Origin of the sequence: Actinosynnema sp. ALI-1.44 (genome assembly GCF_001984155.1) — a bacterium.
GTDB lineage: Bacteria > Actinomycetota > Actinomycetes > Mycobacteriales > Pseudonocardiaceae > Kibdelosporangium.
In genome coordinates, this window is the sequence record NZ_MTQO01000051.1 from 519,044 (window position 1) to 576,714 (window position 57,671).

General features: G+C 68.7%; 47 protein-coding genes and 1 pseudogene (2 of these 48 running past the window's edge). 20 read left to right on the forward strand and 28 right to left on the reverse strand.

Annotated features, from left to right (window positions below):
• From ALI144C_RS37460 to ALI144C_RS37480, 5 genes are all read right to left on the reverse strand, one after another.
• Positions 1-191, reverse strand: the beginning of a protein-coding gene (locus tag ALI144C_RS37460; protein ID WP_076991945.1) for an NDP-hexose 2,3-dehydratase family protein. Its footprint begins 1,252 nt before the window's first position; the window shows 191 of its 1,443 coding nt (coding positions 1-191); its start codon is at positions 189-191; its stop codon lies beyond the left edge, outside the window.
• A gap of 56 nt (positions 192-247) precedes the next feature.
• The gene (locus tag ALI144C_RS37465; RefSeq protein WP_076991946.1) at positions 248-1,993 is read right to left on the reverse strand and encodes a selenium-binding protein SBP56-related protein; all 1,746 of its coding nucleotides are present in this window, start codon (positions 1,991-1,993) and stop codon (positions 248-250) included.
• 92 nt (positions 1,994-2,085) lie between these two features.
• On the reverse strand, positions 2,086-3,222 hold the full coding sequence (locus tag ALI144C_RS37470; RefSeq protein ID WP_076991947.1) for a nucleotide disphospho-sugar-binding domain-containing protein: 1,137 nt from the start codon (positions 3,220-3,222) through the stop codon (positions 2,086-2,088).
• Positions 3,222-4,406 (reverse strand): nucleotide disphospho-sugar-binding domain-containing protein, encoded by a 1,185-nt coding sequence (locus ALI144C_RS37475; protein ID WP_076991948.1) that lies wholly within the window; start codon positions 4,404-4,406, stop codon positions 3,222-3,224. Before ALI144C_RS37475 ends, ALI144C_RS37470 begins: the two co-directional genes overlap by 1 nt.
• Before the next feature lie 41 nt (positions 4,407-4,447).
• On the reverse strand, positions 4,448-5,773 hold the full coding sequence (locus ALI144C_RS37480; RefSeq protein WP_143231097.1) for a nucleotide sugar dehydrogenase: 1,326 nt from the start codon (positions 5,771-5,773) through the stop codon (positions 4,448-4,450).
• 318 nt (positions 5,774-6,091) lie between these two features.
• Between ALI144C_RS37480 and ALI144C_RS37485 the strand changes: the two genes are divergently transcribed.
• The 3 genes from ALI144C_RS37485 to ALI144C_RS37495 are packed head-to-tail and all read left to right on the forward strand — an operon-like array spanning position 6,092 to position 8,726.
• Positions 6,092-7,255: a DegT/DnrJ/EryC1/StrS family aminotransferase gene (locus tag ALI144C_RS37485; RefSeq protein ID WP_076991949.1), complete on the forward strand. Its 1,164-nt coding sequence runs from the start codon at positions 6,092-6,094 to the stop codon at positions 7,253-7,255.
• Positions 7,252-8,010 carry a class I SAM-dependent methyltransferase gene (locus ALI144C_RS37490; RefSeq protein WP_237774499.1) on the forward strand — a complete coding sequence of 253 codons (759 nt, stop codon included), beginning with the start codon at positions 7,252-7,254 and terminating at the stop codon, positions 8,008-8,010. The genes ALI144C_RS37485 and ALI144C_RS37490 overlap by 4 nt, the downstream gene beginning before the upstream one ends.
• A complete protein-coding gene (locus tag ALI144C_RS37495) occupies positions 8,007-8,726 on the forward strand; it encodes a class I SAM-dependent methyltransferase (RefSeq protein WP_076991950.1) in 720 nt (239 codons plus the stop codon). Before ALI144C_RS37490 ends, ALI144C_RS37495 begins: the two co-directional genes overlap by 4 nt.
• On the opposite strand, the gene ALI144C_RS37500 is transcribed toward ALI144C_RS37495, so the two are convergent.
• Together ALI144C_RS37500 and ALI144C_RS37505 are read right to left on the reverse strand one after the other, a co-directional pair.
• Entirely contained in the window at positions 8,720-9,346 is a 627-nt protein-coding gene (locus tag ALI144C_RS37500; RefSeq protein WP_076991951.1) for a dTDP-4-dehydrorhamnose 3,5-epimerase family protein, read from the reverse strand. The genes ALI144C_RS37495 and ALI144C_RS37500 overlap by 7 nt on opposite strands.
• Positions 9,343-9,903, reverse strand: a complete 561-nt coding sequence (locus ALI144C_RS37505) for a hypothetical protein (RefSeq protein ID WP_237774500.1) — start codon at positions 9,901-9,903, stop codon at positions 9,343-9,345. Before ALI144C_RS37505 ends, ALI144C_RS37500 begins: the two co-directional genes overlap by 4 nt.
• A 160-nt stretch (positions 9,904-10,063) precedes the next feature.
• On the opposite strand from ALI144C_RS37505, the gene ALI144C_RS37510 reads away from it, so the two are divergent.
• Entirely contained in the window at positions 10,064-10,888 is an 825-nt protein-coding gene (locus tag ALI144C_RS37510) for an SAM-dependent methyltransferase (RefSeq protein WP_076991952.1), read from the forward strand.
• On the opposite strand, the gene ALI144C_RS37515 is transcribed toward ALI144C_RS37510, so the two are convergent.
• From ALI144C_RS37515 to ALI144C_RS37540, 6 genes are read right to left on the reverse strand one after another with little or no spacing between them, the layout of a single operon-like run.
• Positions 10,885-11,841, reverse strand: a complete 957-nt coding sequence (locus ALI144C_RS37515; RefSeq protein ID WP_076991953.1) for an NAD-dependent epimerase/dehydratase family protein — start codon at positions 11,839-11,841, stop codon at positions 10,885-10,887. The two genes, ALI144C_RS37510 and ALI144C_RS37515, sit on opposite strands and share 4 nt — an antisense overlap.
• Before the next feature lie 30 nt (positions 11,842-11,871).
• A complete protein-coding gene (locus tag ALI144C_RS37520) occupies positions 11,872-12,864 on the reverse strand; it encodes an aldo/keto reductase (protein WP_076991954.1) in 993 nt (330 codons plus the stop codon).
• A 31-nt stretch (positions 12,865-12,895) separates the two neighbouring features.
• Positions 12,896-15,232 (reverse strand): carbamoyltransferase HypF, encoded by a 2,337-nt coding sequence (gene hypF / locus ALI144C_RS37525; protein WP_076992069.1) that lies wholly within the window; start codon positions 15,230-15,232, stop codon positions 12,896-12,898.
• Positions 15,232-16,245: a hydrogenase expression/formation protein HypE gene (gene hypE, locus ALI144C_RS37530; protein ID WP_076991955.1), complete on the reverse strand. Its 1,014-nt coding sequence runs from the start codon at positions 16,243-16,245 to the stop codon at positions 15,232-15,234. Before hypE ends, hypF begins: the two co-directional genes overlap by 1 nt.
• 20 nt (positions 16,246-16,265) lie before the next feature.
• The gene (locus tag ALI144C_RS37535; protein WP_076991956.1) at positions 16,266-16,850 is read right to left on the reverse strand and encodes a cysteine hydrolase family protein; all 585 of its coding nucleotides are present in this window, start codon (positions 16,848-16,850) and stop codon (positions 16,266-16,268) included.
• A 10-nt stretch (positions 16,851-16,860) separates the two neighbouring features.
• Complete coding sequence (locus ALI144C_RS37540) at positions 16,861-18,093, reverse strand: class I SAM-dependent methyltransferase (RefSeq protein WP_076991957.1); 1,233 nt, start codon at positions 18,091-18,093, stop codon at positions 16,861-16,863.
• Between the two features lie 669 nt (positions 18,094-18,762).
• On the opposite strand from ALI144C_RS37540, the gene ALI144C_RS37545 reads away from it, so the two are divergent.
• The 6 genes from ALI144C_RS37545 to ALI144C_RS37570 are packed head-to-tail and all read left to right on the forward strand — an operon-like array spanning position 18,763 to position 28,708.
• The gene (locus ALI144C_RS37545; RefSeq protein WP_083753730.1) at positions 18,763-19,710 is read left to right on the forward strand and encodes a DUF1702 family protein; all 948 of its coding nucleotides are present in this window, start codon (positions 18,763-18,765) and stop codon (positions 19,708-19,710) included.
• 47 nt (positions 19,711-19,757) lie between these two features.
• Positions 19,758-21,638, forward strand: coding sequence for an FG-GAP repeat domain-containing protein (locus tag ALI144C_RS37550; RefSeq protein WP_076992070.1), 1,881 nt, complete (start codon positions 19,758-19,760; stop codon positions 21,636-21,638).
• Positions 21,635-22,627: an enediyne biosynthesis protein UnbU gene (locus ALI144C_RS37555; protein ID WP_202819146.1), complete on the forward strand. Its 993-nt coding sequence runs from the start codon at positions 21,635-21,637 to the stop codon at positions 22,625-22,627. Before ALI144C_RS37550 ends, ALI144C_RS37555 begins: the two co-directional genes overlap by 4 nt.
• Positions 22,624-27,954, forward strand: coding sequence for a type I polyketide synthase (locus ALI144C_RS37560; protein ID WP_076991959.1), 5,331 nt, complete (start codon positions 22,624-22,626; stop codon positions 27,952-27,954). The genes ALI144C_RS37555 and ALI144C_RS37560 overlap by 4 nt, the downstream gene beginning before the upstream one ends.
• Positions 27,941-28,366, forward strand: coding sequence for an acyl-CoA thioesterase (locus ALI144C_RS55930; protein WP_168211426.1), 426 nt, complete (start codon positions 27,941-27,943; stop codon positions 28,364-28,366). The genes ALI144C_RS37560 and ALI144C_RS55930 overlap by 14 nt, the downstream gene beginning before the upstream one ends.
• Before the next feature lie 12 nt (positions 28,367-28,378).
• Positions 28,379-28,708 (forward strand): winged helix-turn-helix transcriptional regulator, encoded by a 330-nt coding sequence (locus tag ALI144C_RS37570; RefSeq protein WP_076991961.1) that lies wholly within the window; start codon positions 28,379-28,381, stop codon positions 28,706-28,708.
• Position 28,709: 1 nt separating this feature from the next.
• Here the strand turns inward: ALI144C_RS37570 and ALI144C_RS37575 are convergent, their stop codons facing one another.
• From ALI144C_RS37575 to ALI144C_RS37585, 3 genes are all read right to left on the reverse strand, one after another.
• Entirely contained in the window at positions 28,710-30,272 is a 1,563-nt protein-coding gene (locus ALI144C_RS37575; protein WP_168211450.1) for an MFS transporter, read from the reverse strand.
• A gap of 24 nt (positions 30,273-30,296) precedes the next feature.
• Positions 30,297-31,955, reverse strand: coding sequence for a DUF6239 family natural product biosynthesis protein (locus tag ALI144C_RS37580; RefSeq protein WP_143231098.1), 1,659 nt, complete (start codon positions 31,953-31,955; stop codon positions 30,297-30,299).
• A 304-nt stretch (positions 31,956-32,259) separates the two neighbouring features.
• The gene (locus ALI144C_RS37585; protein WP_076991964.1) at positions 32,260-32,703 is read right to left on the reverse strand and encodes an SRPBCC domain-containing protein; all 444 of its coding nucleotides are present in this window, start codon (positions 32,701-32,703) and stop codon (positions 32,260-32,262) included.
• Positions 32,704-32,870: 167 nt separating this feature from the next.
• Between ALI144C_RS37585 and ALI144C_RS37590 the strand changes: the two genes are divergently transcribed.
• Positions 32,871-34,022 (forward strand): nucleotide disphospho-sugar-binding domain-containing protein, encoded by a 1,152-nt coding sequence (locus ALI144C_RS37590; RefSeq protein ID WP_076992072.1) that lies wholly within the window; start codon positions 32,871-32,873, stop codon positions 34,020-34,022.
• Positions 34,023-34,045: 23 nt separating this feature from the next.
• Here the strand turns inward: ALI144C_RS37590 and ALI144C_RS37595 are convergent, their stop codons facing one another.
• From ALI144C_RS37595 to ALI144C_RS37625, 7 genes are all read right to left on the reverse strand, one after another.
• Positions 34,046-34,888: an ABC transporter permease gene (locus tag ALI144C_RS37595; protein ID WP_076991965.1), complete on the reverse strand. Its 843-nt coding sequence runs from the start codon at positions 34,886-34,888 to the stop codon at positions 34,046-34,048.
• A gap of 148 nt (positions 34,889-35,036) precedes the next feature.
• The gene (locus ALI144C_RS37600) at positions 35,037-36,053 is read right to left on the reverse strand and encodes an ATP-binding cassette domain-containing protein (protein ID WP_076991966.1); all 1,017 of its coding nucleotides are present in this window, start codon (positions 36,051-36,053) and stop codon (positions 35,037-35,039) included.
• A gap of 193 nt (positions 36,054-36,246) precedes the next feature.
• Positions 36,247-37,848 carry an FAD-binding oxidoreductase gene (locus ALI144C_RS37605; RefSeq protein ID WP_076991967.1) on the reverse strand — a complete coding sequence of 534 codons (1,602 nt, stop codon included), beginning with the start codon at positions 37,846-37,848 and terminating at the stop codon, positions 36,247-36,249.
• Positions 37,845-39,482, reverse strand: coding sequence for a carboxylesterase/lipase family protein (locus ALI144C_RS37610; RefSeq protein ID WP_237774510.1), 1,638 nt, complete (start codon positions 39,480-39,482; stop codon positions 37,845-37,847). The genes ALI144C_RS37605 and ALI144C_RS37610 overlap by 4 nt, the downstream gene beginning before the upstream one ends.
• 149 nt (positions 39,483-39,631) lie before the next feature.
• Complete coding sequence (locus ALI144C_RS37615) at positions 39,632-41,398, reverse strand: selenium-binding protein SBP56-related protein (RefSeq protein ID WP_237774501.1); 1,767 nt, start codon at positions 41,396-41,398, stop codon at positions 39,632-39,634.
• A 141-nt stretch (positions 41,399-41,539) separates the two neighbouring features.
• A complete protein-coding gene (locus tag ALI144C_RS37620; RefSeq protein ID WP_083753756.1) occupies positions 41,540-43,135 on the reverse strand; it encodes a carboxylesterase/lipase family protein in 1,596 nt (531 codons plus the stop codon).
• Positions 43,136-43,146: 11 nt separating this feature from the next.
• Complete coding sequence (locus tag ALI144C_RS37625) at positions 43,147-44,334, reverse strand: acyltransferase family protein (RefSeq protein WP_076991969.1); 1,188 nt, start codon at positions 44,332-44,334, stop codon at positions 43,147-43,149.
• A gap of 241 nt (positions 44,335-44,575) precedes the next feature.
• Between ALI144C_RS37625 and ALI144C_RS55935 the strand changes: the two genes are divergently transcribed.
• Both ALI144C_RS55935 and ALI144C_RS37635 read left to right on the forward strand, forming a co-directional pair.
• Positions 44,576-45,016 carry an enediyne antibiotic chromoprotein gene (locus tag ALI144C_RS55935; protein ID WP_076991970.1) on the forward strand — a complete coding sequence of 147 codons (441 nt, stop codon included), beginning with the start codon at positions 44,576-44,578 and terminating at the stop codon, positions 45,014-45,016.
• A 168-nt stretch (positions 45,017-45,184) separates the two neighbouring features.
• Positions 45,185-46,387 (forward strand): DUF6004 family protein, encoded by a 1,203-nt coding sequence (locus ALI144C_RS37635; RefSeq protein ID WP_076991971.1) that lies wholly within the window; start codon positions 45,185-45,187, stop codon positions 46,385-46,387.
• 70 nt (positions 46,388-46,457) lie between these two features.
• Here the strand turns inward: ALI144C_RS37635 and ALI144C_RS55940 are convergent, their stop codons facing one another.
• The 3 genes from ALI144C_RS55940 to ALI144C_RS37645 are packed head-to-tail and all read right to left on the reverse strand — an operon-like array spanning position 46,458 to position 49,512.
• Positions 46,458-46,604: a hypothetical protein gene (locus tag ALI144C_RS55940; RefSeq protein WP_168211451.1), complete on the reverse strand. Its 147-nt coding sequence runs from the start codon at positions 46,602-46,604 to the stop codon at positions 46,458-46,460.
• Positions 46,605-46,661: 57 nt separating this feature from the next.
• A complete protein-coding gene (locus ALI144C_RS37640; RefSeq protein ID WP_076991972.1) occupies positions 46,662-48,197 on the reverse strand; it encodes an ABC transporter substrate-binding protein in 1,536 nt (511 codons plus the stop codon).
• A 16-nt stretch (positions 48,198-48,213) separates the two neighbouring features.
• A complete protein-coding gene (locus ALI144C_RS37645) occupies positions 48,214-49,512 on the reverse strand; it encodes an aminotransferase class V-fold PLP-dependent enzyme (protein WP_237774503.1) in 1,299 nt (432 codons plus the stop codon).
• Between the two features lie 154 nt (positions 49,513-49,666).
• On the opposite strand from ALI144C_RS37645, the gene ALI144C_RS37650 reads away from it, so the two are divergent.
• Positions 49,667-50,317 carry a winged helix-turn-helix transcriptional regulator gene (locus tag ALI144C_RS37650; RefSeq protein WP_076991974.1) on the forward strand — a complete coding sequence of 217 codons (651 nt, stop codon included), beginning with the start codon at positions 49,667-49,669 and terminating at the stop codon, positions 50,315-50,317.
• Here ALI144C_RS37650 and add read toward each other — a convergent pair.
• Positions 50,310-51,329, reverse strand: a complete 1,020-nt coding sequence (gene add / locus ALI144C_RS37655; protein WP_076991975.1) for an adenosine deaminase — start codon at positions 51,327-51,329, stop codon at positions 50,310-50,312. The genes ALI144C_RS37650 and add overlap by 8 nt on opposite strands.
• A 164-nt stretch (positions 51,330-51,493) precedes the next feature.
• Here add and ALI144C_RS37660 point away from each other — a divergent pair, with 164 nt between their 5' ends.
• From ALI144C_RS37660 to ALI144C_RS37675, 4 genes are all read left to right on the forward strand, one after another.
• The gene (locus ALI144C_RS37660; protein WP_076991976.1) at positions 51,494-52,378 is read left to right on the forward strand and encodes a 50S ribosomal protein L11 methyltransferase; all 885 of its coding nucleotides are present in this window, start codon (positions 51,494-51,496) and stop codon (positions 52,376-52,378) included.
• Complete coding sequence (locus ALI144C_RS37665) at positions 52,378-53,016, forward strand: hypothetical protein (RefSeq protein ID WP_076991977.1); 639 nt, start codon at positions 52,378-52,380, stop codon at positions 53,014-53,016. The genes ALI144C_RS37660 and ALI144C_RS37665 overlap by 1 nt, the downstream gene beginning before the upstream one ends.
• 14 nt (positions 53,017-53,030) lie before the next feature.
• Entirely contained in the window at positions 53,031-54,299 is a 1,269-nt protein-coding gene (locus ALI144C_RS37670; protein ID WP_076991978.1) for an ABC1 kinase family protein, read from the forward strand.
• Between the two features lie 168 nt (positions 54,300-54,467).
• Complete coding sequence (locus tag ALI144C_RS37675; protein ID WP_076991979.1) at positions 54,468-55,004, forward strand: carboxymuconolactone decarboxylase family protein; 537 nt, start codon at positions 54,468-54,470, stop codon at positions 55,002-55,004.
• A 161-nt stretch (positions 55,005-55,165) separates the two neighbouring features.
• Here the strand turns inward: ALI144C_RS37675 and ALI144C_RS37680 are convergent, their stop codons facing one another.
• Complete coding sequence (locus ALI144C_RS37680; RefSeq protein ID WP_076991980.1) at positions 55,166-56,017, reverse strand: maleylpyruvate isomerase N-terminal domain-containing protein; 852 nt, start codon at positions 56,015-56,017, stop codon at positions 55,166-55,168.
• A 396-nt stretch (positions 56,018-56,413) separates the two neighbouring features.
• Between ALI144C_RS37680 and ALI144C_RS58010 the strand changes: the two are divergent.
• Positions 56,414-57,196, forward strand: a pseudogene (locus ALI144C_RS58010) (sensor domain-containing protein); the annotation flags it as partial.
• A 381-nt stretch (positions 57,197-57,577) separates the two neighbouring features.
• Positions 57,578-57,671 carry the 5' portion of a response regulator gene (locus tag ALI144C_RS58015; RefSeq protein ID WP_076992075.1) on the forward strand. 557 nt of this gene lie beyond the right edge of the window, so only the first 94 of its 651 coding nucleotides appear in the window; its start codon is at positions 57,578-57,580; its stop codon lies beyond the right edge, outside the window.

Here is a 57,671-nt window from a genome sequence, read left to right on the forward strand (position 1 = left end):
TCCGGATCGGCGTACCAGTTGGGCAGACCGGTCAGCGGCGCGATGCTGACCGCCATCCGGGAACGTCGCGCGACGTCGGTGAGCCACGACTCGACCGGTTCCGCGGTGGTCCGCACCGATCGCGCGGACGAGGCGAATCGCGCTCCCGCGTCGCTGGGAAGCGCCGGGTGCGTTGTGGACGCATCGGACATTCGCGTGCCCCCTGATCACCGCGATACCTTCGAATCCTGTCGTTGTCGATGTGGAGTCACCGCACGTCGGCGTCCGCGACCGCGAACAGGACGCCGTGCGGCTTCGCGCCGCCCTTGGCGCCGTGCGGCCAGCGGGCACGGTCGAAGTCGACGCACGGTGTCCGCGAGTGCTGGTCGCCGAACGACCGGTCGAGCGACAGCGTGCCCCGGTGGGACACGTCGATCATGCACACCCGGTGGTCACCGTCGGCGCCTACGGCCGACACGAAGTAGTTCGCCGTCGCGAGCCGACGCACCTGGCTGGTCTCGTGGTACTTGCCGTCGGAACCGAGCCGGAAGTTGTCCAGCGCGCCCCAGTGCGGGCCGCCGCTCGTGGTGTCCCTGATCGGCAGCGCGTCAACCAGCTTCGGGCAGTCCGGTTCGCGGCCGCCCCTGGTGACCTCGCCGATCTCGTCGATGGTGCAGCGGGCGTTGCCGCCGGCTGCCAGCAACTGCTGGATGTCCAGCACGTAGACCATGCCGGTCTCGCGTTCGCGGGGCGAGCGCGGTCCGCCCTGCAGCACGATGTGGAACAGGAACCGGTCGTCCGGGCTGACCTGCAGCCAGCTGCCGCCGTCCGATTCGGACGTCGGGGTGTTCACGGGGAACAGCTTGCGGAACGCGGCCGCGTCGTCGAACACCTGCCGCCACCGCGGGTTCGCGGCCGTGATGTCCGGTGTGTAGTAGACGGCGCCGCCGCCCATGGTTCCGGCGAACGCGCCTTTGTTCCGGCGCTGGTTGGTGACGGTCACCTCCATCACCGCTCGTGGCTCTTCCCAGCGGGCATCGGGTTCCTGGCGCGGCCCGTCGGGCAACCGCGAGGTGGACACCAGTTTCGCGTCGCTGCGGTTGCTGATGTCGAAGGTGCGGACGGTGTCGCGGCCGATGTACGGGTCAGTCGGCGGGTGGGGAATCAGGTTGCGCACCTCGGCGAAGTCGCTGGTGATCGCGCGGCCGAGGTCCTCACGGACCTGGATGCCATGCGGGTTCGCGCAGGTGGCCCGCGGTAGTGCCGGGATGTTCGGGCAGACCTTGGGATCCTCGGACTCCCTGCTGGCCGCGGGCATCTCGGCGAGCACCTTGCCGTCCGGACCGATGTGGACGATCTCGCCGGGTGAACCGGCGAAACCGTTGCCGTCGCGCACCTCTCCGTTGGTGTAACGGCAGGGGCCGGTGACGTCCGGGCCGCCCATGTAGCTGGCGTACGCCGTGCCGTCCTTGAGCACCCAGTAGGCGTCCGGCGCGGATCCGCAGGGGGTGTCGGCGGGCAGCGTCACCCCGGCGAGCTTCACCTCGGGCAGCTTCGACACGTCGAACACGTAGGTGGTGTCCGACAACAGGCCGCCCGCGTAGACGCGCTGTCCTTTGTGCCACATGTACTGCATGTGGTGCGGCTCGTTGCCGAACGCGGAGTCGATGGTGACCGTGTTGACGACCTTGCCGTAGTGCCGCGAGTGCGGTGTGGCGTCGACGACCGCGAGGAAGTCCGGATCCGGCTTGGCTTCCTGCGCTGGGGCGGCGTCTCCGGCCCACACCAGCAGCCATTCCCGCTTCGGTCCCCGACTGTCCGTTCTCGACTCGGGAGTGAGGTGGTTGGTGACGGCGTAGCTCTTGCCGTCCGAACCGACGAGGCTCGAGCTGACCGTGACGATGCCCGGCTCGGCCGTGGCCGTGAACTCGGTGCCGGCCGAGACCACACCGGCGAGCAGGACGACTGCGAGGGGCACGGCGGCTGTGCGATGGCGCTTCACGGGAATGGGCATGGAGTCGTCTCCGAACTTCCAGCTTCGCGTCTGATCACTTCACTTATATATAGTCGCGCCCGGGAAGTCAACGGCGTCCCGTTTGTCCGGTGCTATCCGGCCAGGCCGGTCAGCGTCGGCACCACGTCCGCGGGGGAGGGCAGGCTCTCGATCTCGGTCCTGATCTCCGCGGCTGTGTCGCGCAACTGCCGGTCGGTCAGCAACTGGTGCAGCAGCGCGGCGTTCAGCTGGTCCTGGGCCGTCACCAGACCCGCGCCGCGTTTGCGTACGGCGGCGGCAGCGGTGACGCCGTGGTCCATGGTGTCCACCACCAGCAACTGGGGCGTTCCCGCGTCCATCGCGGTCATCGTCGTGCCACCGCCGCCGTGGTGCACGATCCCGGAACACGTCCGCAGCAAGGCGTCGAGCGGAGTCCACCCGGTCACCACCCGCACGTTGGGCGGGACGTCCCCGAGCGTCGACGGATCGGCGTCGCCAAGCAGGATCACGAACTCGGCGTCGACCTCCGGTGCCAGTGCGACCACGCGCTCGACCGGCGCGATGCCCTGGAACTGCGGGCCGGTCGTCCCCAGTGTCACCGCGATCCGGGGCCGCGGCCCCGGCACCGAGAGGTCATCGTCCAGCACCGCACCGCCGTTGTACGGGAGCTCTCGCATGAACGGTCCCTCGGGTGGGGCCCCCGCGAGCATGCTCGGCGGCACGTTCTCCAGCGCCAGCACCGGGTCGGGCAGTGCGTCGAGCCCATAGCGGTCCAGGTCCCCCAGGTGTTCGGCGGTCGCCGCGTGCATCCGGTTGGTTCGGAACGTGCCCAGGTTGCGTTGGACCGCCGGTACTCCGCAGGCCGCCGCGGCGATCAGGCCGAAGGTCGCGATGTGCTCGTGCACCACGATGTCCGGCTGCCACTCCTTGGCCACTGCCACGGTCCGCGCGACCAGGGGACGGTTGATCTCCGCGAACACCGGCGCCCACAGTGTCAGGTCCTGTTGCAGCGGCACCTGGGTGAACGTCTCCATCACCACCGGCCGTTCCTGGAAGGCCTTTCCGAGCACCTCCATCGCCTGGTAGCCCGGTGCCGCGTCCACGACGGGCAGGCCCGCGTCGCGGATTTTCGCGGTGTGCTCGGCGAACGCGAACAGCACCTCGTGCCCGGCGGCCCGCATCGCCCACGCCAGCGGCACGAGCGGGAAAGCGTGCCCGATCCCGGGGGTGGAGGTGAACAACACCCGCATCAGCGTGCCTCCAGTGCTTCGGAAATCCGCGTCACCGTCGCCGCGGGTGACGGCAGGCTCGCGTTCTCCGCGCGAACCTCCGTGGCCGCCTGGCGCAGCTGTGCGTCGGTCAGCAGCCGTTCCAGCATCTCTGCCTGCACGGTGTCCTCGGTGGTCACCAGGCCGATGCCGCGTTTGAGCACTGCACTGGCGGTCGACTCGTTGCCCTGCCCGGTCGGCGGGTGCACGAGGAGCTGCGGTATCCCGGCGTCGACCGCGATCATCGTGGTGCCGCCGCCGGGATGGACCACACCGGAACACGTGCGCAGCAACGAATCCAGCGGCGTCCACCCGATCGGCCGGACGTTCGGCGGCAGCGTGCCCAGTGGCTCGGGGTCCACGTCGCCGAGTGCGAGCACGAAGTCGGCGTCCACTTTGCTCGCCTCACTGATCAGCCGGTCGAGCGGCCCCAGACCCCAGTACCCCGCGAGCATCTCGCCGCTCTCCGTGGTGGCCGCCTCGGCGGAGAACGTCGGTTTGACGGTGCCCATGGTGATCGCGATGCACGGCCGTTCGCCGCGTTGCGGGACGCGGTCCAGCACGATGCCACCGTTGTACGGCACCTCCCGCATGAACCAGCCTTCCGGCTTGTCGAACGGCAGCATGCTGGGTGTCACGTGCTCGATCGTCGCCAACGGCTCGGGCAGGCGCGGCACGCCGTAGCGCTCACACATGTCCGGCAGGTGGTCGGCGGTGGCCTGGTGCATGGTGCCCGTCCGCACGATGCCCAGGTTGCGCTGGACCGCGGGAACCCCGTGCGCCGCGGCGGCCATCAGCGCGAACGTGGCCATCTGTTCGTAGACCACCAGATCCGGCTGCCAAGTCCGCACCAGGTCCATCGTGCGGTCCATCAGCGGACGGTTGGTGGCCGCGAACATCGCGGCCCACTCGGCCGGGTCGTCCCGCAACGGGTCGGCCCATCGCTCCGCGATCTCCGGGTTGTCCTCCAACGCTTTCTCGAGCACCGAGATCGTGTCGTAGCCCGGTGCCACGTCCACCACGGGCAGCCCGGTCGCCACGGCCTTGTCGGTGTGCTCGGCGACCGCGATCACCACCTCGTGCCCGGCCGCCCGGTAGGCCCAGGCGAGCGAGACGATGGGTAGCAGGTGCCCCAGAGCCGGAATACTCGCGAACAGTACGCGCATGACGCAGATTCCCTTCCTGCCGGTATCGTCACCGCCGTGTGTCACCGGCCGATGCCGCGGTAGTGGAAGCCGAGCTCACGCAGGCTCCGCACGACGGGGGCCGGGTAGTAGACCCGGCCGTCGAAGACCAGGCACGGCATCCGCGCCCGGGTCCGCAGCCAGGCGAAGTCGATGTCGTGGAACTGCCGGTGCCCGGCGAGGATCGCCACGGCGTCCGCGCCGTCGACCGCGTCGGCGAGACTGGCTCGCGGCGCCAGCCGGAACTCGGTGGCGACCTTGGCCGGATCGGCGAGCGGGTCGAACAACGCCACTTCGGTCCCGGCGCCGCGCAGGCTGTCCACCACGCCCCTGACCGGGGTTCCGCGGATGTCACCGGTGTCGTTCTTGAACGCCACGCCGAGCACCGCGACCTTGGCCGACGCCGGATCCTTGCCGAGTTTGACCAGCTCGTCCCGGATGAGCTGACCGGTGTACGCGGGCATCTCGTCGTTGACCCGCCGTGCTGTCTCGATCGTGCGCATGTCCAGACCGCTGTCCTTGGCCGCGCGCCACGCCATCCACGGGTCCTTGGTCAGGCATGACCCGCCCACGCCGACACTGGGCAGCAGGATGTTGACGTGCCGCTGGCCCTTGGGCAGCTCGTTGGCGGCGGCCAGGATGTCCAGCACGTCCACGTCGTAGCCCGCGCACAGCTGGGCGAGTTCGTTGGCGATCGCCACGTTCCCGTCGATCCACCAGTTCGTGGCCAGCTTGACCAGCTCGGCGGTGTCCGCGGTCGGCACGTGCCGGACCGGGACGCCCAGTGCGCGAGTCCAGAAACCGGCGGCCGCGGCCGAGCTGTCCGGCCCGCACCCGCCGACGACCACGGGCAGTTCGGCCAGCTGTGCCATCGCCTCGCCCTCGGCCAGCCGTTCCGGGCAGAACGCCAGCCCGTAGTCCACTTCGTGGGTCAGGCCGCTGTCGTCCAGCAGTGGAGCCACGAAGGTCCGGGTCGTGCCGGGGGACACCGTGCTCTTGAGGATCACCAGGTGGCCTGGGCGCAGGTGCGGTGCCAGCCTGCGGCACGCCTCCTCGAGCTGGCCGGTGACCAGCGCGCCGTACTCGTCGACCGGTGTGCCGACGGTGATCAGGACGACGTCCGCGTCCCGAACGGCCGCGTAGTCGCTGGTGCACGTCAACAGCGTGGTACCGGCCAGGTCCGCGAGCGCTTCGGCCAGTCCGGGCTCCGGGATGTCCCTCGTGCCGCGACGGACCTGGTCGATCACTGCCCGGTCGCTGTCGACCGCCACGACCGGCATGCCCCGACGCGCCAGCGTCACGCCAAGGCAGGTGCCGACGTAGCCGAAGCCGATGACAGCCACCCTCATGGAGTCCGTACCGGGAAGGAATCGCACGACAGCCTTTCCTTTCCGCGCCAGCCCGTCGCGCCGCATGGCGCCGGTGCCGTGGTGGACCGCACGAGAGGGTGGCGCGTTCACCGCCGCCCGTCCTGCGGGCCAACGAGCGGTCGTTAAATGTTTCTTTATGAAGTGTGGTCGCAGGTCGGGGGTGTCGTCGGGCCCCCAGGCCGTCATTACCTCCTTATCTTGCTCCTATCGGGTCGACAGGGCAAGCTGTGGTTGGCCGGGTTAGCGTGATCACGTTATAACTTATTAAAGTTTCATCCTCGCGATGAGGGGGTCGGAGTGATCAACATCTTCCAGCCGTCGCTCGGCGATGCCGAGCTTGCCGCTGTCGCGGAGGTCTTCCGCAGCAACTGGCTCGGCCGGGGCGCGCGCACCCAGGAGTTCGAGACCAGGTTCGCCAACCACCTCGGCGTCGGCGGTGAGCACGTCACTTCGGCCAATTCGTGCACCGAGGCGACCTTTCTCGCTGTCGAACTGGCGGGGGTGGGACCGGGGGACGAGGTCGTGTTGCCCGCGGTCAGCTTTGTCGGCGCAGCCAACGCGGTCGCGTCCGCCGGAGCGCGACCGGTGTTCTGCGACGTGGACCCGCGGACGCTCAACGTCCGCGTCACCGATCTGGAGAAGGCGCTCACCCCGCGGACAAAGGCGGTGCTCCTGCTGCACTACGGGGGCTACCCCGGCGAGGTCGAACAGATCGCCGAGGTGTGCGAGGACCGGGGCGTCCTGCTGATCGAGGACGCCGCGTGCGCCGTGGCGTCCAGTGTGGACGGGCGCGCGTGCGGGACCTTCGGTGACATGGGGGTGTGGAGCTTCGACCACGGCAAGGTCGTGGTCACCGTGGACGGCGGGATGTTCTACGCCAAGGACCCGGACATGGTCGCTGCGGCGGCCAAGCGACTCTACTTCGGCCTCGAGCAGTTCAGCGGCTTCTCCCAGGCGCAGCGCACCGACGCGCGCTGGTGGGACTTCGAGGTCTCCTCGTTCTCCCGGCGGTCGATCACCAACGACGTGCTTGCCGCGATCGGCTGCGTGCAGATGGACCGGCTGCCCGGCTTCCTGCGCAGACGACAGGAGATCGTCACCCGCTACCACAAGGACCTCGCCGACCTGCCCGGCGTGCTGCTGCCACCCCCGCTGCCGCCGGGCCACGTGAGCTCGAACTACCTGTACTGGCTCCAGATCGACGGCGGCATCCGGGACGTCGTGGCCAAGGACCTTTACGAGAACGGGATCTACACGACCTTCCGCTATCCGCTGCTGCACCGCGTGGCGGCCTACGGCGCCGGTGACGTGCGGCTGCCGAACGCCGAGCGCGCGGCGGAGATGACCCTGTGCCTGCCGTTGCACCAGGCGCTGACCGACGAGGACGTGGACCACACGATCTCGGTGCTGCACGACGCCGTCACCAGTCGCCTGGCCGGTGCCAGGAAGGCGCAGTCGTGACCGCCGACACGAGCACTGACCTGACCGTACACGAGAACGTCTACGGTCGGCAGCTCAGCGAGGTCTACGACCAGCTCTACCGCGGCCGGGGCAAGGACTTCGCCGATGAGGCGGCCAAGCTCGCCCGCGTTGTCAAGGAGCGGGACCCAGGGGCGGACTCCCTGCTGGACGTGGCCTGTGGAACCGCGGAGCACCTGCGGTACCTGCGACGCGAGTTCACCGACACGGCCGGACTCGAGCTCTCCCCGCAGATGCGGGCGATCGCCACCGCCAAGCTGCCCGGCGTGCCCATCCACGACGGCGACATGCGGGACTTCGACGTGGGGCGGACGTTCGACGCGGTCTGCTGCCTGTACAGCACGATCGGCTACATGTCCACAGTGGAGGAGCTTGGCTCGTCGATCGCGGCGATGACCCGGCACGTGCCGCGCGGCGGAGTGGTGGTCGTCGAACCCTGGTGGTTCCCCGAGCGGTTTCTCGACGGATACGTCGGCGAGGCCGTGGTCCGCGAAGGCGACCGGACGGTGGTGCGGGTGTCGCACTCGGTCCGGATCGACCAGGTCGTCCGCCAGGAGGCGCATTTCGTCGTGGCCGACCCGATGGGCATCCGGCATTTCGTGAACGTGCAGGTGCTGACCCTGTTCACGGAGGAGGAGTACCGCGCCGCGTTCGACCGCGCCGGGTGCGCCGTCGACTTCGTGACCGGTGACCGGTGCTGGTCGGAGCGAGGCCTGTTCGTCGGAGTCCGGAGGTGAGCCTCTCGTACGGCTCCGGCTTCGCGGAGATCTACGAGGTGGTGTACCGCGGTCGGGGCAAGGACTGGGCGGACGAGGCCAGGACTGTCGCCGAGATGGCCACGGCCCGGTTTCCGGCGGCGGCGACACTGCTGGACGTCGCCTGTGGTACCGGGGCCCACCTGGAGACCTTCCGCGACCTGTTCGACCACGTCGAAGGCGTGGACCGCGCCCCGGCGATGCGGGCGGTCGCCGAGGCGCGGCTGCCCGGCGTCCCCATCCACGACGGCGACATGCGGGACTTCGACCTCGGGCGGACGTTCGACGTCGTTTGCTGCATGTTCAACTCGATCGGCTACGTCGGTGGCCTGCCCAGCCTGCGCGCCGCCCTGTGCAGCATGGCGCGGCACCTGGTCCCTGGCGGTGTTCTGGTGGTCGAGCCGTGGTACTTCCCGGAAACCTTCGTCGACGGTCATGTCGCGGGGGATCTGGTCAACCAGGACGGACTGACGGTGGCCCGGGTGTCACACACCGTCCGGCACGATCGCACGACCACACTCGAGGTCCGGTTCCTGATCGGCGACCGCCACGGGATCCGTGACCTGAAACAGGTTTCCGTGCTCACGCTGTTCACCAAGGACGAGTACCTGACGGCGTTCGCGCAGGCAGGCTGCCCGGCGGCGTACATCGAAGGCGGGCTGGCCAACCGCGGCATGTTCGTCGGAGTCCGTCAGTAAGGGTGCCCACCCGCCGCGTACCTGGAAAGTCCTTCGTCGAGCCGTAGACACGCCTCGTACAACGGCAACCGGCCCGTGTCCCGCAACTCCGTCAGTGTGGGCGCGGCCCTGTCCCGTTCGGACAGGAGCATGCCCGGCCGGTCCGGGACGGGCAGCCCGAGCATCGGATCGAACACCGACACCGCCAGTTCGTAGCCGGTGTCGTATTTCTGGGAGAACAGGTACGAGATCACCGAATCCTCTTCCAGCGCCACGAAGGCGTGCCCGGTGCCGACGGGAGCGTAGACCGCGCGGCCGTTTCGGGCAGTCAGGTCGACGGTGTCCCAGCTGCCGAACGTGGGTGACCCCAGGCGGAGGTCCACGACGATGTCCAGGACTTTCCCGTGCGTGCAGTGCACGTACTTGGCGTTGCCCGGCGGGGTGGCCGTGAAGTGAACGCCGCGGATCACGTCTCGCCGCGACATGCTGTGCGTGATCTGCGCGATCGGGAACAGACCGCGCCCGGTCGCCGCGGCGAACGTGGACTCGTCGAACGGCGACACCACGAATCCGCGGTCGTCGGGGAAGCACTGCGACGTGAACTCGAACGCCCCGCGCACGGCCAGTTCGCGATACCTCATGCGTGGCGCACCGTGCAGGAGCAGACCGCGGTGTGCGGCTCGTCGGCCGGTGGTTTGCGGTGATACCACATGGCGACGACCATCGGCACGAAAACCAGTGCGTTGTAGAACATGTGCAGTTCGACTCGGGGGATCACCAGCTGCAACAGTGTCGTGGGCACCGAACTGTCCAGCAGCCTCGTTCCGGTTCCAGCCTGGACCAGCAACAGCAGGTGCTCGAAGTGGTGCCAGACCTGGATCCACATGGCCGCGGTCCACCACCGGCGCGATGTGCCGGTGAAGCCGGGGCGCAGCACGATCAGGCCGACCAGCATCACGATGGCGAAGCCGTAGTGCAACGCCTCGGTCCTGGTCAGCCACGGATACCACATCCCGAGGACGCCACCGGCGTCGGCGCGCTTCCAGTCCAGGAAGTACACCTGGACGACCTGCGCGATGTGCTCGACCCAGTGCAGCGTCACGATCAGCATGAACAGGGCGAGTGCGAGCTGATGCCACCGGGCGTTCATGGCCTCGCGCGCCGTCTGCCACCGGCCTAACCGGACCTGGGTGCTCATCATCACCTCCAAGATTGAAAATCTTGTAGCTTCGATGCTAGCTCTTGGTCCCGGTGCTTGAGAACACCCGCAGCACTGGAGGATGATCCTGATTGCGTGGTAGTCATAGGTAGCTACAGTTTTGTACTGTAGCCATCCGGTGAGAGGCGATGGGGTCATCATGAGCAAGCAGCTCAGCAACGTCACGTCCGACAGCGTTGGCGACTTCTACGACGACGTGGCCGGTCTGGTCGAGATCTTCGGCGGGAACCTCCACAACGGCTACTGGTACGACGACGCGGACACCACCCCGTGGCTGGAGGCCACCAACAGGCTCGCCGACATCGTCACCGGCAAGCTCGAAGCCCGCCCGGGGCAGCACGTGCTGGACGTCGGCTGTGGTGTCGGTGTCCCCGCGGTGCGCCTCGCCCAGCGGACCGACGCACGCGTCACCGGCATCACGGTCAGCGGCTGGCAGGTCAAGGAGGCGACCGCGCGTGCGAACTCGTCCGGTCTGCGTGGCCAGGTTCGGTTCGAGTACGGAAACGCCGAGTCGTTGCCCTACCCGGCGGACGAGTTCGACGCGGTGCTGGCGTTCGACTCGTTGCCGCACGCGGCGGATCGCGGCCTGTGGCTGCGGGAGATCGCACGGGTGCTGCGGCCCGGCGGCCGGTACGTGATCACCGAGTTCACTGCGGACGCGCCACTGACCGCGGACGACATCGAGGTGCTCAAGTTCGGCGAGATGTCCGCGCCGCTGCCGGTCTCCGGAGTGCTCGACACGGTCACCGCGGCGGGGCTCGTCGTGGACGAGTTCGTCAGCTGCGGCGACAAGATCAGGCGGACGTTCACCGAGTACTTCGCGCACGTGGCCCGGCGCCGGGAGGCGCTGGCGGACGCGCACGGCGCCGAGAAGGTGGCGATGTACGAGAACGGCATGCGACCGCTGTTCGACATCTGCCGCACCAAGATGGGGTACGTCATCGTGGCGGGCCACAGGCCCTAGGACGTCAGCGCCAGCCACCACCGTGCCCCCCGCGCCCATTCGATCGTGGTGGCGAGGCCTTCGGCCACCTCGGTCGTGGCCCGCCACCCCAGCACCGCCTTGGCCTTGCTGACATCCGGTACACGCCGCTCGATGTCCTCGTAGCGCTCGCCGAGTGTGTGCGCGGTGTCGACCGACGACACCGTTCCGCCGATCAGGTGCGTCGCGAGCCGCGCGATCTCGCCGATGCTGGTCTCCTGGTCGCTGCCGATGTTGAAGACCTGGCCGTCGGCTTCGGAGTTGTCGGCGAGGCACACGGTCGCCTCGATGGCGTCGGCGACGTAGGTGAAACACCGCGTCTGCCTGCCACCGTCGTAGACCAGCGCGGGTTTTCCGGTCAGCAGCCGGTGGATCGTCCGGCTGACGACGTACGCCGGCCGCTGGCGTGGCCCGTAGACGTTGAAGTACCGCACAGTCGACGCCCGCACGCCGTGCTGCCGGGCGAACCCGTACGTCATGTGCTCGACCACTGCCTTGCTTGACGAATAGGTCCAGCGGTCGGCGGTGGTGGAGCCCAGGACGCGGTCGGCGTCCTCGGCCCAGGGGATCGCCGGGTTGCGGCCGTACACCTCGCTGGTGCTCGCCATCACGACCTTGGCGCCCGTCGCGTGCACCGCGCGCAGGACGTTGCGTGATCCCAGCACGTTCACCTCGATCACGTCCAGCGGCCGGGCGAGGTAGCGGTCCACACCGACCATGGCCGACAGGTGGTAGACGGTGTCGGCGCTGTCGACCACTTCGGACACTCGCCGCTCGTCGAGGATGTCCGCCCGGACGTGTTCGGCGATCCCCTCGATGCCGGGCGGCAGGGGCGCCGGGTCGTAGACCACCACTCGGTGTCCGTCCCGGACGAGGCGTTCCACCAGGTGGCTGCCGATGAACCCGCATCCTCCGGTCACGACGGTGTGCGACATTCGTGCTCCCTTGTGCTCACGCGGGCCCGGTCAGCTCATCCACGCCCCCGGTGCGGGGCCGCCCGCGCCGATCGGGGGGAACATGATGTCCAATATCGACAGCTCGTCCTCGGTGAGGGTGATGTGCAGCGCGTTGATCGCGCCGTCGAGCTGCTCGGTGGTGCGGGGCCCGATGACCAGGCCGGTCACACCGGGGCGCGACAACGTCCACGCCATGCCCAGTTCGGCGGGGTGGCGCTCGCGTTCGGCGCAGAACCGCTCGTAGGCGGCGATCGTCTCGCGATGGTGGTGCAACGCGGCGGCGGCCCGGCCCTGTGCGGATTTGACGGCGGTTCCCTCGGTGAGCTTGCGCAGCACGCCGCCCAGCAGGCCACCGTGCAAAGGCGACCAGACCAGTACGCCGATCCCGTACGCCTGTGCGGCCGGAATGACCTCCAACTCGGTTTCCCGGGTGACGAGGTTCAGCACGCACTGCTCGGCGGCCAGGCCGAACCCGTCGCGGCGAATCGCGGCCTCCTGCGTCGCGGCGAGGTCCCACCCGGCGAAGTTCGACGAGCCCACATACCGGACTTTGCCCTGGCTCACCAGCTTGTCCATGGCCTGCCAGATCTCGTCGCGCGGTACCGCGCGATCCACGGTGTGCATCTGGTACAGGTCGATCCAGTCCGTGCCGAGCCTGCGCAGGGACGCGTCGCACGCGGCGACGATGTGCCGGGCGGACAAGCCCCGGTCCGTCGGGTCGTCGCTCATCGGATTGCCGACCTTGGTGGCGAGCAGCACCTCCGAGCGGCGGCCGACGAGCCACCGGCCGAGCATCTCCTCGGTGTATCCCTTGTGGACACGCCAGCCGTAGATGTTCGCCGTGTCCAGGAAGTTGATGCCCTGGGCCAGCGCGTGATCCATCAGCCGGTGCGCGGCGTCCTCCTCGACGCGGCCGCCGAAGCTCACGGTCCCCAGGCAGAGCCGGGGGATCTTGAGGCCGGTACGGCCAAGCGGTGTGTAGAACCCGTGGTCGTCGGCCATGGGCTCACCTCCCTTCGAGAGAGTCGGCTCGTCACGCAGGACGCACGTCCGCGGTTCTTGACTGCGAAGCCTCTTGTCCTGCGCGCAGATGCGCCGCGGCGACCATCGCCTGTCCCGCGGAGACACCGCCGTCCGTCGGTGGGATCCGGCTGTGGTGCAGCACTCGGAATCCCTCGGCGGTCAGCAGCTCTGTGGCGCTTACGGCCAGATACCGGTTGAGGAACACCCCTCCGCTGCAGACCACGGTCGCGAGTCCGGTGTCCCGGCGCATCCGGCAGCACACCTCCACGACGGCGGTGGCGAGGCTCTCGTGGAACCGCCTGCTCAGCTCCTGTGCGGGCACCTCGGTGACCTGTCCGGCGATGGCCCGGATCCACGGCCTGGTGTCCACCACGTGCTTGCCGTCCACCAGCGTCACCCGGACCGGCCACGGACCGGCCGGGTCGTGCCGTCCACCGAGCAGTTCTTCCAGGAGGATCGCGGCTTCCGCCTCGTAGCTGATCCGCGTGCAGACGCCGAGCAGCGCCGACACACCGTCGAACATGCGGCCCGCGCTCGACGTCACCGGCGCGTTGACGCCCTTGGCGCACATCGTGAGCAGCAGGTCCCGTTCCTCAGTCGGCCGGCCGGTGAGCACAGCGTGGTCGAGATCCCGCGCCTGCTCGCCGAAAGCCTCGAACAGCAGGGCAAGGGCGACCCGGTCGGTCTCCAGCACGGCCCGGTCACCGCCGGGCAGCCGGAACGGCCGCAGATGGCCAAGCCGGGAGAACCGCCGGTAGTCCCCGGCCAGGAACTCGCCGCCCCAGATCGTGCCGTCGGTGCCGAGACCGGTGCCGTCGAAGATCACGCCGAGCACGGGTTCGTCGAGGTTGTTGTCGAGCATGCACGAGGCCATGTGCGCGTGGTGGTGCTGGACGCCGATCCGCGGCAGGTCGAGGCAGCCGGCGTACCTGGTGCTGTAGAAGTCGGGATGCAGGTCGTGCGCGACCACGGCGGGTGTCATGTCGAACATGTGCCGCAGGTGCTCGACGCTTTCGACGAGGAAACGCCGGTTGCCCTCGGACTTCAGGTCACCGATGTGCTGCCCGAGGATCAGCCGGTCGCCCGAGGCGAGGCACGCGGTGTTCTTCAACTCCGGTCCGACCGCCAGTACGGCGGGCATCGGGAACGGGGGAGTGATCGGCCGCGGAACATGCCCACGGGCACGGCGGATGACCTGCTGCCGCGGGCCGGTGGCCAGCGGCAGCACCCGGGCGATCGAGTCGTCCACCCTGGCGTGGATCTCCCTGTTGTGTTCAAGGAAGGCGTCGCAGATGGTGCCGAGGTCACGCCGAGCCTGGTCGGCCGTGGTGGCCATGGGTTCGCCGGGCGCGTTGCCGCTCGTCGCCACCAGGACCGGGAACCCCGCCGAGAGCAGCAGGTGCTGCATCGGGGTCGACGGCAGCATCGCGCCGAGGGTGCCGAGCCCCGGCGCGACCTGTTCGGCGAGGCCGCTCGGTCGCAGCCTGGTCAGCAGGACGATCGGCCGTGCGGCGGACCGGAGCAGCTCCGCCTCGGCGGCCGAGACGTGGGCGTGTTGGCGTAGGGTCCCGACGTCGTCGGCGAGCACCGCGAACGGCTTGCCGCCCCGCTCCTTGCGGGCCCGCAGCCGTCCGACGGCCGCGTTGTCGGCGGCATTGACCATCAGCTGGTAGCCACCGTGTGCCTTCACGGCGATCGTGGCGCCCGCGCGGAGCAGTTCGGCCGCGGCGGGCAGGCAGTCGCCTTCGGCCAGCAGCTGTCCGTCCGTGGCGACGAGCCGAACTCGTGGCCCGCACACCGGACAGGCGTTGGGCTGTGCGTGGAACCGCCGGTCGGTGACCGTGTCGTATTCGGACTGGCACTGCGGACACATCCGGAAGTCGGCCATCGTGGTCGACTCCCGGTCGTACGGGATGTCGCGGATGATGCTGAACCGGGGGCCGCAGTCGGTGCAGTTGATCAACGGGTACCGGTAGCGGCGGTCGTCCGGGGTGAGCAGTTCCGCACGGCACGGGTCGCACACGTGTGTGTCCGCGGGAACCAGGGCCCGCCGGGGCCCGGTCGAGTCGCTGCGCTCGATCCGGAAGCCGCTGACCGGCTGGGTGATCTCCTCGTCGACGTACTCACACGTCTCGATGACAGCCAACGGAGGCGGGTGTTCCCGAAGCGCGCGGGTGAAGCCCTCGACAGCGGCCATCCGGCCTTCGACGCACACCACGGCTCCGCCGGTGCCGTTCTTCGTCCAGCCACCGAGCCCGTGCTCCCCGGCGACCCGGACGACGAACGGCCGGAACCCCACCCCCTGCACGATGCCCCGCACCGTGAGGGTCCTGCGTACGGAGGTCATCAGCACAGCCTGGGGAGTTGAGCGCCGTACAACAGGTCGACGGGGCTCGTTCTCCCGTTCGCGTCACGCATCCGGACGTGCCCGCCGCCCGCGGACACCGTGCCGACCACGGCAGTGTGCGCTGTCTCCGGATGTCCGCGCAGCACCTCGACGGCAGTGGACACACTCGCCTCGTCGGCGACGACGCACAACACTCCTTCGTTGGCCAGGTAGATCACGTCGACCCCCAGCATCTCGGCGGCCATCTTGGTCTCGTGCCGCACTGGCAACGCCTCCGCGTCGACGCACAGATCCACAGTGGACGCGGAGGCGAGTTCGTTGAGCACGGTTCCGAGGCCACCACGGGTCACGTCACGCACGCAGTGCACACCGTTACCACACGCGGCCAGGACGTCCGCCACGACGTGGTTGAGCGGCGCGCAGTCGCTGAGAACCCGTTTCTCGAACCCGAGGCCTTCCCGCAGCGACAGCAAGTGCACACTGTGGTCGCCGAGATGACCGGTGACGATGACGCGGTCGCCCGGCTTGAGCGACCGCGAGTTGAGGTCCGGTGTGCCCGGCTCGAACACGCCGACTCCGGTGGTGTTGAGGTAGATCCCGTCGGCCTGGCCCCTGTGCACCACCTTCGTGTCACCGGCCACTATGGACACACCGGCGGCCCTGGCGGTGTCCCGGACGCTGGTCAGGATCCGGACGAGGTCGGCGATGGGGAAGCCCTCCTCGATGATCATCGCGAGGGTCAGGTACATCGGCCTGGCACCGGACACCGCGAGGTCGTTCACGGTTCCGGCGACCGCGACCTTGCCGATGTCGCCGTTGCCGAAGAACACCGGGTCCACCACGAACGAGTCCGTGGTCACCGCGATCCGCCCGGTCGTGACCGGGACGGTGGCGCTGTCCTCCATCTGCCCGACGTACACCGCGCCGAGCGTCGTGGCCACCACACCGGTGATCAGCTCGTGGCTCAGCCCGCCGCCCGCGCCGTGGTCAAGGGTGATCTTGTCGCCGGTCATCCCGTCTCCTTCAGGCCTGTTCACGAGGCTGGCGCGGGCATGACCTCGGCGAGGGTGCCGTCCTTGACCCGCCGGACCACGTCGCTCATCGGCAGCACGGCCCCGCAGTACGAGCCGATCCAGTCCAGCGCTCGCTGGGTGTCCGCCGGACGTTCGGAGATCACACCCTCCTGGGGTACGCAGACGTTGTAGCCCCGGAAGTACGCGTCCGCGGCCGTGGTCTGCACACAGATCTGCGTGTGCATGCCCACCACGATCACGTCCTGCACGCCGGCGTCCCGCAGGATCCGGTCGAGGTCGGTCTCGAAGAACCCGCTTGCCTGGTGCTTGCACACGGTGACGTCCACGTCGGCCACGATGTCCGTGAGCACGGCACGACCAGGCGAGTCCGCGGTCGCGGGCAGCCAGCCGTCGTACCGCTCGGCCCTCGGATCCTCCGGGCGGTTGATCAGCTGCAGGTGTACGACGAGGACATCGAGCGACCGCAGGGTGTCCAGGAACTCCGCGAGCCGCGGCACCACCGAGTACACCACGTCGCGACGTTCCTCGCTCTTGTTGACCAAGTCGTACTGCAGGTCGTTGGTGAGTACCGCAACCTTCGGCATAGCAACGTCCTTACCGTCCGGCCGGTACATGTCGGACGACGCGCACCTCCGGAACATAGAGGATCCAACTGCCGCCGGCCTCGAGGAACGCCTGTTCCTTGGCGATGATCTCGTCGGCGTGGTTCCACGCGAACAACAGGGCGTAGTCGGGGTACGGGTCGCGGAACGCGTCCGGTGGGCGGACCGGGATGTGCGTCCCCGGCACCAGCCTGTGCTGTTTGGACGGAGTCGAGTCGCAGACGTACGGGACCAGGTCGGGACCGATGCCGCAGTAGTTGGTGACTGTGGTGACCTTCCCCGGCGCGCCGTAGCCGACCACCGTCCGGCCGTCCTGCTTCAGCTGCTCGAGCAGCCCGACGAGATCGTGCCGGATCCGTTCGACCGCGCTGCGGAACCGCCGGTAGGTGTCGGGCTTGGTGAGCTCCTCCTCCTGGGCGAGCAGGCTTCGCACGTTGGCCGTCCGGGCACGCTGCCCGGGTAGGGCAAGGGTGTAGCGCATGGAGCCGCCGTGCAGCGGCGTCGGCTCGGCGTCGATGAGTTCGAAGCCGAACCGCCGGGCCATGGACTGGACCGAGCGGACGGTGAAGAAGTAGAAGTGCTCGTCGTACAGCTGGTCGAAGGCCATGCCGTTGATCACGGTACCCAGGTACGGCTCCTCGAACACGAAGATGCCGCCGGGCTTGAGCAGCGCGGCGACTCCGCGCATGAGCGAGTCCGCGTAGGGGATGTGGCAGATCGTGTTGGCTGCGAAGATCACGTCGGCCGGGCCGTGCGTCGAGCGGATGCGGACCGCGGTCTCCTCTTCGAAGAACTCCCGGAGTACGTCGATTCCCTTGGCCGCGGCCAGTTCGGCCACACCGCCCGCGGGCTCGACGCCGAGGTGCCGCACGCCCGCCTTGGCGATCCTGGCCAGCATCACACCGTCGTTGCAGCCGATCTCGACAACGAAGGCGTCCTTTGTAGATAGTTCGCGGGCGAGGAAGTTGGTTGCCACACTGGTGAAGTGATCACGATGGGTGGCTGATCCGGAGGCTCGGTACGGATAGCCGTCGTGGTACTTGAGATCTCTGGGGACCTCCTCGAGAAGCTGCATCATCGAGCAGTCCCGGCAGGCGCCCATCGCGAGGCGGTAGAAGAACTCGTCCGTCGTCTGGTCAGGGCGGGGGAAGCTGTTGGCGAGTGGCTGCCGTCCCAGGTCGAGCAGCTCGTCGACCAAGCCTCCGCACAACCGGCAACCGAGCATGAAATTAACATAGTCAACTGGTCGCCTAGATGGCAAGATGTCAGCAAAGATGCAGCTAGCCGTTACTCTTACGCGTAACACCGTAAGTCGTTAGTTTAGTAAACGATAGTTATGTCCGAGGGTGGATCCCGGGTGTCTCGGTCGGCGCGGGGGCTGCCGCGCGCCCGTGGAGTGGCCGCCGTGGGCGGGGGAGCCTGTTGGCTCGGATCCCGGCGTCGACCGTCGGCTGCGGCGCCGATGTTGTCAACAGCCGTCCGGGCTGGTACCAAGCTTGGTAGTCGGATCTACGGTGAAGGTCAGTCTGGGGCTGGCGGCACTCTGGCTGTTGAACAAACGTCCGTCGGAATGTTCGCGCGCCGTCCAGGCAGGTTGTCGCGGCGATCTTGTCGTGTCAAGCTATAAGAGTCTAAAGTTGATCGACCGACTGGCATAAGTGCAGGACTTGACCGGCCGGGCTCGCTTGGAGCAAGTTCGGAGATCTTCTCTGGCGCGGTATCGGTACAGGTGTAACCCTGCGTAGTGGTGTTAGTGTATATGTGCGAACGTCCCAGGTCGGCCTTGTCTCCGGTCGATGGATCCTGGTAGCCATAAGGAGCTCGAGTAGCTATCGAAGGTTGAACCGAAAGCCTTCGCTCGAGTGTCAGCATTTGTCAGTTGGGGGAAAGCCGCATGGCATGGACTCCTGTCTCCAGAACAACTGAGAAGCGGTCACTGCTGCGGTTGCCGCTCAGCATGGCTGATTTCGAAAAACGCGGTTTTAGGACCGACCGGCCGGACGGCAGAGCCGTGCTGGAGCTGCACGCACGCAGCTTTCTCGCCGGTTTCAACCATGCGACAGCCTCGTGGCGTGACCCGCACGAGGCTCTTGCGACCGTTCCCGACGAAGAACGCGGCTTCGCCTACGAGGGTGCGGGGATGTTCGCCGGGATACTGGATCTCGCGACCGCCGGACGCGCCCGTGCGCTGGACCGTCTGCTGGCCGGACCCGGTGCCGCCTACACGCATCTCGTCCACGTGGGCGCCGGATGGTTCTTCACCGTGGCAAGGGTTTCCGCTGTGCCGAAGCTTCCGTCCACACCGTTGTTGCGCTGGCTGGCACTGGACGGATCGGGGTTCGGTGAGGTCTACTTCGGTGGTTTGCCCGCGCTGTACCGGCGTGCCCGCCGGAAGCCGTCACCCAGATGGGAAGCAAGGATGGCTGGGTGCGGGCGGGCGTTGTGGTTCGTCGAGTCCGCTGACGCCGAGGGCGTCGCCACCGTCATCCGGAAGGCGGCGCAGCCTGCCCAGCCCCATCTGTGGGCGGGGGTGGGGCTCGCTTTGGCGTACGCGGGTGCCACCGACGACGCCGGGCGCGACCGGCTGGTGGACGCGGCGGGTCCACATCGCGCACATCTGTCGCAGGGCGTCGTTTTCGCGGTGGGCGCGCGGTTCCGGTCGGGGATCGTGCCCGCGCACACCGAACGCGCCTGCGCCCAACTGCTGGATGTCGACGTCGCACAGGCTGCGGCGTGGACCGACGACACGTCGACGGACCTGGGCGGCACCAGCGACGTCGGATCGTATCTGCGTTGGAAAGCAAGGCTGCGCGCGCTGATCGCGCGGCAAAGCCGCACCTGAGGAGTGCAAGCCCTTCGTCTGTTTGGGGGATCATGGTGCCCAAGATCATGCGGAAAACCGTCACGCTTGCCGTAATCCTGGTCGTTGTCACGACTGTCGGCCTGTTCGTGGTTCGCCCCAGTCTCGGTGGCGACGAGGCCACCAAGCTGGCCGGTCGGTACGGATTCGCGGCGCAGGCGTTGAACGAAGCCCCGGCGGGCGCCCGCCGCGAACGCGCCGTCGCCCCTGATCTGCACCACATCCGCGGCTGGATCTCGTCCGTCGGTGCTGCGGTGGCCATGGCGGACCTGCGCGGTCTCGGCCGTCCCACCGACGCCTGCCTGGTCGACCCGAGGGACGACTCGGTGACCCTGCGCAGTGTCCCCGGCTCCGGCGCTCCGGCGTACCCGCTGGTCCAGCTCATCCCCAGTGGACTGCCGTACGACCACACGATGGCACCGATGGGCTGTGTCCCCGCCGACCTCGACGAGGACGGCGACGTCGACTTCGTCGTGCACTACTGGGGCCGGACACCCATCCTCTACCTCAACACCGGTGGCATCGCGACACCCGACGGCGCGAAGTTCCGGCCGACCGAACTGGTCGAGCCGGTGGCGGTGTGGAACACCGGAACCCTCAACGTCGGCGACATCGACGGCGACGGGCACCTGGATCTCCTGGTGGGCAACTACTTCCCGGACGGAGCCCGCGTGCTGGACCCCGCCGCGGCGGGCGACGGCCGGATGCGGATGCAGGACTCCATGGCGCTGGGCCGCAACGGTGGTGTCAACCGGATCCTGCTGACCAAGCCCACCGGCACCCCCGACACCGAGCCGGTGATCTCCGACGCGAGCACCGCGCTCAGCGCGACGGCCAGCTCGTCGTGGACGCTCGCCACCGGGCTGCAGGACCTGACCGGGGACGGCCTGCCCGAGATCTACCAGGCCAACGACTTCGGCGCGGACCAGCTGATGGTGAACAGGTCGACGCCGGGCAACGTCCGGCTGACCGAGGTGACCGGATCGCGCGGCATGCTCACGCCCAAGTCGCAGGTGCTGGGACACGACTCGTTCAAGGGTATGGGAGTGGCGTTCACCCACCAGGGCGGCAACGCGTTGCCGACCATCGTGGTCAGCAACATCACAACACCGTTCGCCCTGCACGAAAGCAACTTCGCGTTCGTGCCGACCGGCAACGGCACGGATCTGCTCGACGGCAAGCTGCCCTACGAGGACCGCTCGGAGGCGCTCGGCCTGGCCAGGGCGGGCTGGTGCTGGGACGTGCGGGCCGGTGACTTCGACAACGACGGCACCGACGAGATCATGCAGGCCAACGGGTTCCTCAAGGGCAAGGTCGATCGCTGGCCGACGCTGCAGGAACTCGCGATGGGCAACGACGAACTGCTGCGCTTCCCCGCCGCGTGGCCGAAGTTCGAGCCGGACGACGACCTGTCGGGCAAGGAGCCGAACCGGTTCTGGGCAAAGGGTTCCTCGGGGAAGTTCTTCGACATCGCCGACGCGGTCGGAACCTCCTACCCGGACAACACGCGCGCGCTCGCGTTCGGTGACTTCGACGGCGACGGCAAGCTGGACGCGTTGGTGGCCAACCAGTGGGAGGACTCGCAGACCCTGCGCAACACCGCTCCGGCGGGGCCGTCCGCGGTGCTGACACTGGTCAAGCCGGGACGTGCCGGCGGTCAGGTCGCGGCGATCGGTGCGAAGGTCGAGTTGCGGCACCCGCGGGCGCCGCAGCGGACCCAGCTCTATCCGGCCAATGGGCACACCGGCGTTTCCGCGCCGCAGACGCACCTGGCGTTGCCGGGCGGCACGCCCGCCGAGGCGGTCGTGACGTGGCGCGACGGCGAGGTCTTGCACAGCGCGACGATCCAGGTTGAGCCCGGCAGGCGAACAGTACTGCTCCAGCGTGATGGAACGGCGGTAGCTCGATGACGGCGACAGTGCCCCCAGCGGCAACAGACGCAACGAAGACGACGGTCGCCGAGTCGGCCGAGTCCGTCAAGCAGGTCTCCGCCCCGCCGCTTGCCCCGCAGGCGCGCAGGGTCCGGGCGCTGGCCAGGTTCGCGACCACGATCACGATCTTCAACATCGTCGGGCACGCGCTGCTCGGCTTCGAGCAGGCGCCGATCACCCCGATCGTCGCCGCGCTGGTGAGCTACGCCAGCATCATCCTGTTCGAGATGCTGGACGCGTGGGCGCACGATCGGACGCCGGAGTACGCCGGCGGCTGGAAGAACATGGTGGTCTTCCTGCTGCCCGCGCACATCACCGGCCTCGCGTGCGGCATGTTGTTGTGGGGTAACGCGTCGTTGTGGCCGTATGTGCTGGCTATCGTGATCGCGAACGGGTCGAAGTACGCGTTCCGTCTTCGTGTGCGCGGGCGGCTGCGGCACGTGTTGAACCCGTCCAACTTCGGCATCGTCGTGGTCCTGCTGGTGTTCCCGTGGGTCGGCATCGCCCCGCCGTACCACTTCACCAGCTTCACCATCGGCGGGCTGGACTGGTTGCTGCCCCTGGGCATCCTGATGTTCGGCACGATGCTGAACCTCAAGCTGACCGGCAAGATGCCGTTGATCCTCGCCTGGCTCGGCGGGTTCGCGGCGCAGGCGGTGCTCCGGTGGGCGATCTTCGACCACGCGCTGATCGGCGCCTTGCTGCCGATGACCGGCCTGGCGTTCATCCTGTTCACCAACTACATGATCACCGACCCGGCGACGAGCCCGATGGTCCCGCGCAACCAGGTCGTCTTCGGGCTGACGTGTGCGGCCGTCTACGGCGTGCTGGTGCTGTCGGGTGTGGTGTTCGGTCTGTTCTTCGCGCTGGTGATCACCTGTGGTCTGCGTGGTGTCGTGCTCTACGTGGCGCCTCGGCTGCCGAGGTCCGCGCCCGCGCCCGCGCCTGTGCCACGGAGCAGTACATGAGTGACCGGATCGCGATCGTCGGGATGAGCTGCCGGTATCCCGACGCCGTGAACACCGGTGAGCTGTGGCAGACGGTCCTCGGGCGGCGCCGTGCCTTTCGGCGGCTGCCCGAGCAGCGTCTGTCCTCGGCGTACCTGGGTTCGGCCGACGAGACCGAGCGCACGTACGTCCGCAGCGCCGGAGTGTTGCGGGACTACCGGTTCGACCGGGAACGGTTCGGCGTGCCCGGTCCGCTGTACCGCGCCGCCGACCAGACGCACTGGCTGGCGCTGGAAACGGCGGCCGACGCGCTGGCAGACGCGGGCTACCCGGAGGCACGCGGGCTGGACCGGGACCGGGTCGGCGTGATCCTGGGAAACACGCTCACCGGGGAGTTCACGCGGGCCGCGCAGGTGCGGTACCGCTGGCCGTTCCTGCACCGGGCCGCGAGCGCCGCACTGAGCACCGCCGGGGTGGGGAGCGACCAGGCCGAGCGGACACTGGCCGAGTTGGAGGCGCTGGTCAAACAGCCGTTCCCAGTGCCAGGCGACGAATCTCTGGCCGGTGCGCTCGCCAACACCATCGCGGGCCGGATCTGCAACTACTTCGACCTCGGCGGTACCGGGTACACGGTGGACGGTGCGTGCTCGTCGAGCTTGCTCGCGGTGCTGCACGCCTGCCGTGCCCTGGTCTCCGGCGAGTTGGACTTCGTGCTGGCCGGTGGGGTCGACCTGAGTCTCGACCCGTTCGAGCTGGTCGGGTTCTCCAGGCTGGGTGCGCTGGCGGACGGTGAGATGCGGATCTACGACGCCAGCCCGACCGGCTTCCTGCCAGGCGAGGGTGCCGGGGTCGTGGCGCTGGTGCGTGCCGAGGACGCCGAGGCGGCGGGACTGCGCGCGTACGCGACCGTCATCGGCTGGGGGACGTCGTCGGACGGCGCCGGTGGGCTGACCCGCCCCAAGGAGGCCGGGCAGGCCAGGGCACTGCGGCGGGCCTACCGGATCGCGCAGGTCGACCCGGTCTCGGTCGGGCTCGTCGAAGGGCACGGCACTGGTACCGCGGTGGGCGACGCCGTCGAACTGCATGCCCTGGTCGGGATCCGCGGAGCCGGTGCGCCGCGCGCCGCACTCGGGTCCGTCAAGGCCAACATCGGCCACACCAAGGCGGCGGCCGGTGTCGCCGGGCTGATCAAGGCGACGCTCGCCCTGCACCATCGGGTCCTTCCGCCGACCACAGGCTGCGAGGACCCGCACGAGTTGCTGCGCCTCCCGGAAACCCCGCTGCGAGTGCTGGACGAACCGGAGCCGTGGACCGCGGCGGTCCGGCGCGCGTCGGTGTCCTCGATGGGTTTCGGCGGAATCAACGCGCACGTCGTGCTGGAAGGCAGCCCCGGTAGGAGCGGGACCATCCCGGCGGGCGTTCGAGCGTGGAGCAAGCCGCTGCCCCCGGCCGAGATCGTCCTGCTGTCGGCGCCGTCCCAGGCGGAACTGGCCGTCCGGCTGGAAGCGATCAGCGCGCGGGCCGGCCAGCTCAGCAACGCGGAACTGCACGATTTCGCCGCCACCGAACACCGCCGGTACCGCAATCAGGTGTTCCGGTGCGCACTGGTCGCCGGGAGCCCGGAGGACCTGGCGGCGCAGGCCAGGAACGCGTGCGAACGGCTGTCCGGTTGGGACGGCCGCCTCGTGGTGCGAGAAGGCGGATACGTCCTCGCCAGCGGACCACCCGCCAAAGTGGGGCTGCTGTTCCCCGGCCAGGCGTCCCCGGTTCGCACGAGGCTCGACTGGTGGGCCCGTGACCTGGACGTACCGGATCTGCCCGACGGCGACGTGCGCGACGGGGACACGGACACCGCTGTCGCGCAGCCTGTGATCGTTCGGCAGTCACTGGCCGCCATCGCGTGGCTCGACACCGTCGGCTGTCGTGCCGTCGGAGCGGCCGGCCACAGCCTTGGCGAGATCAGCGCCCTGGTGTGGGCCGGTGCCCTGACCCCGGAGGACGGCCTGACGCTGGCGGCCACGCGCGGCCGGTTGATGGCCGACTACGGCGTGCCCGGCACCGCGATGGCCAGCCTCGGCGTCGGCACGGACCGGTTGTCGGAGTTGCTGGCCGGACTGGAGGTCTCGGTATCCGGGGTGAACGCGGCGGACCGGACCACCGTCGCCGGGGCGCGGGACGACGTCGCCGCCGTCGTGGAAAGGGCGGGACGCAGGGGGATCTCGGCGACCATGTTGCAGGTGTCGCACGGTTTCCACAGCGCGGCCATGCGCCCCGTTCGAGCTCCGCTGCACGCCGCGGTGCGGTCGCTGGAGTACGGCCCACTGCGGCGTCCGGTGTTCTCCACCGTCACCGGCAAGTCGTTGCCTGACCGCCCGGACCTGCCGAACCTGCTGGTCGAGCAGCTGACCGAGCCGGTCTGGTTCACCGACGCGCTGCAAGGCCTGGTCGCGTCCTGTGACCTGCTGGTGGAGGCAGGCAGCGGGACCAGCCTCACGTCGCTCGTCGGTCCGGATGTGGTTGCCGTGTCGATGGACTGCGGTGTCCCGGCCCGGCACGCGCTCGCGACGGCGGCGATCGCCGCCGTCGGGGCGGGAAACCTGGAGCCTTGGTTCGCCGGGCGGGCGCACCGGACGCTGGACATCGACGCGCCGATGACGTTCCTGGCCAACCCGTGCGAGGTGATCACCGCCCCGCCGACCACGCCGACCGCCACACGCCAGGAAACCGCGCCCGAGCCGGAGATCAGTGCACAGGGCGGGTCGATCGACGTCGTGCGCCGGTATCTGAGCACCACGCTGGAGCTGCCGGTGAGCTCGATCGAGCCGCACCGGACGCTGCTGGGTGACCTGCACCTGAACTCGTTGCAGGTGCTGCAGACCGTCGCCGCGGTGGCCAAGGTGCTTGGCGTCGAGCCACCCGGGATGCCCGAGACGCTGGCCGACACGACCGTGCGGGACGTGGCGGAACTGCTCGCCTCGCAACCGGAAAGCCGTGACTCGGACGGCATCGTCGGCGTACGGCCGTGGGTGCGGTCGTTCGAACACCACTGGGTACCGTTCACGCCGGAACCCGCCGACCGCGCCCTGAACTGGATCGTGGACGCCCCTGCCGGGCACTGGCTGACCGAGGCAGCCACGGCGGGAAACACCGCCGGGATCGTGTTCTGGCTGAGCGCCGACGCCCAAGTCCCCGACGTGGCAAGAATCCTGCGGCGGATCGGCCGGGAACGGCCGGAGCGGATCGTCGTCGTGCACGAAGGCCATCCGGCGGCGGCCGCGATCGCTCGCAGTTGCGTCGCCGAGCATCCGGGCTGTGCGGCCACGGTCGTCCAGGTGCCCCGCGGTGGCCGGGTAGGACTGGAGGTCGCCGGGCAGTCGGGCTATCGCGAGCTGCGTGTGAACGCCGACGGCACTGTGGAACACGCCGTGACGCGGGCGTCCCGGGCCCGCCAGACCGGCCCGCTGCCGGTCGGCCCCGGCGACGTGTGCCTGGTGACCGGCGGACTGTCCGGCATCACTGCCTTGTGCGCCAAGGAACTCGCCGCGCGGACCGGATGCACCGTGGTGGTGCTCGGGCGGTCCGAGCGGCAGGCACCCGACGGCACCCACTACGTCCGGTGTGACCTGACCGAGCGCGACGACGTGCGCCAGGCCGTGAAGGCCGCGCGGGAGTTCGGTCCGGTCCGGGCTGTGCTGCACGGCGCCGGGATCAACGAACCCCGTGCGCTGGCCGAGGTCACCGCGGAGTCACTGGCGCGGACGCTCGCGCCGAAGGTGCGCGGCGCCGACCTGCTGGTGTCCGAAGTGGAGCAGGAGATCCGGCTGCTTGTCGGCTTCGGCTCGATCATCGGCAGGCGCGGGCTGACCGGCCAGTCCGAGTACTGCGTGGCCAACGACTGGCTGCGGCACTCGCTGTCGGACTGGGCGCGGTCGCATCCGGCGTGCCTGACCCGGGTGCTCGAGTGGTCCGTGTGGGACGAGATCGGCATGGCGCCGCGGATGGGCGTCGTCGAGGTGCTGCGGTCCCAGGGCATCGTGCCGATCGAGCCCGCGCTCGGGGCGAGTGCGATGATCGACGCCCTCGCCGCACCGGACGCGCCGGGCACGCTGCTCCTCTCAGCTCGCGTGCCCAGCAGCCCGACGCTCACGATCGACGGGCCGGACCACTCGCCGATGCGGTTCACCGAGGAGGTCGTCGCCCACGTTCCGGGCGTGGAGGCGGTGACCGACTCGGAGCTCTCGCTGGGCACGGACCCGTACCTCGACGAACACCGCGTCGACGGCGTCCCCGTGCTGCCCGCGGTGGTCGGCCTGGAAGCCATGGCGCAGACGGCACGCTCGGCTGGGTGGGATGACGGGTGGTGCTTCGCGGATGTGCGGCTGCGGTCGCCGGTGCTGGTCGGCGAGCGCGCGAACCGGACGATGCGGGTCGCGGCGCTGACCACCGGCGCCGGTGTCGATGTGGTGGTCCGGGACGACTCCGACGGCTACGCCGGTGACCGGTTCACCGCGACGTTGCGGACCGTTGCGGCCCAGCCGCCCGACGTCGCGGTGACGCCGCCCGCGCGGCGCGAAACCGGACCGAGTCCGTACTACGGGCCGCTTTTCTTCCACAGTGGACGATTCCGTCGGCTCGTCGACTACGAACAGCTGACCGCGTTCCGGTTGACCGCGTGGATCACGGCTTCGCCCGGCTCGTGGTTCTCCGAGTTCCACGACGGCAGGCTGCTGCTCGGTGACCCGGGCGCGCACGACGCCACCATTCACATCCTGCAGGCGTGTGTGCCGCACCGGCGGGTCCTCCCGGTGGAGGTCGGCGAACTCACGGTCTGGCGTGAGCCCTGCGGGCTGATCCAGGTACGCGCCGAGGAACGCGAGCACACCGCCGACGACTACGTCTTCGACGTGCACACAGTGGACTCCACCGGGCGGGCGGTCAGCCGGTGGCTCGGCCTGCGGCTGCGCGCTGTCGGGTCGATCCGGTGGCCGGGGCGGCTGCCGGAGCCCCTCGCCGGGCCGATGATCTCCCGGCGGCTGATCGAGGCGGGGATCGAAGGCGGAGCAGAATTGTCCACCCTGGACCATACCAATGGCGCACATCCGCTGTTGGACCTGCGTGACGCGGAACTCGCCGCGGTCGTGGCCCGGCAGGCCGGGGAGAACCACGAGATCAGCGCCGACCGGGTCCGCCGGGCCAGGACGGCGTTGGCCCACCAAGGGGCGCTGGACCTGGCCGAGGTCGTGGACGCCGAGCTGGTGCTGTTGCGGTCCGGCGACACGGTCGTGGCGACCGGCGCGGTCGGGTCCGTCGTCGTCGCAACGACCATTTCGGACAGTGGAAGGACATGATGTGCGGGCGTACCACCACACCCACCGAGTCACCTTCGACGAGACGAACCTGGTCGGGAACGTCTACTTCGCGCACTACCTGCGCTGGCAGGGACACTGCCGCGAGAGTTTCCTCGCCGAGCAGGCGCCAGGGGTGCTCAAGGCGTTGCAGTCCGGTGAGCTCGCGATGGCCACAGTGCACTGCGACATGGACTACTACGCGGAGTGCTACGCACTCGACGAGATCGACATCGAGATGACGTTGCGTGCCCGGCACACCAACCGGGTGGTGATGGATTTCGATTTCCGGCGGGCGGGCCAGCGGGTGGCCCGCGGCAGTCAGACAGTGGCGTGCCTGCGCAGGACCGAGAACGGCGTCGAGCCGGTGGCGATCCCCGAGGAGATGGCGCGGGCGCTTGTCCCGTTCGAATGAAAGCGAGGTCCGGTGCGACCCCAGAAACCCTACGGGCAGTTGTGCCCGCTCGCGGCCGGGCTGGACGTGCTCGGCGACGAGGTGACGCTGCTGCTGATCCGTGAACTGCTGGTGGCCGACGCGGACTTCGCGGAGCTGTGTCGATCGGTCGCCGACGACGCCATCTCGGACGGCGAGTTGCTGCCGCGGCTCGACACGCTGGTGGGACGCGGGATTCTCGATGAGGACTCCGGCCGCTACCACATCACGGAGTTCGGGGAAGGACTCCGTGTGCCCATCCAGGAGCTCTCCTGGTGGGGGTCGGCGTTGTCCCTGCCGTCCAGCAGAGTCCACCCGGCATAGATCAGGCCGTCGTACGTGGTATCGGCGGCTGGGCGGTGTCGGTTCGATCCGGCACGGCCCTCCTGGCGCGCGGAACCGCGATCAGCAGGACCACGCAGGCGGACACCGTCAAACAGGCCACCAGCAGACCGACCTGGAGCCCGTCGAGAAACGCCGAGTGCGCCGCGGATCGGACCGCTGTGCCGAACTCAGGGGACACCGCGGGTACCCGCCCTTCGGCCAGTTGTCCGACCGCGCCGGACAACTGCGCGCCCACGCCCGCTGGGACGCCCTGATCCGCCAGGTGGTCCGGAAGGGAGCCGCGGACACCGGCGGCGATGATCGTGCCGATGCCCGAAACACCGATCGCGTTGCCGACGAGCAATGCGGTCTGGCCGAGACCGGACGCCACTCCCGCCATCTTCTCGGGAGTGTTGCCGACGATCACCTCCATCGCTGTGGGCGTCACGAAACTCGTGCCAAGCCCGGTCGCCACGAGCAACGGCCAGATCACGAAACCGGGTGTGGTTCCGTCGAGTTGGGACAGACCGCCGAGGCCCGCGCCGACCAGCACCAGTCCGGTCAGCAGCGGGGTTCGGGAACCGAACCTCTGGTTGAGCAGTCCGCCGAGCGGGGAGCCGACCACGAACGCCGCGGTGACCGGCAGCAGGTACAACCCCGCCGCCAGTGGCGAGTGGTCCCTGATGTTCTGCAGGTACAGGATGACGTAATACCACGACCCGAACGCCAACCCGCCGACGAGCAGCGTCAGCAGCACGGCGGCGATGATCGGTCGGGTCCGGAACAGGTGTGGTGGGAGAAGGGGCGCCCTGGCCGCGCGCTCCCGCAGGACGAACAAGGTGCCGAAGCCGATGGCGACCGCGTAGCTGGCGAGAGTCACGGGACTGGTCCAGCCCCGGTACGGTCCCTGGCTCAGGCCGACGAGCAGACCCAGCAGGGTCAGCGCCAGCAGCAGCACCGCGGACAGGTCCATCGGGCGGACCGTGTCGTCATGGATCCGATTCCGCCGGATCGTGAGCAGGCCGAGGACCAGGGCGAGCGCGCCGAGCGGCACGTTGATCAGGAAGACCCACCGCCACCCGGCGTGGTTGAGCACCAGACCACCCACGACCGGCCCGAGAACGCCGCCGACCACGAACGCGCCCATGAACACGCTGATCGCGAGCTTCAGCTGGTCGGCGGGGAACGTCCCGCGCAGAATGCCCAGTGCGCTCGGCAGCAGCATCGCTCCGAAGGCACCCTGCAGGAGCCGGAAGGCGATCAACGAGATCATCCCGCCGGACAGGGCGACGAGCAAGGAAGCCGTGACGAACCCGACCAGGCCGATGAAGAAGACGCGGCGGTGACCGAACCGGTCACCGAGGTTGCCTGCCGCGATCAGCAGGACCGCCTGCGCGATCAGGTAGGCGTTGACCACCCACTGCAGGGTGTCCAGTCCGGTGTGCAGGTCGGCGGCGATGGACGGGTTCGCCACCGTGGCGATCGAGGCGTCCATGGCCTCCATCAGCACCCCGGTCGACACCACGCCGAGGACTATCCACGGGCTGCCCGACCGTGTGGGCACGTGCTGATCCATCTCCGACTCCCGTCAGCGTTCGCCGAGTGGCCCGGTGACAGCGGTGACCGCGCCACCGGGGAGCCATCCCGTCGCGTCGCGGTGATGGTCCTGGGTGAGCAGGGTGTTGATGGTGGACGCGGCGTACAACCGGGGCTTGTCCGCCGCGGGCTGCCGGTTACCCGCCCACGCCCGGTATCCCGCGGCGGTCGGTGGTTCTCCGGGGAAACGGGTGCGCAGCTGGGTGACGTACTGCTGGGGCAGTTCGTCGGTGGGGTTGAAGTCGAGGGGGAGAAGCTGCCCGGCCGGGATGCTCAGCAACGGTGCGGTGAGCAGCCAGGGCGCGAGGTACGCGCCCTCCGAGGGCAGTTCGCCGCGTGCGACCCGGTGCAGTGCCGCCGAGGCGGACTCCCAGCCGGACACGACGAAGACCGGACCCGTGGGCTGGTCGGGGGTGGCCACCTTGAGCCCTCGTCGTCCCGCTTCCGCGCGCACCGCGCGCTCGGCCGAGACCGACCGCGGCGAGGCATCGGTGACCAGGGTGATCGCTGGTACCTGGCGGCGAGCCAGGAAGTCCGTCATCCCGAGCAGAGCCCGCTTGTCCTGGTCGGACAGATCGTCGGCCGGGCACCGAGCCTGAGCCGGATTCCCGGCCAGTGCCGCTCCGACCAGTGCGCTCATGCACTCGGGGCCGTCAGTACCGGCCAACTCGGGGCGGGCCGAGGTGTCGTAACCCGTGTCGATCGGCATCGTGCCGGACATCTGTCCCCATTGGACAGTCAGCTCGCTGCGGCCTTCGGGCAACTGGATCAGGCCCCACCCGCCTTGGGTGCCGGGGCGCTTGGCGACCTGCACGGAACCCTTCTGGCCCGCGTCGACGGTGACGTCCGGGACAGTCGTGTGCACGAGGTTCCACCCAGGACGATGCGGCGCCACGACAATTCCCACGCCCGTGTCACCGATGGCGAGCTTGGCCCACGCCGGAACGCCAGGGGACGCCGGGTAGGGCTTGCCGATGACCGTCGCATGGGCGAGTGCCGCCAGCACGACGAGGGAAAGCACGGCGGGCTGGCCGCGCAGCAGGAGCGTGCCCGTGCGCGGCCGGTGCTCGCACACGGTGAACCAAGCCAACCCCGCCAGGCCCACGATCACGCCGCCGTGCAGCGCGCTCGACAGCTCATCCGGCTCCTGCCCGCCGAACCACGCCGACGCCAGTAGCACCATGGCACCGACGGCCGCCAGGGACAGCAGCCACGGCGCGGTCTTGCGGGTCCGTCCACTCAGGTGGCTGAGGCGGTCATCCCGGGTGACGACCAGCAGGACCGGCGCGCACAGGGAAACCAGGACCACGATGACCGCCACCTGTGGCGCCAGCGACCGGCCGCCGAGCATCAGCTCCAGCAGTACCCCGAGCGCGGCCAGTGCGGCGACGCCCACCCGGGTCACCAGGCCCGCTGGCGGCAGAAAGGGGCGTACCAAGGCGAAACCGGTGACGGCCGTGATCGAGCCGAGCAGCATCATGCGCAGCACAACGGGGTCTTCGAGTGCGCGCGGACCGTCGATACCGTGGTCGTGCCCTTGGGCGTACGCGGGCACGGCGGCGAGCAGAACCAGCGCTCCCGTCACGAGGACCGCGGTGGCGCGGGCCGCACCCCGTCCGCTCGGACGGCGCCGGTCAGCGGCGGCCGGCATCGGCGACTGTGAACAGCGCACGGCAGCCGTGGACAGCGGCGCGGTGCGGGCCATTCGATGTGGTGGGCCGGATCGGCATTGTGCGAAGGGCGAGCGTGGACATACTTCCCCCTGCGTCGCGGACACCGGATGGCCGGCCAGTGACTGTTTCGAAGCCCCGGCTGTCGCGATCGAGGGCTCTGAGACAGGCCCTGGGCCCTCCCGTCACTACCAGATTACGTAGCGACATCTCCGGACGTCAAGGTTGCGCCGATCGTGGACCGTGCCCGCCTCGCGGGCACGGCGTCCGTCCACGAGCCTGGGGTCAGTCGAGCTTCTCGGCGATGCCCTTCAGCGTGTCCAGGCCACCGGTCCAGCCTTGCTCCGAGATCTCGGCGTGCTGTTGCTTCTCCTCGTCCGTACCGTTCAGCTCGGGAAAGCCGCTTTCGGTGAACCGCAGGTGAGTGCCGTTCGCGGTGGCGGACAGCGTGAAGTCGACCAGTGTCTCGTTGCGGGGGCCCGGCTGCTCGCCCGGGGTGGCCGACATGCGGAAGGTGAAGCGCTTCGCGGGCTCGACCGTCTCGATCACGGAGTGGTACTCGCCATGCTCCTCCCAGCGGAAGACCATGGCCCCGCCCGGCCGCAGATCCACTTCGGCGCCGCCGAAGGCCCACCAGACGCGAATGTGCTCCGTTTCGGTGAGCGCGGCCCAGACGTTCTCCGGCGTCGCGGCGATGTCGATGTCCAGCTCGATCTGGTGCGGAACCATGAGAATTCAACCTTCCTCGATCGGTGTGAGCGTACAGATTGGCATACGTCACTAGCTTCTCTTGAAGCGGCTCGGTGCGCACGGCGAAACAGCTGTGTCAGGACGTTGCATTAACTATCCGAACCAGTAGCATGATTCTCAGGTTGCCGACGGAAGGACTGCCTGTCGTGCGAGTGCTGTTCTCCTTCATCCCCGGAATAAGCCACCTGTTTCCCCTGGTGCCGCTTGCGTGGGCGTTCCGTGCCGCGGGGCACGAGGTGCTCGTGGCTTTCGGCGAGCACACCGAGATCGCCGCACGCACGGGCCTGCACATCGTCGATGTCGCCCCGGGCTACGACGGCATGGCCGTGCTGGAGAAAGCCCTGGAGGACAACCCGAAGCTCGCGGAGGAGTGGTGGGCCTCCACGCTCACCGACGACCCGACGCCATGGGCGGTGTTCTTCGCGGCGCTGAACCGTCCGCTCGTGGCGGGCACCATGGACCTGGTGGATCGGTGGCGACCGGATCTGGTCGTGTACGAGCAGTCGGCCACTGTCGGCCTGATGGCCGCGGCGCGCTGCGGTGTCCCGGCCGTCCAACGCAATCTGGGGATCGTACGGACCGGCGGCCTGCACGAGGCCGTCGCGCGGTGCCTGCCGGATCTCTGCGACACGTACGGGATCGACTCGGTGCGCCAACCCGCGGTCACTGTGGAGCACCTGCCGCCGAGCATGCTGCCGCAAGAGCCCGAAGGCTGGTTCATGCGGGAGATCCCGTTCAACGGCGGCGCGATACTGGGGGAGCGGCTGCCCGCCCCGGCGGACGGTCCCCGGATCGCCATCACCATGGGATCGGTCCGGCCAGGCGGGTTCTACGGCTACTACGGCATCGAGCAGCTCACGCGGCTGGTCGGCGAAGCGGGCAAGGTGAACGCGGAGTTCCTGCTGGCACTCGGCGATGTCGACCTCGCCCCGCTCGGCGAGCTGCCCCCGAACGTGCGGCCGATCGGCTGGACCCCGCTGGACGCGCTGCTGCGGACGTGCACCGCGGTGGTCCACCACGGTGGGCCGGGCACCACGATGACCGCGATCGAGGCGGGGATCCCGCAACTGCTGGCGCTGGATCCCCTCGACCAGGGCAACGAGACCACCGGCCCCGCCGTGGCCAAACGGGGCATCGGCATCGTGACGACCCAGGAGGAAGTGGACGCCTCGATGCTGGAGCGACTGCTCACCGACCAGGACCTGCGGATCGCCACCCGTGAGGTGCGCGCCGAGGTGGCGGAGCTGCCTTCGCCCGCGGACGTGGTGCCCCGCCTGATCGCGCTCACGACCGGCTAGAAGTCCTGGCCGGTGCGGGGAGATCATTGCCTGGTGCGGTACTTCCGCAGAGCGAGCGGCGCGAAGACGGCGGTGACGAGCACACAGCCGACGAGGACCCACAGCAGTTGGCTCCCTGTCACGGTGTCCGACATCAGGCCGCGGACCGCGGTCACCACCTGGGTCAGCGGGTTGACCGTGACGAAGGCCTCGAGCCAGCCGGGCATGGTGTCCGGGTTCACGAAGATGTTGCTGAGGAACGAGAGCGGCATCAGGATCATCATGCTGATGTTCAGCATCGCCTCGGGTGCGCGCAGACCCAGTCCCAGCGAGATCCACAGCCAGGTCAGGCTGTAGACGAACACGATCATGACCACGAATGACAGCAGGACACCCACCACTCCGCCGGCCGGCCGGAACCCGAGCGCCAGCCCGAGACCGATCACCACGACCGAGGCGACCAGGTAGCGCACGATGTCACCGGCCATCGCGCCGATGATCGTTCCCGGCTGCCAGATCGGCATCGAGCGGAACCGGTCCGACACGCCCTTCGCGAGGTCCGTGCTCAGGTTCAACCCCGTGGTCACGGTCATGAACGTGAGCGTCATGACCAGGATCCCCGGGGTCAGCTGCTGGATGTAGGCCGTGGGTGAACCGGCCAGCGCGCCGCCGAGCAGGTAGGTGAACATCAGGGTCAGGATGATCGGCAGCCCGATGGCGTCGAACAGCTGGTCCGGGCCGTGTTTGAGCTTGAGCAGCGCTCGCTGGCAGAACACCCATGTCGTGGTGCCGGCACCAGCCTGGGCCGGGCGGGAGCGGATGAGCACCGCGCGGGTGGCTTCGTCGGGCGTGGTAGCGGTGATCGACTGATTCGACTGCGCGGTCATGACTGGCTGTTCCGCCTCCCCGGGATTTTTACCCTTGGTCACCTTGGGTTGGCACCGTTCAGTTCAGTGCGTACTGGTGGTTGGCTTGCGTCACGTTCCCCTGAGGTGCGGTTGGGTGCCACGTGGCCTGTGTTGGGTCTTGGGGGTGTCATGCGACGTCTTCCTTGTCGGGGTCGCTGCCGTTGGTGCTGCCGTCGTCCGGGCGGTGGCCGGTGATCGCCAGGAACACCTCGTCCAGGCTCGGCTGGCCGAACGAGAACTCGTTGACTTCGATACCGGCGGACGCCAACTCGGCCAGGGCCTGCCGGACCCGTTCCTGGGCGGCCTGTGCCGAGAGTTCGGTGGGGACCCGGGCGGACAGCGCGACCGGATCGGACCGCACGCCCGCGGGGTCCTCCAGGAACCTGCCCAGCACCCGCTCGGCGTCGGCGCGTTGGTCGGCCGAGGCAAGGCGCAGGTGCAGTGTGCCCGAGCCCACCGAGGTCTTCAGCTCACCCGGCGTCCCCTCGGCGATGACCTTGCCGTGCTCGATGACCGCGATCCGGTCGGCGAGCTGGTCCGCTTCCTCGAGGTACTGGGTGGTCAACAGGACGGTGGTGCCGACCTCGACAAGGGCCCGGACGATCTCCCACACCTGGTTGCGGCTTCGGGGGTCCAGCGACGCGGTCGGCTCGTCCAGGAACAGCAGCTCCGGTGAGACCACGATGCTGGCGGCGATGTCCAGCCGCCGTCGCATACCTCCGGAGAACGTCTTGACCTGGCGCGCGGCCGCGTCCGCCAGTCCGAAGCCGTCGAGCAGCTCGTCCGCCCGTTCCTGCGCCGCGGTGCGGGAGAAACCCTGGAGCCGGGACAACAGGTACAGGTTCTCGCGTGCGGTCAGGTCCTCGTCCACCGACGCCAACTGTCCGGTGAGGCTGACCTTGGTACGGATCGCGCCCGCCTCGCGCACCAGATCGTGGCCGAATATCCGCGCTGATCCGGAATCCGGTTGCAACAAGGTCGTGAGCAACCGGATGGTCGTTGTCTTCCCTGCTCCGTTCGGACCGAGCACACCGTAGACGGAACCGGTCCGCACGGACAGGTCGACGCCGTCCACGGCCCTGGTCTCGCCGAAGGTCTTCACCAGACCGGAAGCCTCGATGGCGAGCTCGGGTTCGGTGGTCACTGCTTGCTCCCCACGTGCGGTGCCGCGGCCCCGCGGGACGTCGAAAAAGCCAACTCATCGCAAATCGGACACCGAGATTAGTGTGAAATCACCTACCTTGTCAATTACCTACGGTCATCGACCGTGACGTGCCGAAACAGCGTCCCCTTCGGTGGTTTTCGGCGGCGTTTGCCACTGTGTGGTTGGTTTCCCGCTAGGCCGGACGGATCGAAAGCGCGTGTCGGAAGACGTCGAGCGGATCCCATCTGCCCTTGATTCTCTGCAGTCGAGGGTAGTTCTCTTTGTAGTAAAGCCTGTACCAGGCCACGTTCGACGTGTTCCACGCGGGGTCGGCGAGGTCGGTGTCCGGGATGTTGATGTAGGCGCCGTCGCTGGCCCCGCCGGGAACCGGGACCCCGCCGGTGTCGGCGTAGACGTCCCGGTAGAACTCGCGGATCCAGGTCAGGTGCCGGTCATCCTCGGCGGGGTCGTCCCAGCCCGCCATGAACACCAGCGACAGGATCGAGTCGCGGTGCGAGGTCGCCGTCGCGGTCGTGCCCACCGCGTTGATCCGGCCGCCGTAGGCGTTGAACCCGATGGCGCCGTGCGGATGGGTGTAGTCGGTGCGGGTCAGGTAGTGGTGGATTGTCCTGATCTGCTTGAGGGTCAGGCGTTTGCGCTGATAGGCGGACTTCACCTTCATCCGCCAGCCCTTGCCGTCCTCGCCGATTCCCTGGTGCGTGGCCGCCGACCACCGCAGCCGGTAACGCTGTGTCGTGCTGGGAGCGCCGATGCCCGCGGTGACGGCGGCGAGGTGGTCGGTCAGGCGCTGGTCCGCGCCCGGCTCGTCGATCACCTCACCGCTGAGCCCCAGCGATCCGAACGGCTTGCGGAACAAGGTGAGTTCGCTGTAGACACCGAGATCGGGCGAGTTCGGCGCGCTGTGCGCCTCGAACCAGGATCCGTGGTTGGTCAGCAGCCGGGTGAGAGTGTGCTCGTCGATGTCGTCCCAGTTCCAGTCCAGACTGAAGTGCAGCATGGACGTGGGTGCCAGCGGCAGCAGACCGGTCGGGTCGTCCCCGGTCGCTTCGGGGGAGCGCAGCCAGTACCGGGTCACGATGCCGAAGTTGCCGCCGCCGCCACCGGTGTGCGCCCACCACAGGTCATGGTTCTTGTCATCCGGGTCACGGCTCGCGTAGACCGCGTGCGCCTTCCCGGACCGGTCGACCACCACGACTTCGACCGCGTAGAGGTGGTCGACCGCGAGCCCGTGCGCCCGCCCGAGCGCCCCGTAGCCGCCGCCGAGGATGTGCCCGCCCACGCCCACCAGCGGATGCCAGCCCGCCGGCACCGTCACGTCCCAGCCGAGGTGCAGCATCCGGTACAGCTCGCCAAGGGTGGCCCCTGGTTCGACCGCGAACGCCCGCCGTCGCGGGTCGTAGTAGATCCGGGTCATGCCGGACAGGTCGATGATGGCGCGCACGGACGGGTTGTCCACGAAGTCCTCGTAGCAGTGGCCGCCGCTGCGGGTGGCGATCCGGCGTCCCTGGTGCACCGCCTCGGTGACCACGTCGACGACCTGTTCGGTCGAGCCGACGACGTAGACGACGTCAGGGGTGCCGGCAAACCGGCCGTTGCCCCGGTGGACCAGGTCGTCGTAGCGGGGATCCTCCTGGGTGATCCGGGTGATGTGCAGTGGTGGCGGCCATTCCGCCCTGGCCGGAGCCACGTCGGCCGCGGCGGGCTTGGTGAGCACGGAGGTGGCGGCGGTCGCCGCGGCGGAAGCCAGCAGCGTCCGTCTGGTGTGCTCGGTCATCGGACGCCTCGCTCCTGGCCGGTCCCGGCGGCCAGCCTCTCCCAGAACGCACAGTTGTGGCGGCTGCCGAGGTCGGCCGGACGCACGCCGCCGTACGTGTCGGTGGCCAGCGACAGCACTTGTTCGCGGTGGTTGCGGAACCTCGGCCAGTGCGGCAGCTCCGGCCCGTTGGGGTCACCGGTGGCCGCGAAGTTCGCCCAGTAGCGGATCATCATCGCGCCGAGCTCGCGCTGCGGCGAGTTGAGTGCGGGCACGAACTCGCCGGAGTCCATGATGTACGCGACTTCGGACGCGTGGTAGGCCCCTGAGGGGAAGTTGGGCGGGTACGGAGTCCACGGTGGAGTGGCGCGTTCGGCGAACTCGAAACCGTAGACCGCGGTCCGCCGCGCGAACAGCCGGTCGCCGTTGAGCGCCTGGCAGCTCCACACCCGGTCACCGATCACGTCCGCCCAGGCAAGGCCGGGATGGCTGTACGAGTTGACCGGATAGCGCGCCGCGACCCGCGTGGCGTCCTCGCCGAACGCCTCGTCGAGCAGTTCGGCGTACTTCTGCGCGGTGATCTGCTCCGGCCAGAGCAGCGCCGAGAAGTGTCGTCCCTCGTCGCGGACGGTGCCCGCCAGCACAGGCACCGGGTGCAGCAGGCCACGGCGCTGCGCGGCGGCCGGGCTGATCGGCAGGATCTGGTTGCCGTACGTCGGGCCGGGCAGTTCGGCCGCCACCTCGTCGTACAGTAGATCCTTTGTGGACACTTGGCGCAGGCAGTCGACGGCGGTGCCGGGGTCGGTGCAGCCGCGCTTGGCGGCCAGGCGCGCGCCGACCGCCTCGGTGTCGGCGCGCGAGGCCCAGATGGATCCGGCGCCAAGACCGGGAACCAGCGCGTTGGCCGGGTAGTCGAGCATGCACGGCGCGCTCTGCAGGATCGCCCGGTGGAACAGTCCGGCCGCCGACGGGGACGCGAGCTGGGCGCAGACACTGAGCCCACCCGCCGAGCCGCCGAAGGCCGTCACGTTGCCCGGGTCGCCACCGAAAGCCCGCGCGTTGCGCTGGACCCAGCGCAACGCGGCCTGCTGGTCCTCGATGCCGTAGCCGCCGGAGCCCGCCAGGCCCGGATAGCCGAAGTAGGCCATCGTGCCGAGCCGGTAGTTGAGCGTGACGACGATGACGTCACCCCCGACCGCCAGCCGGTGCACGTCGTAGTTGCTGCCCGAACCCGCGATGAAACCACCGCCGTGGAACCAGACCATGACCGGTTTGAGCTTCCTGCCCGGCCGGTTCCGCGGTGTGGTGACGTTGAGGTACAAGCAGTCCTCGTTGACCACCACGGGGTGGCCGAACCCCGGATCCTGTGCGCACCGCTCGCCGGGTTTGGTCGCGTCCTTGACGCCGGTCCACGGCGTGACCGGCTGCGGCGACCGCCAGCGGAGCTTGCCGACCGGCGGCGCGGCGTACGGGATGCCCTGGAAGCGTCGGTGTGTGTCAGTGACCTCGCCGCGGACCAGACCGGTATCGGTCCGGACCACCGCGCCGCCGCTGGAAGTGTCACCGGCCTGCCCGGCCTGCGCCGGGACGACCAGCCCCATCGTGATGACGAGCGCGGACAGGACGACGCCTGCACGCCCGCCGGACCTTGTCATGGTCACAGCAGTTCACTCCCTAGCAGGAGAACGGCGGGTCTCGCTCCGGCCAGTCGCTCCGGAGCGAAACCCACGGCGGGTTGAGCGAGATCTCCAGGTCGTGCCCTGAAGTCCGGCGGTGTTGTCGCGGACAGGGCCTTGAACACGCTCTAGCGAACGTCTTTGTCCGCGACCGCGAACAGCACGCCGTGCGGTCTGGCGTACGAGGTGGCGCCATGCGGCCAGCGGTTGCGGTTGAAGTTGACGCACGTGCCGTCATGACGGCCGTCGGAGAACGACGTGTCCAGGGACAGCCGCCCGTGGTGTCCGATGTCGACCATGCACACCTTGTGGTTGCCGTCCTGGCTGGCCGCCGCGACGAAGTAGTTCGCGACCACCAGGCGCTTCGGCTGTGTGGTCTCGTGGTAGTAGCCGTCCCAGCCGAGCCGGAAGTTGTCCAGCGCGCCCCAGTGCGGACCGCCGCCGCCGTCGTTGGTGGTGTCCCGGATCGGCAGGATGCCGAGGACGGCGGGGCAGTCGGGCTCCGCGCCGCCCTGGGTGACCTCTTCGATGGTGTCGATGCTGCACCGGGTGTCCTTGCCCGCGGCCACCAGCTTCTGGATGTCCAGGACGTACACCATGCCGGTGAGCGCTTCACCCGGTGAGAACAGCCCGCCTGCCCGGACGGTGTGGTAGAGGTACCGGTCGTCGGGACTGGTCTGCAGCCACGAACCCCCGTCCGCGCCCGCGGTCGGCGTGTTGGTCGGGAAGATCTTCTTGAAGGCGGTCGTGTCGTCGAAGACCTCACGCCACACCGGGTTCGGGTCGGTGATGTCGGGCGTGTAGTAGATCACTCCACCGCCCATTGTGGACACGAAGGCGCCCTTGTGCTCCGGCCGGTTGGTCACCGTCGTTTCCATGGCGCCGTAGGGTTCGTCGACGAGGGGCAGCGGTTCCTGGCGCGGACCGTTCGGCAGCCGGGACAGCGAGACCAGCGACGGGTTGTTGCGCTGGGAGATGTCGAAGATCCGGACCGTGTCGCGGGAGAACAGGTAGTCGTCGGGATCACCGGTCGGTGGCCCCGGCGGCCCGAGGATCTCGCGGACCTCGAGGAAGTCGGCGGTGACCATCCGGTTCAGATCCTCACGCACCTGTATGCCGTGCGGGTTGGCGCAGGTCTTGACCGCCATCGCGGGGTTGTTCTTGCACGTGGCGCCTTCCGAAGTCGGTCGCGCCACCGGGATCTCAGCGAGTGTCCGCCCGTCCGGTCCGAACCGGACGATCTCGCCGGGGGAGCCGCCGAACCCGTTGCCGACACGGACTTCGCCGTTGGTGTACGTGCACGGACCGGACACACTCGGTCCGCCCATGTAGGTGCCGTACGCGGTTCCGTCCTTGAGGACCCAGTACGCGTCCGGAACCGACCCGCACGGCGTCTGGCTGGGTGGCGCCACTCCGGCGAGGCTCAGCCGCGGGAGCTTGGTCGCGTCGAACACGAAGGTGGTGCTGGTGAACATCGCACCCGCGTAGATCTTGTCGCCCTTGTGCCAGATGTACTGCATGTGATGGGGCTCGGTCTGCGTGTCCGGCCCCATGGTGACCGTGTTGACCACCTTGCCGTAGGTCGGTGAGTGCTTCGTCGCGTCGATCACCGCGAGGAAGTCGGGATCCTGGCGGCTGCCGGTCGACTTCTCCGAACCGGCCCAGACCAGCAGCCACTCCTTGCGGATACCGTGGCCGCGTCTGTCCTGGACGATGTGGTTGGTCGCGGTGTAGGTCTTTCCATCCGGAGCGGTGAATGTCGACGTGCTGATGTCGACCGCGTCGGCGGTGGCGGGCGCGGGCGCACCGGTGACCACACCGGCCGCGACGCACAGGGTGCCGAGCATGGCGGCGAATCGCCGACGACGGGCCTTCGTCAACCGGGATCGGAACATGAGCGTGGCTCCTAGCTGGGACAGGACGGCGATGTTCGGATGAGACCCGGAGGGTGTGGAACAGGCAACAACTACAGAATCGTATAGCAAGTCATCGCAGGTGAGAACAGGTCCAATGGAAACTTTTCTCGTGACGGTGTCTCAGGCCGGGATCGTGGACCAGAACGCGCAGTTGTGCCGCTGTGCCAGGTCGTCGACGGTGTGCACGCCGCCCGGTCCGGTGTCCAGTGACAGCGTTTTCTCTGGTGTGGCAGGGAATGTGAAGGCCGGCCACTGAGGAAGGCCGTGGCCGTTCGGGGTTCCGCCGGCGACGAATCCCGCCCACTGCCGGGTCATCGTCGTGGCCAGCCGCCGTTGCTCCGGCGACAGCTCCGGGCGGAAGCCTTCGACGTCGATCAGGTACGCGACTTCCGACGTGTGGTACGCGCCGCTCGGGATGTCCGCGGGGAACTCGGTGAACGGTGGCGCGGCCCGATCGGCGAACTCGTAGGCGTAGACCCGGGTGTGCCGGGCGAGCGAGCGCATCCCGGACAGCGCCGTGCAGGTCCAGACCCGGTCGCCGAGCACCGTCGCCCACGCCAGCCCCGCTGATCCGAAGGCCTCGATCGAGTAGCGGGCCAGGACACGCGGCGCATGATCACCGAAGGACTCGACGAGCGTCTCCTGGTAGCGCTGCGGGGTTATCGGTTGTGGCCAGAGCACCGCGGCGAAGTGGCGGCCCTCGTCGCGTGTGGTGCCGGTCAGCACCGGCACCCGGTGGAACCGCCCGTCGCGCAGCGCCTGGGCGGGGTCGACGGGAAGCACGTCGTTGCCGTAGCCCGGTCCGGGCAGGGCGGACGCGACCTCGTCGTAGAGCAGGTCCTTGGCGGGTACCTGGCGCAGGCAGTCGACCGCGCTCGCCGGGTCACGGCAACCGCGTGCCACCGCGAGCGAGACGCCGGCTGACGCCACTTCGGCGCTGGGGATCCAGGTCGCACCCGGCGGCTGGCCGGGATAGATCCCGTTGGCCGGCCACGTCTGCGAGCAGCCGCCGCTCTGCATGAGCAGCCGGTGGAACAGGCCGGCGGCGGTGGGTGACGTCAGGTGCGCGCAGGCCGTCATCGCTCCCGCCGAGCTGCCGCCCAGCGTGACGTTGCCGGGGTCCCCGCCGAAAGCGGCGATGTGTGTCCGTACCCACCGCAGTGCGGCCTGCTGGTCCTGCAAGCCGAAGCCGCCCGAACCGGCGAGCGTGGGATGTCCGAAGTAGGCGAAGACGCCCAGCCGGTAGTTCGGCGTCACGATGATCATCCGCCCGGCCGCGGCCAGCCGCTCGACGTGCTGGTCCGCCCCGGAGCCGCTGATGAAGCCACCGCTGTGCAGCCACACCAGCACGGGCAGCGGGCGGTGGCGGGGCGGTGTCCGCGGCGTGGTGACGTTCAGGTAGAGGCAGTCCTCCTCGGTACTGACCGGAGTGCCCTGCCCGGCGTCCTGCGCACACCGCGCACCAGGTTTGGTGGCGTCCCGGATCCCGGTCCATCGATCGGCCGCGTCCGGTGGGCGCCACCGCGCGGCACCGACCGGCGGCGCGGCGAACGGAATGCCCTGGAACAGCCGCGTCCGCTCGGCGATCGAGCCGCGGAGCAGACCGGACGGGGTGCGGACGACCTGCCCGGTGTCGACCGTCGCCGACGCCGGTACGCCGAAGCACGTCAGGGTGAGGAGTGCGGCGGTCAGGAAACCGCCGAGCCGGTGGCGCATGACAGTCTCCCTCACGGGCGGCCGCCCGCTTTGCGGGCACTTGGTCGTCGGGGCTCAGGGGTGACTTCGCCGACGCGCCTCGAGGACCCGTACCGGCGGAGCACGGGCACTTCCACCGCGCGGTACAGCAGCCAGGACAGCAGGAGCGACACCACGAACAGCGCGAGCACCACCACCACCGACTCGAAGTCGTTGAGGCTCTGGCCGAGGTCGAGCGCGCCGAGCACGTAGAGCAGGACCAGCCGGTGCACCAGGTACAGCGCGTACGAGATCTCGCCGAGCCAGACAAGCGGCCTGCTCCGCAGCGGTGAGAACCGGCCTTCGACATCCGCCACCGCGCCCGCGCCGATGATCAGCGCGATGGGCACGATCAGGTACGCCACCAGGCTGAAGGTGGACGGGACCAGGGTGGCCGGCACGTAACCGATCACGGCCAGCAGCGTCGCGGTGCCCATGCCCACCGGGATCCAGCGGCCGGAGCGCACGATCTCGGCGAGAATCATGCCGAGGACGAACTCGAGGGCGCGCACCGGCGGGAGGAAGTAGACGAACCAGCCCTGCCAGGTGACGACCTCGGGCGCGTACGGAAGCGCGGAGCCGGGCAGCAGTCCGGCGACCAGCGGCACGATCGCGATCGCCACGACGACCCCCGCCGCCCACCACCAGAGCCTGTGCGGCGCGATCCGGCGGACGCCGGCGATCAGCAGCGGGAAGCTGGCGTAGAAGAAAACCTCGCACGCCAGCGACCAGCTGACGCCGTTGATGCCGTCGAGCAGGTCGTAGCGGGGGAACCAGCTGTGGACCAGCAGCAGGTTCGACAGGAACTGCCAGACCGTCGGCAGGGTTCCGGTCAGCCACATCAGGCCAAGGGTGATCACGAAGGTGACCACGTGATTGGGGTAGATCTTGAAGATCCGGCGGCGCCAGAAGCGGCGCGCGGTGTCGTCGGGCCTGGCCGACCAGGCGAGGACGAATCCACTGAGGACGAAGAAGAACGACACCCCGATGGCGGCCGACGGGGCCCACACGGTGCTCAGCGCCGTCGCCACCGGGCCGGAACTGGTTGGGAACTCGGTGAAGGCGTGTGCGAAGAAGACCATGCCCGCCGCGACGAACCGCATTCCGGTCAGCGTGGGCAACCGGGACCTTCCGGTTGTGCGGCCGGAGCGCCCGAGATCGGCGTCGCTGCTGGAGACCATGGCGAGGGACCTTCCGTCAGGCCAGGACGTCACCGGATCGACCGACGCTAGCACGTTGCGCAATAATGCTACAGAAACATATACTCATTGTGCGTCGCCGGTAACGCGGAGCGACGTGGCGACCGGTGCGCGCGCACAGGCGTGTGGTCCGTTTTGGGTCAGAAGTCTGATCTGGCTGGGCCTTGTCGTCTCGCGTACGGGCGTCCCTCATCCACCCATTTCTGATGATCGGGGCACAGAAGTGACTTTCAGCAGGAGATCTCGCGTCCTTGGCAGGGTTGCCGCGGTTTCTTTCGGCCTGGCGCTGGGCGCTCAGGTCGGCATTGGTGCCGCCGCGTCCGCGCCGGGCCTGTCCGTCACGCCGTCGACCGGACTGTCGCACGGCCAGGCGGTGACCGTGTCGGTGAGCGGTTTCCCGGCGAACGCCGTGGTGTGGGTGTCGGAGTGCGCGGAACCGACAGCCGGTCACGTCGTCTGTGACATCCCGGGAATTTCCCAGATCACCGCGGACGGCGGCGGCGCCGGGTCCACCACGCTCACGGCGTGGCAGAAGTACACCGCCTACAGCGAACCGGGTGTCGTGTGGGGCACCGTTGACTGCGCGACCGTCTCGGGTGGATGTTTCGTCGCCGCCGCGACGGACAGCTCACCCATGATCAAGCAAGCGATCTCGTTCGGCTGACCGGAGCGTCCTCGGTCGGTGTGCGCGCCATGCCGGTTGTGTCCGTACCTTGGCGCGACTGTTGACTAGCTACTAAAACATATAGTTTGATGGACGCGTTGAGTCTCACGGACGCCGCGGTCGGCGGCGTCCGAAGCACAACCTGACAGGCTCCTGGAGGTGTCTGGATTGAGTTCATTGCGGGAGACCTACGAATCACTGAACCTGGAACCCAAGCCGATCCGTCCGCACATTCTGGCGGCGGCAACGGTGGTCTTCGGTGACGACTACTACGCGGGGCGGAAGGAGACCATCAACCTCTCCGGTTTCGTTCAGCTCAACAAGTGGCCGATGCCCGGGTTCGAGCACACGGTGGACGAGAAGGGCTACGCGGAGTTCGCGACCGAGCTGATCAGCGCGCCCGAGGTCGGCATCAAGGGCTTCAGCTACGAGTTGGACGACCGCATCCAGGTGCTGTCCAACCCGTTCCTGCCCAACAGCGGGCACGTGCGTCAGATCGTGCCGGGCAAGAACTTCCCGGCCGAGTTCTACATCCGCCGGTTCGGCATCCTCGAGTCCAGCACACTGCGGCTGGCCCACCGCAACGTGATCGACATCTACGGCGTCGTGGACAGCGTTCCGCCGTTCAAGAAGCCGCTGACCGGTCCGTACCTGGGCAAGCCGCGTGGTGACGGTCCGTTCGACGTCGTGCAGGCACCGAACGTGGTGCGCGGCACGACGCTGCCGGAGGCCTGGTACCAGGCCAACGACGAGAACGAGCCGGTCGGCATCACGCCGTCGATGTTCTTCGCACCGAGTGCGGGCCCGTGCATGTCGATGCTGGTGGACCCCTCGATGATCATGCAGGTCTCGCTCGAGGGCCAGGCGACCGTCGAGGTCGGCGGCAAGACCGTGAAGATCGACCTCGCCGGTGACTACCGGAAGGCGGCCGGCACGGAGATCCTGCTGTTCGGGCCGGAGAAGCACGACGAAGGCGCCGGTGTGCAGGCGCAGATCGCGCGTGTCGCGGTGACCGGCCACTGCGCCGAACTCGGCGGCCGCGTGATGCTGCGGGTGAGCTGGCCGCGTCCGTCCGGCGGCACGCTCGGCGAGGGCGACGAGGACAGCCTGAGCCGCGTGAAGTACCCGAGCGAACTGCACATCGACACCGAGTTCGAACTCGTGACCCCGGAAGCGACGCTGTACGCGACCAACCCGGTGCACGTTTTCGGCAAGCTGTCGAGCATGGAGGCGACCGGCACCGAGCTGCAGATGAACGGCACGGACACCGCGCTGGTCACCACCGAGGACGAGGTCAAGGCCCGGCTCACCGGTGTCAACCTCGTGATGCGGGACGCGTACGTCGGCGAGCACGCTGCTGTGAACGTCTGACGACGGGTTGATCGGATGTCCGCGCGGCCCGTGAACTCACGGGCCGCGCGGAAGCCTGTGCGGGGGCGGTTTATTCGTCCCGCGACCGTTCGATCACGAAGATCGTGTCGCTGAAGGACAGTCGCAGCAGGTCGACGGTGAACTGCTGCTCCCCGCCGGTGGGGTCGACAGTGGGTTCGACGGCGGTGTCGGCGGTGGATGGCGGAAGCTCGGGCACAAGTCACTCCTCACCTGTGGAATGCACGTAACAGCGCCGGACCAGGTGGGCGCCGGATCAGGTGGGCGTCGCCAACTCCAGCGTGGCCAGGTCGTAGCCGAAACCGATCGCGGGCATCGGACGCGCGTCACGGACTCGGTCTCCACGCAGCGCCGGCACCGACGGTTCGTTGAACAGCAGTGGGACCACCGCGACATCGGCCAGTACCCGGTTTTCCACACGTTGCCACGCGGTGACGGCCCGCAGCGGTTGCAACTCCGCCAGCGCCTCGTCGATCAGCGCGTCGACCTCCGGCGAGCTGTAGCCGCCGTAGTTCCCCGGTGCGTCGGACTGGAACATCCGCTGCAGGAACACCCGCGCGTTGTTGTGGAACCAGTCCGGCGACCAGGACACCAGCGTCATGTCCCACTCCGCCGCCGGATCGGCCAGCGTGGCCCGCAGTTCGGCCTGCTCGAGCGCGAGCGCGGTGACCGTGATGCCCACCTTCGCCAAGTCGGCCGCGACCGCGTTGGCGACCATGGCGTCGGTCGGGGCGTGCAGCATGCGCAGACGCGTTCCCGCTGCCGAACCGGCAGGCACCGCCGGACCCGTCTCCTGGTGGCCGTCGTTGCCGGGCGGGATGATGGAGTACGCGGCCCGCTTGCCCGGCCCAGCCAACGTTTCCCGGTCGATCGCCCCGGCGACGGCTCGGCGGACCGCCAGGTCGACATCGTCCCGGCGCATGTTGAAAAGGAGGCACGGATCGAGCGCGCTGCCGAGGTCGACGGCGGTCGCCGCCGCGGTCACTGGCACGTTCCACGTCAGGTCCGCGGCCCCCGACCGGACCGCCGCCGCTGCGGTGTCCCCTGTGGACGGGATGACCCGGATGGCACTCAGCCGCCGTTGCCTGACCGGATCGGACGCCGGGTCCCACACCGGGTTGGGCTCGAACTGGGCGATGCTGCCCGGGACGGGCCGGTACGGTCCGAGGGACCGGATGTGTTCGCGGAACTCCGGGCTGTCGGGCACGAACGCGTCGTACTCCGCCGGCGCGGGAGAGGCGCACGGCAACGCCAGGATGTCGACGATGTCCAGCGTCGGCCGGAGCAGTTCGATCACGAGGCTTTCGTCGTCCAACGCGAACACGCCCGCGATCTCGTGTGTGTTCTGGAAGCGCGCCAACTGCTCGGCAGTGCCGTCCGGTGCCGCCGCGGCGAACTCGCGGTGGTACTCGGCCATGCCCCGGATGGTGCTGGTGAAGAACGGCAGCGCCGGGTTGCGCACGGTCGGCCCGGCCAGCCGCTTCAGTCCGCGCACCACGTCGTGCGCGGTCAGCGGCCGAGGCGGGGTGGTGTCCCAGCGGACCCCGGGGCGCAGGTGCACGACATAGCTGCGACCGCTGGCGCCGAGGCCCGCGTTGTAGATCGACGGGATCGCCGTGGCCAGGTCCGGTACCGGTGCGATCGCCTGCCAGTTCCTCAGGTTCATGTCCGGTTGGTAGGTGAACAGCTGACGGGTGTAGAGCCGCAGCAGTTGGCGCGTGGGGATGTGGTGCGAGCACGCCGGATCCAGGTGATCCGGGGCGCCGTGACCGTGCAGTCGCAGTATGGCCATCCGTCCGCCGCTCCCGTCAGCTCATCTCGTCGCCGAGCCGCCCCATGACGTCCACCGCGTGGTCGATCTCGTCGTGGTCGTTGAAGATGTGCGTGGTGATCCGCGCCGCGTAGTGCTGGTGCGGCGAGTCCTGGACGTCGAACTCGGTCCAGCGGATCCAGATCCGGTGCTCCAGCTCCAGCCGTTTCATGTACATGTGGATCTTCTTGACGTTCCACGCGTCCTCGGACCGGCGGAACGGGTGGAACGCGATCAGCGGCGAGCGGAGTTCCGGATCGGTCCCCGGCGAGTACAGCGCGTCCCGGCCGAAGCGGTCGGCCAGCTTGCCCCTGGCGTACTCGGCGAGTGCCATGATCCGATCCTCGATCCGGGCCCGGCCGATCTCGTCCCAGATCTCGCACGCTTTCGCCAGTGCCGCGCCGCGGGCGATGCTCGCACTGCCCGCGCTCTGCAGGTAGTCGGCGAGGTTGTCGCTCTCCACGTCGGTCCGGGACCGTGGCGGTGGACTGCCGTGCATCGGGTACCAGGTCGAGATGATCGGCCAGAACGTCGGCAGCGGCAGCGGGTTGTGCTCGGTCACCTTGTTGCGCGCGTACAACAGCCCGGTCCCGAGTGGTCCACATTGGAACTTCGAGCCGGAGCACGCCATGAAGTCCATTCCCATCGCCCGGAAGTCGGCGTTGAGCATGCCCGGCACCAGCGCGCCGTCCACCACTGTGATCAGGCCGTGCCGCTGTGCCAGGTCGCAGAGTTGGCGCACCGGCAGCTTCGTCCCGGTGAACAGGGTGATCGCGGCGAAGGCGAGCACCTTGGTCCGCGACGTGATCGCCGCTTCGAAGAGGGCCACGACCTCCTCGGCGGTGACGTCGTTCCCGATGGGCAGGGTCAGTGCCTTGACGGTGATGCCGTGCCGGTTGCGGAGCAGGTTGAAGTTCGACAGGACCGAGTAGCACTCGTGCGTGGTGGTGATGACCTCGTCGCCCTCGTGGAGGTCCAGACCGTGGATGATCCGGGCCACGCCCTCGGTCGCGTTGTGGCAGATCGACATCTCGTCCTGGTCGACCCCGTACGCCCGGGCGATGGTGGCCCGGTGTTCCGGGTACATGCCTGGCGGGTACACGTCCATCAGGCCACCGGTCCACTCCCGGGTGACCCGGTCCACTGTGTCGAGCACCGCGTAGGGCATCACGCCGATGGTGCCGGTATTGAGGTGGATGGAGTTCGGGGCGATCGCGAAGATGTCCCGGATGCTGTCCCAGGACGCTTCCCGCAGCCCGGGGCGGGTGAGCTCGCCGGTGTCCACGGTGTCGGTCACAGCATGATGGTACATGTATTTAAAGTTACTTGGTAGCTTGCTGATCGCGTCACGGCGCCGGTCCGAGGGGTGCCGAGCGCGACGGCCACCGGCGGTGCTGCCGTCCAGGTGAGATCAGTTGTTACTATCTTTACCGAAAGCGAGAGGAGGTGTCATGGCTGACAAGCGCGACTATGGGCAGTTCTGCGGGCTCGCCGCCGGGCTGAACGTCATCGGCGAGCGCTGGACACTGCTGATCATCAGGGAGCTGCTGATCGGGCCGTCCCGGTTCTCCGAGCTGATCGACAACCTGCCGGGCATCGGACCCAACCTGTTGTCGGAGCGGCTGCGGTCGCTGACCGAGCGCGGGGTCGTGCGGCAGTTGACCATGACGGGCGACGGCCGCGCCAAGGTCTACGAGCTGACCGAGCTCGGCGAGCAGCTGCGTGAGCCGGTGCTGGCGCTTGCGCACTGGGGCATGGCGTTCCTGCGCGAGGAGGACCGCAAGGGTGTCATCCGCGCGGAGTGGGGTTTTCTCGCCATTCAATCGATGATCGTGCACGACCGGATCCCGGACGTGGACGAGGTGTACGAGTTCCAGGTGGGCGACGAGGTGTTCACCATCGAGGTGCGGGACAAGAAGGTGGATTTCGGCCGCGGGCACGCAGCCGAGCCGAGCCTGACTGTCGAGTGCGACGCCGAGACGTTCATCCGCATCGGCGCCCGGATGATCACCCCGTTCGGGGCGATGGCCACCGGCGACGTCAAGATCAAGGGCGAGGTCGAGTCGGTGTACCGCTGCACCACCATGCTCGGGCTCAGCTGAGCGGCAGCCGCGCGGCGAGATAGCCGTCCAGCTCCCGGTGCAAGGCCTGCCGGGTGGCCGTGCCGCAGAACGACGCGTCGACACCCGTCCGGGCGATCGCGGCGAGGTCGGCCGCGGCAAGGCCGAACTGCCGGTGGCACAGCAGGTATTCGGCGGTGAGGGTGGTGCCGAACATGCCGGGATCGTCGGTGCCGAGCGTGACCGGAACTCCGGCGGCCAGCAACGTCGGCAGTGGATGGTCCGCGGCCGCGGCCACGGCACGGGTGCGCAGGTTCGACGTGGGGCAGATCTCCAGTGTGATCCGGTGCTCGGCGAGGTGGCGCCGCAGCGACGGGTCCTGAACCGCGGCTATGCCGTGTCCGACGCGTTCCGCCGACAGTTCCCGGACCGCGGCCCACACCTGCTCCGGACCGGAGACCTCACCGGCGTGCGGAACGCTGTGCAGCCCGGCTGCCCGTGCGGCGGCGAAAGTGTCCCGGAACCACTCCCGTGCGATCCCCGCCTCGGGCCCGCCGAGGCCGAATCCGACGGTGCCGCTCGGTTGCCAGGTCAATACCCAGTCCAGTGTGGCCGGTCCGGCCGTGGGGCCGTCGTCGCCGGAGACGTCGTGCACCCAGGCGAGCTCGACGCCCATCCGGGCCGCGGCGGATCGCCCGGCTGTCAGTGCCTCGGCCAGCTCCTGAGCGGGGACACCGGCCTTCAGATGGGACATCGGGGTGACCGTCACCTCCGCGTAGCGGACGTTGTCCCGGCACAGGTCGGCGGCCAGTCCAGTGATCAGCGTCACCACATCCTCGCCAGTGGTCACCAGACGGTTGACGGCCGTGTACACCTCGACGAAGTGTGCGAAATCGACGAACCGGTAGTACTCGGCCAAGGTTTCGGGCTCGGTGGGCACGGCGTGTCGCGGGTGCCGTCGGGCCAGTTCGGCGACGGTCGGCACGCTGGCCGCGCCGAGCAGGTGCAGATGCAGATCGACCTTGGGCAGCCCGGCGACGAATTCCTCCAGCATACCAGCCACAAGGGGAAGGGTAGCAGTTATAGGAGTTAAGCCATGGCGGCCGAGCGTGGCCAGGTGAGGCTGAAGGCTTGACACAGTCCCTGCTGCGGGTTGTAGTTAGTTAGGCAATATATAGTGACCTGCTGGGGTTTGAACTGCCTTCGGACGGAGCGAGCATGGATCCTCAGTCAGTGCTCATGCACCAGGCGATGCTCGCCGACCGACCACGGATGCGCGCCTACGACCGCGCACTGGAGCAGGCTGTCGGACCCGGTGACGTGGTGGTCGACGTGGGCGCGGGCGCGCTGGCCCTGTCGATGTTGGCACTGCGGCACGGCGCCGGACACGTGTACGCCGTCGAGGCGGATCCGGACCTCGTCGCAGTGGCGGAGGCCATCGTGCGGGACAACGATCTCAAGGGCCGCATCACCGTCGTCCAGGCGGACGCGCGAGTGGTCAGGCTGCCCCGCAAGGCGGACGTGGTGGTGGCCGAACTGATCGGCAACCTCGGTCCGGAAGAAGACATGATGGGTGCGGTGGGTTCGGTCGCCCGTCGCTGGCTCGTGCCGGGCGGCCGAGTCGTGCCGAGAGGACTGGCGACCCGGCTGGCCGCGATCGAGTTCGACCAAGAGGGCTGGGGTCTGTGGGGTGACGACTTCCTCGGCTACCGGATGAGCGCGGTCCAGCAGCTGGTCGCGCCCGCCGCCCAGCTGCACTTCTTCCAGCGACACCCTCGGCTGCTCAGCGAACCCGTCCTGGCCGAGGGACTGCGGCCGGGCGGGCCGCCTTGGAGCGGACGGCTGCGGATCGCCGAGCCGGGCACCCTGCACGCGGTGATCGGCTACTTCACCGTGGATCTGGCCGACGGAGTGACGCTGACGAACTTCCCGTCCTACCCAGGTTGCAACTGGGCTGTGTGGGTGTGGCCGGTGCGGCACACCGGGGTCGCAGTCGACACGGAACTGTCCGTACGACTGCACAGTCCGCGCGGCAGACGCCAGGGCCGGGTGGCCACCGACTGGTGGCTGGAATGCGGCCTGGTCGGGCGAGGAGCGGACTGATGCCGTTCTCACTCGGCACCACACGGGACATCCCGGTGCGCGCGCTCAAACCCTGTGGCCTCACCTGGTCGGGGGAATATCTGTGGTTCTCCGAGTCGGTCTCCGGCCAGATCTCGGCGCTCGACCCGGTCACCGGCACGGTGGAGCGGCGCATCGCGTGCCCAGAGCTGTGCACGGACCTGACCACCATGGGTGGCAACCTGGTACAGGTGGTCGGGCGGACGCGGTATCTGCGCGTCATCCACCCAGTGTCCGGCGAGGTGGTGACCGAGCTGCCCAACCCGCGCTCCGGACACGCGCTGTCCGGACTGGAAGCGACCCGGGATGGCGTCTGGTTCGGCTACGAGGACCTGCAACTGGTCGACCTGCGCAGCACCGACAACTGGCGGCTGATCGACGTGATTCCTGTGCGGGGCAGGGTTTCCGGGCTGACCGCGTCGGACAGCTACGTGGCATACACCGACTACCGCGCGGGCACGATCAACATGGTGGACTACCGGACCGGACGGGAACTCGTCGCGTACGACCCTCCCGGCAACCCGACCGGGATCACCTGGGACGGCAATCGGATCTGGTATTGCGACTACACCACGCTCCAGTTGCGGGCGATCGAGGTTCCGGGCATCAGCGGGTTCTGACCTGGGGAGACAAGATGGCTCTTGTGGTCCGGGCGGTCAAGATCGTGGTGTTGTCGACAGCCGTCATGCTTCCCGCTGTGCTCGTCGGGCTGCTCAGGGCAGTCATCTCAGGCCGTACTGCCGGGAAACGGCACGTCTACCGGCAGTTGACCAGTCTGCTCATGCTACTCGGACCGACGTTCGTCAAAGCGGGCCAAGTGCTCGGCACCCGCAGGGACCTGCTGCCGGCCGAGCTGTGTGCGCAGCTGTCGGTGTTGCAGGACTCGGTGAGCCCGATGAACGTCGAGCAGACTCGGCTGGCGCTGCGCGAGGCGTACGGCGACTCGGTCGATGAGATCTTCGCCGAGGTCGACCTCCAGCCGGTCGCCAGCGGCAGCGTGGCCTCTGTCTACCGAGCGGGACTGGGCACCGGTGCCGACGTGGCGGTCAAGCTGCGCCGCCCCGGTATCGAGGAGGTCATGCGCAGGGACCTGACACTGATCCACAAGGGTGCGGCGCTCGTGGCGAGGCTCCCGGTGTTCCGAGGTGTGCCGGTGACCGAGGTGGTCGGGGCCATGGCGGACGCGGTACTGGGGCAACTGGACTTCGAGCGGGAGGCCGATGCGCTGATACGGTTGCGTGAGAACCTGTCGGCGGTGCCACGGGTCTGGGTGCCACAGGTGTATCCGGAGGCGTGCACACCGCAGTGCGTTGTCATGGAATACATCCCCGGCCTCGCGCTGGACACCGCGGAACACTGCACGGCCGCCGCCCGCAAGCGGTTCGCGGCGTCCGGGCTGTCGGCGATGTACCAGATGCTGTTCGTGGACGGGTTCGTGCACTGCGACATGCATCCCGGCAACCTGTACTTCACAAGCGGAGCACAGGTGATCGTCCTCGACGCCGGGTTCAGTGTCCAGTTGTCCGAACGGATGCGCCGCCTCTTCGCGGAGTTCTTCATGAACATGTCCATTGGCCGCGGTCGCAAGGCCGCCGAGATCGTGATCGAGAGCTCGGCGGGTGTGCGCGCGGATGCCGACATCGAGGGCTTCACGGTTCGGATGGCCGATCTGGTGGAACGCAGCCACGGCCAACCGGCCAAGGAGTTCAGCCTGATCGCGTTCGCCACTGAGATGTTCGACCTGCAACGCCGGTTCGGCATCCACGCCGCGTCGGAACTGATCTTCCCGCTGCTTTCGCTGCTGGTGATCGAAGGCACGATCCGCGATCTGGACCCGAACATGGACTTCCAGAAGGCGGCCGAGCCGATGTTGATGCGCGGCCTGTTCGGCACGAAGCGGTGATACGGCACTGGACGTCAGGCAGGCGGTGAGAGAGCTGGTGGGCTGCTGTGCCGCATCGGGATCGTCGCCCGGCCTTCGACCACCTGAACGCGGGGACCACGGCACCGGCACCGTGTACTCTCCTTGGCCGGAGGTCGTTACCGGAAATGTAACCAGCCAGGAGGTCATGTGCCGCACATCAAGCTGGATTCCGAGTCGCCCGGGATCATCGGGTTGTTCGAGTACCGCCCGGAAACAGCCAAACCGTTGGGCGAATTGGCCGACGTGCTTCTCCGCGGCCCGAGCACACTGAGCCGGGGTGAGCGGGAGCTGATCGCCACCGTGGTGTCCGACGGAAACGAATGCGAGTTCTGCGCGTCCGCGCACGGGGCGTTCGCGGCAGCGCAGCTCGATGGTGGCTTGCCACTCGTGCGGGCGGCGACCGACGACTACCGGAACGCGCCGATCTCCGACAAACTCAAGGCTTTGCTGGCGATCGCGCTGCTGGTTCGGCAAGGCGGCCGTGCTGTCGACGCGGCGAGCGTCGCGGCAGCCAAAGACGCGGGGGCGACCGATCTCGAGATCCACGACACGGTGTTGATCGCGGCGGCGTTCTGCATGTTCAACCGGTACGTCGACGGACTGGCCACCGAGACACCCGCCTCGGACGAAGCTTATGCCGCGCGGGCACAGCAGATCGTCGAGCACGGGTACGCCAAAACCTAGCCGATCTAGTCCCGCGAACTGTGAATGGTGAGACTGTCACGCCATGCCGACACCTCTGGTTCGGCGACCGGTACCGGGTCGCCGAACCGCACATCACGAACAGCAGCCTAAGAGCCAGGGAAGATTCCCCTTCCTGGGCCCCAGTCACGAGGGCCAGGCGGTCACGGAAAACGAACGGCCCGCAAGAATGCTGGGAGCAGCCAAGGCCTGCGGCCCCAGACCACGACCCGGCCGGTGAGCGCTGAGCGCACCTTGCCGAGGCGGTTGAACAGGATCAGCATCAGGGCCGCTGGTTCGAAGAACAGCGTGGCGTCGACGGCAGTCCTGTCCGGAGGCTCGACCCCCATCCGGCTGTCCTGCGCCACCAACGTGACGGGCGTGGTGTAGCGGGACCGGAAGCGGATGGCGATCCGGGAGCGGGACATAGGTTCGTGCTCCAGGAGCCGTCCGGTGTCGCCGCTGAGCAGAGTGACGAGGAACATCTCGAAGGCCATGGCCGCGTCGCGCTGCGGAATGGCCCACGGCGCACCGACCGCACCGGCGATGTCCCGTCCGTGCAAGAGAAGTTCGTTGAGCAGGTGGGCATACCACCCGGCGATGGGCAGTTGGGCGTCGCCGAGCCAGCCGACCCGCCGCAGGGGATCGAGGTCGTCGCTGATCGCCAGCAGTTGCTCGACGGCGCTGCCGACCCGGACGGCGAGCACCATGGGATCGCGTTCGGTCAGGTGTTGCAGCGTGTATTCGTTCAACCCGCCGAGTTCGTCGAGAGCTGTCTGCCTCATCCGTGTGTCGACGCCGGGGATCGGATGTGGTTTCGTCATCGCGGGCAGCAAGCTGGTGTAGGACGAGGCCACGACCGCGACGTGTGCGGCCGTCTGGGCCACCGACCATGTGCCCACGGCAGGCGCCTCCGGTTGCCTCACCGAAGACAGCAGCCGTGTGAACCGATCACCGGCTTGCCGCAGCGACTCTCGCACAGCCAGCCACTGTTCTGGCGTCGACGATGTGGTCACAGTGTCAAAATGCTACAGGGTTCTCAAGTTGGATGGCAACGTCGACGGATGGGGGCGCCGCACCCGCCACGCTGACTGTCCACACCAGACCGAGTCACTGGCTCGACTGCTGGTGCTGCCAACCGTCCCGTGGCCAGCACCCAAACGGACAGCACGGCCATCGGGATCGTCATGATCACGGTCACGGCTGGCACCCATCCCGGCAGTTCGCCCACCTGACCGTCCAACACGCCGCCACTGCGGGCGCGAACGCGAACGGCAGTTGCACCAACGGACTCACCAACGAGAAACCAAGCGCCCACGCGCCGATCATGCCCACCCAGGCGAGAGCGAACGCGAGGCAGGCGCGCGTACGGTCACGTGCTCGGCACGACTGTGGTCGCGGGGATGACGCTGATGCCGCTTGCCATCCCGGCCGCGCCGTGGCTGTTGGCGGCGTTTGGACTGGGGCGTCCGACGCCGTTGTCGTGGACGTGGGTGCTGGTACTTGTGCTCGTCGGCGGCCTGCTGCTCGGCGCGGTGCTGCCGTGGGTGGCGACGCCGGTGGCTTGGCTGGAACGACGTCGGCTGCGGCTGGTCGACGGCCGCGTGCTCGGCGACCCGCCGCGTGGCCGGATGCAGTACGCCGACCCGGTGACCTGGCGTGCCGTTGCCTACCTGGTCCTGTTGGTGACGGTCGGTGCCTTGATGTCCGCGGCCACCTGTGGTCTGCTGCTGTTCCTTGTCCTGTTGGTCGGGTCGCCTTTGCTGGTGGGCGGAACGTCCGTGGTGACGCTCGGGTTCACCACCGTCAACACCGTGGGCGCGGCGATTCTCTATGCGGCGGCAGGTGTTGTCGCGCTTGTGCTGTCCCCGTACCCGGTTGCCCTGCTCGCGGCGGCGCACAGCGCGGTGGCTCGCGCGCTGCTCCGTGACGACAACGCGCCGGTGCGCGCCGAACTGGTCGAGGTGGCGCAGTCCAGGGCCCGGCTGGTGGACCTGTTCGAAGCCGAGCGCAGGCGCATCGAGCGCGACCTGCACGACGACGCGCAGCAGCGGCTCGTCGGTCTCACCCTCCGGCTGGGACTGGCCAAAGTGGACCTCCTGCCCGACTCGCCCGCGCACGCGGAGATCACCGCCGCGCACGACGAGGCGAAGCAACTGATGACCGTGCTGCGCGAGCTCGTTCGCGGCATCCACCCCAGGGTGCTCACCGACCGCGGACTCCCCGCGGCGCTGGGGGAGTTGGCCGACCGCGCGTCGATTCCGGTGGGCGTGCGCACGGAGATCCCCGACCGCCTGCCCGCCCCCGGTCGAGGCGATCGGGTACTTCGTCGTCGCCGAGGCGTTGACCAACGTCGCCAAGCACAGCGGCGCGGCGGAGGCCACGGTCTCCGCGTACCGACGGCCTGGCGCACTTGTCCTGGAGGTTCGGGACGACGGTGTCGGCGGCGCGGATCCTGGGCGGGGAACCGGGTTGACCGGGCTGGCCGACCGTGCGGCTGTCGTGGGCGGGCGAATGTTGTTGTCCAGCCCGCCGGGTGGTCCGACCGTGGTACGCGTGGAGTTGCCGTGCGATTGATTCGAGTCGTGCTCGCCGAGGACGGCGTGTTGTTGCGAGCCGGGTTGGCTGGGCTGTTGGAGCGGTTCGGCTTCGAGGTGATCGCTCAGGTCG

Coding starts and splice junctions, on each gene's coding strand:
- ALI144C_RS37465 (WP_076991946.1), bottom strand. CDS start 1,993: ATGCCCATTCCCGTGAAGCGCCATCGCACAGCCGCCGTGCCCCTCGCA.
- ALI144C_RS37470 (WP_076991947.1), bottom strand. CDS start 3,222: ATGCGGGTGTTGTTCACCTCCACCCCCGGGATCGGGCACGCTTTCCCG.
- ALI144C_RS37475 (WP_076991948.1), bottom strand. CDS start 4,406: ATGCGCGTACTGTTCGCGAGTATTCCGGCTCTGGGGCACCTGCTACCC.
- ALI144C_RS37480 (WP_143231097.1), bottom strand. CDS start 5,773: ATGAGGGTGGCTGTCATCGGCTTCGGCTACGTCGGCACCTGCCTTGGC.
- ALI144C_RS37500 (WP_076991951.1), bottom strand. CDS start 9,346: ATGAGGTATCGCGAACTGGCCGTGCGCGGGGCGTTCGAGTTCACGTCG.
- ALI144C_RS37505 (WP_237774500.1), bottom strand. CDS start 9,903: ATGAGCACCCAGGTCCGGTTAGGCCGGTGGCAGACGGCGCGCGAGGCC.
- ALI144C_RS37510 (WP_076991952.1), top strand. CDS start 10,064: ATGAGCAAGCAGCTCAGCAACGTCACGTCCGACAGCGTTGGCGACTTC.
- ALI144C_RS37515 (WP_076991953.1), bottom strand. CDS start 11,841: ATGTCGCACACCGTCGTGACCGGAGGATGCGGGTTCATCGGCAGCCAC.
- ALI144C_RS37520 (WP_076991954.1), bottom strand. CDS start 12,864: ATGGCCGACGACCACGGGTTCTACACACCGCTTGGCCGTACCGGCCTC.
- hypF (WP_076992069.1), bottom strand. CDS start 15,232: ATGACCTCCGTACGCAGGACCCTCACGGTGCGGGGCATCGTGCAGGGG.
- hypE (WP_076991955.1), bottom strand. CDS start 16,245: ATGACCGGCGACAAGATCACCCTTGACCACGGCGCGGGCGGCGGGCTG.
- ALI144C_RS37535 (WP_076991956.1), bottom strand. CDS start 16,850: ATGCCGAAGGTTGCGGTACTCACCAACGACCTGCAGTACGACTTGGTC.
- ALI144C_RS37540 (WP_076991957.1), bottom strand. CDS start 18,093: ATGCTCGGTTGCCGGTTGTGCGGAGGCTTGGTCGACGAGCTGCTCGAC.
- ALI144C_RS37545 (WP_083753730.1), top strand. CDS start 18,763: ATGGCATGGACTCCTGTCTCCAGAACAACTGAGAAGCGGTCACTGCTG.
- ALI144C_RS37550 (WP_076992070.1), top strand. CDS start 19,758: ATGCGGAAAACCGTCACGCTTGCCGTAATCCTGGTCGTTGTCACGACT.
- ALI144C_RS37555 (WP_202819146.1), top strand. CDS start 21,635: ATGACGGCGACAGTGCCCCCAGCGGCAACAGACGCAACGAAGACGACG.
- ALI144C_RS37560 (WP_076991959.1), top strand. CDS start 22,624: ATGAGTGACCGGATCGCGATCGTCGGGATGAGCTGCCGGTATCCCGAC.
- ALI144C_RS37580 (WP_143231098.1), bottom strand. CDS start 31,955: ATGCCGGCCGCCGCTGACCGGCGCCGTCCGAGCGGACGGGGTGCGGCC.
- ALI144C_RS37585 (WP_076991964.1), bottom strand. CDS start 32,703: ATGGTTCCGCACCAGATCGAGCTGGACATCGACATCGCCGCGACGCCG.
- ALI144C_RS37595 (WP_076991965.1), bottom strand. CDS start 34,888: ATGACCGCGCAGTCGAATCAGTCGATCACCGCTACCACGCCCGACGAA.
- ALI144C_RS37605 (WP_076991967.1), bottom strand. CDS start 37,848: ATGACCGAGCACACCAGACGGACGCTGCTGGCTTCCGCCGCGGCGACC.
- ALI144C_RS37610 (WP_237774510.1), bottom strand. CDS start 39,482: ATGACAAGGTCCGGCGGGCGTGCAGGCGTCGTCCTGTCCGCGCTCGTC.
- ALI144C_RS37615 (WP_237774501.1), bottom strand. CDS start 41,398: ATGTTCCGATCCCGGTTGACGAAGGCCCGTCGTCGGCGATTCGCCGCC.
- ALI144C_RS37620 (WP_083753756.1), bottom strand. CDS start 43,135: ATGCGCCACCGGCTCGGCGGTTTCCTGACCGCCGCACTCCTCACCCTG.
- ALI144C_RS37625 (WP_076991969.1), bottom strand. CDS start 44,334: ATGGTCTCCAGCAGCGACGCCGATCTCGGGCGCTCCGGCCGCACAACC.
- ALI144C_RS37640 (WP_076991972.1), bottom strand. CDS start 48,197: ATGGCCATACTGCGACTGCACGGTCACGGCGCCCCGGATCACCTGGAT.
- ALI144C_RS37650 (WP_076991974.1), top strand. CDS start 49,667: ATGGCTGACAAGCGCGACTATGGGCAGTTCTGCGGGCTCGCCGCCGGG.
- add (WP_076991975.1), bottom strand. CDS start 51,329: ATGCTGGAGGAATTCGTCGCCGGGCTGCCCAAGGTCGATCTGCATCTG.
- ALI144C_RS37660 (WP_076991976.1), top strand. CDS start 51,494: ATGGATCCTCAGTCAGTGCTCATGCACCAGGCGATGCTCGCCGACCGA.
- ALI144C_RS37665 (WP_076991977.1), top strand. CDS start 52,378: ATGCCGTTCTCACTCGGCACCACACGGGACATCCCGGTGCGCGCGCTC.
- ALI144C_RS37670 (WP_076991978.1), top strand. CDS start 53,031: ATGGCTCTTGTGGTCCGGGCGGTCAAGATCGTGGTGTTGTCGACAGCC.